General features: G+C 68.1%; 37 protein-coding genes and 1 riboswitch (1 of these 38 cut by a window edge). Of the genes, 13 read left to right on the top strand and 24 right to left on the bottom strand.

Annotation, left to right across the window (positions count from 1 at the left end; genetic code table 11):
* A protein-coding gene (locus ASE02_RS07940) for an LpqB family beta-propeller domain-containing protein (RefSeq protein WP_056732927.1) crosses the window boundary here: on the top strand, window positions 1–2,052 show its 3' portion. 996 nt of this gene lie to the left of the window's left edge; only the last 2,052 of its 3,048 coding nucleotides appear in the window; the start codon falls outside the window, past its left edge; the stop codon is at window positions 2,050–2,052.
* Between the two features lie 258 nt (window positions 2,053–2,310).
* On the opposite strand, the gene ASE02_RS07935 is transcribed toward ASE02_RS07940, so the two are convergent.
* Window positions 2,311–3,360 (bottom strand): ornithine cyclodeaminase, encoded by a 1,050-nt coding sequence (locus tag ASE02_RS07935; protein WP_056732925.1) that lies wholly within the window; start codon window positions 3,358–3,360, stop codon window positions 2,311–2,313.
* A 154-nt stretch (window positions 3,361–3,514) separates the two neighbouring features.
* On the opposite strand from ASE02_RS07935, the gene ASE02_RS07930 reads away from it, so the two are divergent.
* Window positions 3,515–3,952 carry an Lrp/AsnC family transcriptional regulator gene (locus tag ASE02_RS07930; RefSeq protein ID WP_056732923.1) on the top strand — a complete coding sequence of 146 codons (438 nt, stop codon included), beginning with the start codon at window positions 3,515–3,517 and terminating at the stop codon, window positions 3,950–3,952.
* Window positions 3,953–4,077: 125 nt separating this feature from the next.
* Here ASE02_RS07930 and ASE02_RS23320 read toward each other — a convergent pair whose 3' ends face one another.
* The 4 genes from ASE02_RS23320 to ASE02_RS07905 form a co-directional block, all read right to left on the bottom strand.
* Window positions 4,078–4,905: a calcium-binding protein gene (locus ASE02_RS23320; protein WP_369818533.1), complete on the bottom strand. Its 828-nt coding sequence runs from the start codon at window positions 4,903–4,905 to the stop codon at window positions 4,078–4,080.
* Window positions 4,906–6,765: 1,860 nt separating this feature from the next.
* Window positions 6,766–9,179 (bottom strand): DUF4347 domain-containing protein (locus tag ASE02_RS23315; RefSeq protein ID WP_369818532.1); only part of this gene is annotated, 2,414 nt, incomplete at its 3' end.
* Between the two features lie 123 nt (window positions 9,180–9,302).
* The gene (locus tag ASE02_RS07910; protein WP_056733201.1) at window positions 9,303–10,142 is read right to left on the bottom strand and encodes a sulfotransferase; all 840 of its coding nucleotides are present in this window, start codon (window positions 10,140–10,142) and stop codon (window positions 9,303–9,305) included.
* 92 nt (window positions 10,143–10,234) lie between these two features.
* Window positions 10,235–11,257: a helix-turn-helix domain-containing protein gene (locus ASE02_RS07905; RefSeq protein ID WP_082601945.1), complete on the bottom strand. Its 1,023-nt coding sequence runs from the start codon at window positions 11,255–11,257 to the stop codon at window positions 10,235–10,237.
* Window positions 11,258–11,451: 194 nt separating this feature from the next.
* Window positions 11,452–11,526, top strand: a riboswitch (cyclic di-GMP riboswitch).
* A gap of 115 nt (window positions 11,527–11,641) precedes the next feature.
* Between ASE02_RS07905 and ASE02_RS07900 the strand changes: the two genes are divergently transcribed.
* On the top strand, window positions 11,642–16,345 hold the full coding sequence (locus ASE02_RS07900; protein WP_056732915.1) for an autotransporter outer membrane beta-barrel domain-containing protein: 4,704 nt from the start codon (window positions 11,642–11,644) through the stop codon (window positions 16,343–16,345).
* Window positions 16,346–16,397: 52 nt separating this feature from the next.
* Here ASE02_RS07900 and manD read toward each other — a convergent pair whose 3' ends face one another.
* Genes manD through uxaC form a run of 4 tightly spaced genes read right to left on the bottom strand, consistent with a single transcriptional unit; the run spans window position 16,398 to window position 21,241 of the window.
* Entirely contained in the window at window positions 16,398–17,609 is a 1,212-nt protein-coding gene (manD, locus tag ASE02_RS07895) for a D-mannonate dehydratase ManD (protein ID WP_056732913.1), read from the bottom strand.
* A complete protein-coding gene (locus tag ASE02_RS07890) occupies window positions 17,602–18,534 on the bottom strand; it encodes a sugar kinase (RefSeq protein WP_056732911.1) in 933 nt (310 codons plus the stop codon). The genes manD and ASE02_RS07890 overlap by 8 nt, the downstream gene beginning before the upstream one ends.
* Window positions 18,531–19,829 (bottom strand): mannitol dehydrogenase family protein, encoded by a 1,299-nt coding sequence (locus ASE02_RS07885; protein WP_056732909.1) that lies wholly within the window; start codon window positions 19,827–19,829, stop codon window positions 18,531–18,533. Before ASE02_RS07885 ends, ASE02_RS07890 begins: the two co-directional genes overlap by 4 nt.
* Window positions 19,826–21,241 carry a glucuronate isomerase gene (uxaC, locus tag ASE02_RS07880; RefSeq protein WP_056733199.1) on the bottom strand — a complete coding sequence of 472 codons (1,416 nt, stop codon included), beginning with the start codon at window positions 21,239–21,241 and terminating at the stop codon, window positions 19,826–19,828. The genes ASE02_RS07885 and uxaC overlap by 4 nt, the downstream gene beginning before the upstream one ends.
* Before the next feature lie 156 nt (window positions 21,242–21,397).
* Between uxaC and ASE02_RS07875 the strand changes: the two genes are divergently transcribed.
* A complete protein-coding gene (locus ASE02_RS07875; protein WP_056732908.1) occupies window positions 21,398–22,159 on the top strand; it encodes a FadR/GntR family transcriptional regulator in 762 nt (253 codons plus the stop codon).
* Between the two features lie 16 nt (window positions 22,160–22,175).
* Here the strand turns inward: ASE02_RS07875 and ASE02_RS07870 are convergent, their stop codons facing one another.
* On the bottom strand, window positions 22,176–24,779 hold the full coding sequence (locus ASE02_RS07870) for a glycoside hydrolase family 2 TIM barrel-domain containing protein (protein WP_056732906.1): 2,604 nt from the start codon (window positions 24,777–24,779) through the stop codon (window positions 22,176–22,178).
* Window positions 24,780–25,131: 352 nt separating this feature from the next.
* On the opposite strand from ASE02_RS07870, the gene ASE02_RS07865 reads away from it, so the two are divergent.
* A complete protein-coding gene (locus ASE02_RS07865; protein ID WP_056732904.1) occupies window positions 25,132–26,793 on the top strand; it encodes a GMC family oxidoreductase in 1,662 nt (553 codons plus the stop codon).
* A gap of 52 nt (window positions 26,794–26,845) precedes the next feature.
* Window positions 26,846–27,616: a TetR/AcrR family transcriptional regulator gene (locus ASE02_RS07860; protein ID WP_162257154.1), complete on the top strand. Its 771-nt coding sequence runs from the start codon at window positions 26,846–26,848 to the stop codon at window positions 27,614–27,616.
* A 47-nt stretch (window positions 27,617–27,663) separates the two neighbouring features.
* On the opposite strand, the gene ASE02_RS07855 is transcribed toward ASE02_RS07860, so the two are convergent.
* Window positions 27,664–30,177: a TonB-dependent receptor gene (locus tag ASE02_RS07855; protein ID WP_162257153.1), complete on the bottom strand. Its 2,514-nt coding sequence runs from the start codon at window positions 30,175–30,177 to the stop codon at window positions 27,664–27,666.
* A 490-nt stretch (window positions 30,178–30,667) separates the two neighbouring features.
* Between ASE02_RS07855 and ASE02_RS07850 the strand changes: the two genes are divergently transcribed.
* Complete coding sequence (locus ASE02_RS07850) at window positions 30,668–32,059, top strand: MFS transporter (protein WP_056732898.1); 1,392 nt, start codon at window positions 30,668–30,670, stop codon at window positions 32,057–32,059.
* A 256-nt stretch (window positions 32,060–32,315) separates the two neighbouring features.
* Here ASE02_RS07850 and ASE02_RS07845 read toward each other — a convergent pair whose 3' ends face one another.
* The 9 genes from ASE02_RS07845 to ASE02_RS07805 all read right to left on the bottom strand — a co-directional run bounded on the left by ASE02_RS07845 (window position 32,316) and on the right by ASE02_RS07805 (window position 45,570).
* Window positions 32,316–34,601, bottom strand: a complete 2,286-nt coding sequence (locus ASE02_RS07845; RefSeq protein ID WP_056732896.1) for an FdhF/YdeP family oxidoreductase — start codon at window positions 34,599–34,601, stop codon at window positions 32,316–32,318.
* Window positions 34,602–34,616: 15 nt separating this feature from the next.
* Window positions 34,617–35,438 carry a formate dehydrogenase accessory sulfurtransferase FdhD gene (gene fdhD / locus ASE02_RS07840; RefSeq protein ID WP_056732894.1) on the bottom strand — a complete coding sequence of 274 codons (822 nt, stop codon included), beginning with the start codon at window positions 35,436–35,438 and terminating at the stop codon, window positions 34,617–34,619.
* A gap of 108 nt (window positions 35,439–35,546) precedes the next feature.
* Window positions 35,547–38,054, bottom strand: coding sequence for an FAD-dependent oxidoreductase (locus ASE02_RS07835; RefSeq protein WP_056733197.1), 2,508 nt, complete (start codon window positions 38,052–38,054; stop codon window positions 35,547–35,549).
* 99 nt (window positions 38,055–38,153) lie between these two features.
* Complete coding sequence (gene purU / locus ASE02_RS07830; RefSeq protein WP_082601943.1) at window positions 38,154–39,062, bottom strand: formyltetrahydrofolate deformylase; 909 nt, start codon at window positions 39,060–39,062, stop codon at window positions 38,154–38,156.
* Window positions 39,063–39,111: 49 nt separating this feature from the next.
* A complete protein-coding gene (locus ASE02_RS07825; protein ID WP_056732893.1) occupies window positions 39,112–40,479 on the bottom strand; it encodes an L-serine ammonia-lyase in 1,368 nt (455 codons plus the stop codon).
* A 3-nt stretch (window positions 40,480–40,482) separates the two neighbouring features.
* Window positions 40,483–41,028, bottom strand: a complete 546-nt coding sequence (locus ASE02_RS07820; protein WP_056732891.1) for a sarcosine oxidase subunit gamma — start codon at window positions 41,026–41,028, stop codon at window positions 40,483–40,485.
* Window positions 41,021–44,011, bottom strand: a complete 2,991-nt coding sequence (locus ASE02_RS07815) for a sarcosine oxidase subunit alpha (protein ID WP_056732889.1) — start codon at window positions 44,009–44,011, stop codon at window positions 41,021–41,023. The genes ASE02_RS07820 and ASE02_RS07815 overlap by 8 nt, the downstream gene beginning before the upstream one ends.
* Window positions 44,008–44,307, bottom strand: coding sequence for a sarcosine oxidase subunit delta (locus ASE02_RS07810; RefSeq protein WP_056732887.1), 300 nt, complete (start codon window positions 44,305–44,307; stop codon window positions 44,008–44,010). The genes ASE02_RS07815 and ASE02_RS07810 overlap by 4 nt, the downstream gene beginning before the upstream one ends.
* Window positions 44,308–44,316: 9 nt before the next feature.
* On the bottom strand, window positions 44,317–45,570 hold the full coding sequence (locus ASE02_RS07805; RefSeq protein WP_056732884.1) for a sarcosine oxidase subunit beta family protein: 1,254 nt from the start codon (window positions 45,568–45,570) through the stop codon (window positions 44,317–44,319).
* Window positions 45,571–45,813: 243 nt separating this feature from the next.
* Between ASE02_RS07805 and ASE02_RS07800 the strand changes: the two genes are divergently transcribed.
* Genes ASE02_RS07800 through ASE02_RS07790 form a run of 3 tightly spaced genes read left to right on the top strand, consistent with a single transcriptional unit; the run spans window position 45,814 to window position 49,116 of the window.
* Window positions 45,814–47,061 (top strand): SRPBCC family protein, encoded by a 1,248-nt coding sequence (locus tag ASE02_RS07800; protein ID WP_056732881.1) that lies wholly within the window; start codon window positions 45,814–45,816, stop codon window positions 47,059–47,061.
* Window positions 47,061–48,152 (top strand): hybrid-cluster NAD(P)-dependent oxidoreductase, encoded by a 1,092-nt coding sequence (locus ASE02_RS07795; RefSeq protein ID WP_056732879.1) that lies wholly within the window; start codon window positions 47,061–47,063, stop codon window positions 48,150–48,152. The genes ASE02_RS07800 and ASE02_RS07795 overlap by 1 nt, the downstream gene beginning before the upstream one ends.
* 7 nt (window positions 48,153–48,159) lie before the next feature.
* Window positions 48,160–49,116 (top strand): GlxA family transcriptional regulator, encoded by a 957-nt coding sequence (locus tag ASE02_RS07790; RefSeq protein ID WP_056732877.1) that lies wholly within the window; start codon window positions 48,160–48,162, stop codon window positions 49,114–49,116.
* Here ASE02_RS07790 and glyA read toward each other — a convergent pair.
* The 4 genes from glyA to ASE02_RS07770 form a co-directional block, all read right to left on the bottom strand.
* Complete coding sequence (gene glyA, locus ASE02_RS07785) at window positions 49,104–50,396, bottom strand: serine hydroxymethyltransferase (protein ID WP_056732875.1); 1,293 nt, start codon at window positions 50,394–50,396, stop codon at window positions 49,104–49,106. The genes ASE02_RS07790 and glyA overlap by 13 nt on opposite strands.
* Window positions 50,397–50,507: 111 nt before the next feature.
* Entirely contained in the window at window positions 50,508–51,482 is a 975-nt protein-coding gene (locus ASE02_RS07780) for an alpha/beta fold hydrolase (protein WP_056732874.1), read from the bottom strand.
* Window positions 51,483–51,510: 28 nt separating this feature from the next.
* On the bottom strand, window positions 51,511–52,905 hold the full coding sequence (locus ASE02_RS07775) for a cytosine permease (protein ID WP_200957636.1): 1,395 nt from the start codon (window positions 52,903–52,905) through the stop codon (window positions 51,511–51,513).
* Between the two features lie 130 nt (window positions 52,906–53,035).
* Window positions 53,036–54,001, bottom strand: coding sequence for a GlxA family transcriptional regulator (locus ASE02_RS07770; protein ID WP_056732872.1), 966 nt, complete (start codon window positions 53,999–54,001; stop codon window positions 53,036–53,038).
* Between the two features lie 157 nt (window positions 54,002–54,158).
* Here ASE02_RS07770 and ASE02_RS07765 point away from each other — a divergent pair, with 157 nt between their 5' ends.
* Genes ASE02_RS07765 through ASE02_RS07755 form a run of 3 tightly spaced genes read left to right on the top strand, consistent with a single transcriptional unit; the run spans window position 54,159 to window position 57,630 of the window.
* Window positions 54,159–55,052: a 3-keto-5-aminohexanoate cleavage protein gene (locus ASE02_RS07765; RefSeq protein ID WP_056732870.1), complete on the top strand. Its 894-nt coding sequence runs from the start codon at window positions 54,159–54,161 to the stop codon at window positions 55,050–55,052.
* Window positions 55,053–55,057: 5 nt separating this feature from the next.
* A complete protein-coding gene (locus tag ASE02_RS07760) occupies window positions 55,058–56,572 on the top strand; it encodes a carnitine 3-dehydrogenase (protein WP_056732868.1) in 1,515 nt (504 codons plus the stop codon).
* 2 nt (window positions 56,573–56,574) lie between these two features.
* On the top strand, window positions 56,575–57,630 hold the full coding sequence (locus ASE02_RS07755) for a GlxA family transcriptional regulator (protein ID WP_056732866.1): 1,056 nt from the start codon (window positions 56,575–56,577) through the stop codon (window positions 57,628–57,630).
* Window positions 57,631–57,671 lie beyond the last annotated feature (41 nt).

Here is a 57,671-nt window from a genome sequence, read left to right as displayed (position 1 = left end):
CGGCAGATCGCGTTCACCGCGCTGGGCGATCTTTGGATGCTCAATGTCGGCGATCCCAAGCCGGTGCAGCTGACCAAGGACGCCTTCCTCGACCTCGACCCGACCTGGTCGCGTGACGGCAAGTCTCTGGCCTATGTGTCCGATCGGCGCGGTACGGGGACCATGGACCTCTATGTCCGCGACATGGCCACGGGCGCTGAGCGCCGGCTCACCCAGAGCGAAGAGGACATGCTGCAGCCGGCCTTCTCGCCGGACGGCAAGACCATCGCTGTCTTCATGCGCGACGCCGGCGACTGGCACGACGCCACCCTCTATCTCGTGGACGTCGCCACCGGGGCGATGAAGAAGGGCTACGACGCGCTCTTCCTACCGTCGGTTCCCTCATGGTCCGCCGACGGAACCAAGATCTCCGTCCTGTCGCTGCGGGTCTATTCGGATCGCTTCCGCAAGGGCGACAACGCCTTCTTCACCATCGACCTGAAGAGCGGGAAGGGGCGTTTCACGACGCCCGACGTCAACCGCTCGGTCTCCTCGCGCAGCCAGTTCGGGCCGATCTGGTCGCCGGACGGCACGCGGATGGCCTATATCCATGACGGTCTGCTGTGGAGCGCGGCCGTCGACGCCGACGCCAACATCATCGAGCCGCCGGTGCAGCTCAGCCGGGACTACGCTTCCTATCCAAGCTGGAGCGGGGACTCCAAGTCGCTGACCTATCTCGCCGGTCGCCGGCTGCAGCGTGTTCAGATCGACGACGGCCAGACCGAGGTCATCCCGATGACCATGACCTGGCGGCGTCCGGCCAACACCCAGCCCCTGGTCATCCAGGCTGGCAGGGTCTTCACCGGCGTATCGGACAAGTACCTGCACGACGTCGACATCGTCGTGGAAGACAATGTGATCAAGGAGATCGCGCCGCGCCGCGCCGAGTGGCCGGGGGCGAAGGTCATTGACGCGCGAAGCAAGACCGTCGTGCCGGGTCTGTTCCAGACCCACATTCACCAGTTCAACAGCGACGGCGCCAAGATGGACAAGGCGTGGCTGTCGTTTGGGGTCACGTCCGTGCGCGAGCCGGGCGCCGAGCCCTATGAAGCCCTGGAGCGGCGCGAGGCGTGGATGAGCGGCCAGCGCGTCGGTCCGCGCGAGTTCTACGCCAACATCCTTGAAGGCAACCGGCTATTCTACTGGATGAACACGGCCGTCGTGCCCAATGCGCAGCTGGAGATGGAGCTGCAGCGGGCGATCGATCTCGACTACGATTTCATCAAGACCTACGAGACGATGGATCACGAGGTGCAGAAGCGGATCGTTGATTTCGCCCACACCCATGGCTTGCCGGTGGCGTCTCACGAGCTCTATCCGGCCGCCGTCTACGGCGTCGATGCGGTCGAGCACTTCGGCACGCGCGACCGGATGGAGTTCGCCGACCGCATCTCGATCAGCCGCAAGGTCTATGACGACGTCGTGCAGATCCAGGCCCGCTCGGGCATGTACATCAGCCCCACCACCGCCGGTCGTGCGCCTCAGGCCACCTACATGACCCAGATGGACAAGCATATCGGCATACTGGATCTGCCGCAGGTGAAGTCCTTCGCTCCTCGCTACACGCGCGCACACGCGGACATGATGGGGTACATGCACAGCCTCTACGGCGACAGCGGCCCCACCCAAGAACGCAACGAGCTGGCCTCTCTGGCGAAAATGAAGAAGGCCGGCGTGGTGTTCGGCACTGGGACCGACGGCGGCACTCTACAGGACGGCTATTCGGTGATCATGGAGATGATCCACTTCGCCGAGGCGTTCGGCCCCTATGAGGCCCTGCGCGCGGGCACCATCGACTCCGCCCGCATCACTGGCGTCGATCAGTATCTGGGCAGCATCGAAACCGGAAAGATCGCCGACATGGTGGTGGTCGACGGCGATCCGCTGAAGAATGTCGCCGACCTCTACAAGGTCGATACGGTCATCAAGGACGGCCGCGCCTATCCGCTCGCGGACCTGCTGGGCCACTATGATCGCACCATGGCCCGGCGTTCTTCCAGCCCCGAGCAGTAGAAGCCTTAGGGCGCTGCAGGGGGCCTCTCCCCTGCAGCGCTTGAGTTATGAGACGCAGCGCTCGATCCGCCTGTGGGCGCGATAGGCGGGGATGGCGCATCACGCCGCAGGTCTTCTCGGCGAGAACCGCCCTGGGCCGGCTTCCAGACCGCAACGCTCCAGAAGGTCGCGCTAATGCGCCAGGTTCAATCGTAGCGCCGCACCCGCATCAGAAGGGCTCCGTTCAACGAACGGAGCCCTATGACGTCGATGCGCCGCCTAGGCGGCCGCTCGCTGAAGCATCCCGTAGAGGTCACGGGGATCGTCCGGGTCAGCGAGGATGTCGATTTGCTGGAAGAAGTCCGTGCCCTTCAGCTTGGCGTGGATGTAGCGCAGCGCCGAAAAGTCTTCGATCGCAAACCCAACGCTGTCGAACAGGGTGATCTGCCGGGCGTCGTTGCGGCCTTCGGCGTCGCCGCTCAGGACCCGCCAGAATTCGGTGACCGGATAGTCGGCGTCCATCTGCTGGATCTCGCCTTCGATGCGGGTTTGAGGCTCGAACTCAACGAAGGTGTCCGCCCGCGAGAGGATGTCCTTGTGCAATTCGGTCTTGCCCGGGCAGTCGCCGCCGATCGCATTGATGTGGACCCCAGGGCCGACCATGTTGTCGGTCAGGATGGTCGCGTAGGCCTTGTCGGCCGTGCAGGTCGTGATGATGTGAGCGCCTTGGATGGCCTCTTGCGAGGTGCTGCAGGCGACGACGCGCAGGCCGCTGTCGCGGAGATTCTTGGCCGCCTTTTCCGTCGCCTTTGGATCAACGTCGTAGAGCCGGACCTCCTCGATGCCGATGACGGCCTTCATTCCCAGAGCTTGGAATTCCGCCTGGGCGCCGTTGCCGATCATGGCCATGACTTTCGAGTCCTTCGGCGCCAGATATCGCGCGGCCATCGCCGAGGTCGCCGCGGTGCGCAGCGCGGTCAGCAGCGTCATCTCCGAGAGCATGAGCGGATAGCCAGTATCCACGCGGGCCAACAACCCAAAGGCTGTGACCGTCTGGTAGCCTTTCGCCGTGTTGCTCGGGTGCCCGTTCACATATTTGAAGCTGAAAGCTTCGCCGTCAGAGGTCGGCATCAACTCGATCACGCCCTCCTGGGAGTGCGAGGCAAGGCGGGGCGTCTTCTCGAACAGGTCCCAGCGACGATAGTCGGCTTCGACGGCGTCGGTGAGTTCGAGCAACAGCTTCTCGATGCCGAAACTGTGCACCAGGCGCATCATGTTCTCGACACTTACGAAGGGAATGTAGGCGAGCTGAGAGGGTGCAGGCGGCATGGGTATCCTTCGGGACTGTGGTTACAGCCCCAAATTACCTTCCCGCGCCGTCAGCCAAAATCTCAGTATGGATTCCAAAAACGTCGGTTTATGATCATGTTGTATAGTGCGGTTGATCATTCCGCCGATCGGGCGCGCGCGGAGGCCGGGAACTATGGGATTCGCGAAATTCATCCCAGACGATCTTGATCGTCGGATCATCGCGCATCTTCGCGCCGATGGACGGGCCTCGCTGTCGAAGCTTGCCGATGCGTTGGGGGTTGCGCGGGGAACTGTGCAAAACAGGCTGGATCGCCTGCTCGAAACCGGCGCGCTGCTCGGTTTCACCGTGCGTGTGCGAGAGGACTATGACGATCTGACCGTCCGCGCCGTGATGATGATCGAGGTGATCGGAAAATCGACGACGCAGGTCATCCAGAGACTTCGTGGCATCGTGGAGATCCGCACGCTGCACACCACCAACGGAAACTGGGATCTCGTCGCCGACATTCGCGCGGCCAGCTTGCCGGACTTCGATCGCGTTTTGCGGGAGGTGCGGATGATCGATGGCGTCGCCAACAGCGAGACGAGCCTTCTATTGAGCACGGTCTAGAGACCCGGCCACTCGCCCGCAGACACCCAGGCAAGCGCGTTCAGCCAAGCCCGCAAGCGGCGGGGCGGCTGTGCAGGGCGCCGCGCAAGGCGTTGACGCCCTGCGCGGCGCAAGCCCTGCCGTCGTCAGACAAACCAGTCTTGGGTGACCGCACTGACGGCGACGCCGTTCAGGATGACGCTTCCGCCTCCGGCCAGGGTGATGACGGCGTCGCCGCCGGCTGAAGCCGCTACCGACCAGTTCGCGGTTTGCGAGCCGAACTCGAGGGAGATCCGGTCGCCCCCGGCGTAGGAGAAGTCGGTGATGACGTCCGCGCCGTCACCGGCGCGGAAGATGAACCTGTCCGCCCCGGTTCCGCCCGACAGCGTGTCCGAGCCCTGGTCGCCCCAGAGGCGATCGTCGCCATCGCCGCCGTTGAGGACATCGGCGTCCTGTCCGCCGCGGAGGACATCGGCGCCCTCGCCGCCCGACAGGGTGTCGCGACCCTGGTTGCCTTGCAGGGTGTCGTCGCCGCGCTCGCCGCTGATGCTGTCGTCGCCGCCGTCGCCGGAGATGAGGTCAGCGAGATCTTCACCGCGGTTTTGGCCGTCGCCGCCGATCAGGGTGTCTTGCCCTGCGCCGCCATGGATCGTGTCGGCGCCGAAGTCGCCTTGGACCCAGTCGTCGCCCAGATCGCCAAAGGCGAGGTCGTTGTCCTTGCCGCCGAACACGAAGTCGTCGCCCTGGCCGCCCAGGACGGTGTCGTCGCCTTGGTTGCCTTGGACGAAATCGGCTCCCTGGTTGCCCTGGACGTTGTCGGCGTCCGCGCCGCCGAAGACCTGATCGCCGTCCTCGCCGCCGAAGACCGTGTCGTCGCCTGCGTCGCCGTAGAGCTTGTCGGCGCCGCCCTTGGAGCCAACGGTGTCGCCGCCGCCGCCGCCATGCAGTTCATCGTCGTCAGCGCCCAGCAGCATGTACTGGCTCTGCCCGTCGCCCCAGACATGTTGCGAACCATCACCGCCGACGAGCCGGACGGGGCCGACGACGGCCGCGAACTCGACGTTCTGTAACTGGATCGCCGTGCCGGGCGGCAGGCCACGGGCGTCGATGACCAAGGCCGTCATGGGAGAGCCCGGCGTCGCGGGCGCGCCCGTGATGACCAGCGGCTGGTCGGGCGCGCCGGTGTTGGCGGCCAGGGTCGGGGTCAGGGTCTGAACCAGCAGCGGCGTGTCGGCCGACAGCCCCTGCAGGAATCCGGAACCGGCTTCGACCAGTTGGGTCTGGTCGAGGGAGCCGCCGGCGCTGTGAGCCCGGATTTCCCGGAGGAGGGCGTTCAGCGAACTTCCGGCGGCCGCCGGAGCGGACCCGCCATTGACCTGGAGTCCAAAGCCGGCCGGGACCTGGACGCTCAGCAGCTCGACGCCGTTGCTCCCGGTCACCAGCGGAATATCGGCCACGGCGGCGCCGCCGACATCGTCCGGACGCGACGAGGTCACGATCGGCACGACGATGGTCTGGGTGGGTTGCCCCTCGGGGCTGACGCCGGTCTGAACCTCGATGCTGACGCCGTCCACCGTCTCGGTCGTCGGGGGAGGGGTGGGATCTGGGGGCGTGGGAAGGGGCGGCGCGACCGCGGCCGTGGCCGGGGAGGTCACGCTCTCGACCGTCCCGCCGAGGTCGGTGTAGCCGGCGACGACGGTGATGACCTTGCCAAGCTGGACGCTGGTCAGATTGAAGCTGGCGCCGGTGGCGCCGCCGATATCGACGCCGTCGGCCCGCCATTGATAGGAAATCGCCCCGCCCGCTATCCCGTCGGGGTCAATGATGGTGCTGCTGACGCTGAGGGTCTGGCCCTGGGCGACCGAGCCGTTGATGGCGAGCGATCCGGTCGGCGCGTCGTTGACGTTCGCGATCAGGCCTGTGGCCGGCGACGCCACGCTTTCGGCGTGGGCTGCGCCGTCGGTGTAGCTGGCGACCACGCTGACCGCCTTGCCGACCTGGGCCTGGCCAAGGGTCAGGGTCGCGGCGTTGGCCCCGGCGATGTCCACGCCGTCGGCCTTCCACTGGTAGGTGACGACGCCGAGGCCGTCGAGGTCGGCCAGCGTGTTGGACGCGGTCAGGACCTGGCCCTGGGTCGGCGCGCCAGCGATGGCCACCGTTCCGGTCGGGGCGTCATTGGCGTCCGCGACGGCCGCGGTCGTCGCGGAGGTCGAGGTCTCGGCGGTTCCCCCGCCGTCGGTGTAGCTGGCCTGCACGGAGATGGCCTTGCCGACCTGCGCCTGGCCGAGCGTGAAGGTCGCGCCCGTCGCGCCGCCAATGTCGGCGCCGTCGGCCTTCCACTGGTAGGTGACGACGCCGAGGCCGTCGAGGTCGGCGAGCGTGTTGGAGGCGCTCAGGGTCTCGCCCTGCGTCGCCGTTCCAGCGATGGCGACCGCGCCGGTCGGTGCGTCATTGACGTTGGCGACCAGGGCAGTGGCCGAGGACGTCCGGCTTTCGACGGCGCCGCCGCCGTCGGTGTAGCTCGCGACCACGGTGATGGCCTCGCCNGACCTGCGCTTGGCCGAGCGTGAAGGTCGACCCGGTCGCGCCGCCGATATCGACCCCGCCGGCTTTCCATTGATAGGTGACGACGCCCAAGCCGTCGGCGTCGGCCAAGGTGTCGCCGGCGCTCAGCACCTGGCCCTGGGTGGCCGTCCCGCTGATCGTGACGGCGCCGGTCGGCGCGTCGTTGATGTTGGCCACGCTCGCCGTCGCCGCCGAGGTCATGGTCTCAGCGGTCCCGCCGACGTCGGTGTAGCTGGCCGCCACGGTGATGGTCTTGCCGACCTGCGGCNTGGCCGAGCGTGAAGGTCGACCCGGTCGCGCCGCCGATATCGACCCCGCCGGCCTTCCACTGATATTGGACCGTTCCCATCCCATCGGGATCGGCCAGGGTGTTGGCGACGGTCAGGGTTTGACCTTGGGTGGCCGCGCCGCTGATCGTCACCGAACCGGTCGGGTCGTCATTGACATCGGCCACGGCGCCCGTCGCCGCTGAACTCGCACTTTCCGCCGTCCCGAGGGTGTCGGTGTAGCTGGCGGTCACGGTGATGACCTTGCCGACCTGGGCCTGACCAGGCGTGAAGGTCGAACCCGTTGCGCCGCCGATGTCGGCGCCGTTGGCCTTCCACTGGTAGCTGATCGTCCCCAGCCCGTCAGTGTCCGCCAAGGTGTTGGAGGCGGTAAGGATCTGGCCCTGGGTGGCGGCGCCGCTGATCGACACCGCGCCGGTCGGCAGGTTGTTGGGCGGAACATTGACGGTGACGCTGGCGTCGGCCGCGCCGGCGCTCAGCGACGCGACCGCCGCGCCGCCATTGTCCTTGACCGGACCGGCGCCCAGGGTGATCGCATAGGTGTTGTTGTCGGCGTTGTCCCAGGTCCCGCCAGGCGGCGTGAACGTATAGTCGACGACCGTCGTGGCGGTTCCCGACCCTGAAACGATGTTGAAGCTGGCGGCGCTCAGGCTGCCGAGCTTGACGTCGTTGACGCCGATCGTGGCAGCGTCGATGGTTCCGTCGGTGTCGGCATAGCTGAGGCGCAGCACATAGGCGGCGCCGGCCGCGGTGACGTCCGGCGCGCTGGCGATGGTCGCCGTCGGCGCGGCGTTGGGGTCATAGTTGGTGTCCAGCGAGCCGAGATTGTGGAGGTTGGCCTGCGCGCCGCCCGCCGATCCAGCGCCCTGGCCGGTCCCGCCCGCGCCGCCCCCGCCGCCATTGGCGCTCAGGGCGCTATAGCTGGAGCTGTCGAACTTCAGGACGCCGGAAGCGGAGTTCCAGACCCCGCCGACCCCTTGGCCGCCGTCCCCGCCGAGGCCGACGAACCCGGTCCACCCGCCGCCGCCGCCGCCGCCGCCGGCCCCGACATTGTTCGTGATCACCGATCCGAGCAGGGTCAGCGAGCCGCTGTTGTAGATCGCGCCGACCGCCGAACCGCCGACCGCGCCATGGCCCTCATAGCTTCCGCCGCCGCCGCCGCCGCCGATCGAGATGGTCGCGTTGGCCGTTCCGCCGGCCCCGCCGGCCATATAGCCGTCAAGGGTTCCCCCAGCGCCGCCGGTCGATGACCCGCCCCGCCCGCCGAACGTGCTGCTTGGGGGCGAGCTGTAGTCGCCGCCAATACCGCCGGCGCCAGGTACGCCAGGCGCGTAAGGTATGCCAGGCGCGCCTGGCCAGAAGACGCCAGCGGAACTGCCTTCGCCGCCGTGCCCGCCGGGCATCGTTCCCAGGGGACCGCCGCCGCCGCCGCCGCCGCTGCCGTAGCCATAGGTTCCCCCCGGACCGCCGCCGCCGCCGCCGCCCGATGCGCCGTTTGAGGTGATGGTGACGCCGCTCAGCGTCAGGGCGCCGCTATTCTTCAGGCCGGCCCCGAAGGCGCTGCCGCCGGCCGCGCCATGGTCGCCGCCGTCCGCCGCGATCAGGCCCTCGCGCAGGGTCAGGTTGGAGATCGAGACGGTTCCGGACCGCACTTCGAGCACGCGGCCAAAATAGTTGGCGTCCAGGTTATGGCCGCCGCCGACGATTTGCAGCGTCTGGCCGTCGGTGATGTTGATGTCCACCATCGTGTCGTGGGCGTCGGTGGCGCTGGCGAGCGTGTCGCCGTCCACGGTGGCCGCGATGTCGCCGGTCAGGGTGATGGTGTCGGCCACGCCGTTGGTCGCGGCCGTCGCCAAGGCCGCCTTCAACTCGGCGAGCGTTGAAACGCTGAAGGTCGCCAGCTTGGTCGCGAACAAGGTCAAGGCCGTGGTGTCGATGGCTGATGAGGCGGCCACGTCGCCGGTGGTGATCTCCAGCCGCCAGTCGCCGCCAACCGGCGCGCCGCCGGTCGCATCGTCGGACGCGGCGATATCGGCGCCGGTCGCCCCGGCCAGGGCGTTGACGAACGCCGAACCCATTTCGCCGGCGCCGACATCGCAGCCCCAGATATGGATGTCGCCGTCAGGGGTGAGGGCGCGGCCGATGCTGGCGAGCTGATCGCTGTAGCTGGCCAAATTGCCGGCATGCAGAGGCCCGTCCCCCAGGAGCAGGACGCCAGCGTCGCCGTGGCCGACGAGATGGATGGCGCTTACATTCGTGCGGCCCGCCAGGGCTTCGACGATCTGGAGGAGGCCGTCCTCGCCCGGATCGATGAACACGACCTGGGCGTTGGGATCGGCGGCCGCGGCGATGGACTTGTAGTCGCCGACCCTGGTGTCGATGAAGATGAATTCCACGGGCTGATCGCCCAGCGACACATCAGGGGAAAGCGGCACGGTACGATACTCCAGAGGAGCGCCGTGTTTCCGCCGCAATTGGTTTCACGAAGGTTAGCGTAGGTTGTATTTCTGTTAATATCTCTAGCTGCGCGAGCTAGGCCCCGGATTGGCGGCGATCACATGAGCGCGACTGTCGCCGAGGTCTCGCCAGAACGACATGGCGTCCAGGCGCGCGAACAGGTCCGGCGGGAGGATGGATGTTCGCTGGACCGGGGCGACGCGAGGGCGGACATGGTGCAGGCCGGGCAGTCCGAGCGCCTGATCGAATTCAGGCGCATCGAACTCGATGTTCTCCAGGTCATGCTCGAAGCGCGGCTCGCCGATGAAGTCGTAGATCAGGTCCAGCACCTTCGCCGGAGACGCTGTCAGCAGGTCGAAATCGACCAGCAGCAGGTTGTCGGCGTGCTCGCCATAGACCGCTTCCTTCAGGGCCGACCAGGCGAAGCCGACGAAGCGGTCGTTCTGCGCCAGCGCGTCGACCCGGGTGAACACCGTGGCGCGTTCTGAGTCGTTGTTGAACAGGCGGCTTTCGTGGAAGGCGTGCTCGCGGGTCAGGCGCTCGATGCTGTCCATCACCCAGGCGACGCTGCGCACGCAGCAGATCACCTTGGAGTCTGGGAAGAGCCGCTTCAAGGCGGGCAGGCGGGCGCACCAGGAGCGGTTGGTGTCGATGATCAGGCGCTTATCCTGCTGGTCTTGATAATAGGCCGCGAACAGGCCGCGCAGAATGCGTTCGCGGTGCGCGTCGGTCATCAGGACCGACGTCTCGGCCCAGGCCCCCATGGCGTTGCGGGTGGCGTGAAAGAGCTGCCCGACCGGGCTGGAGATGCCGGCGGATACGGCGGGGTTCTGGCGCAGCAGAGCGGCCAGGAGGGTCGAGCCGGAGCGCGGCAGGCCCGAGATGAAATGATACTGGCTCATGGCCGGTATCTGACGCGATTCTGGAACGCGCGCGGCCATGATCGGGGTTCCCTCACGGCGCCGGCCAACAGGCCGCGACAAACCGGCGGCCCCTAGCGATCGCCAGCCCGGGCGTGTTGGGCGAAGTGGCCGCGCAGGTCCGCGCCGTCCGCGGCCATGATCCATGGTGGGCGGCGTCCGCCGAGGACGTCGGTCGGCGTGCAGTCGAACCGGGCGCGGAAGGCCCGCGAGAACTGGCTGCTGCTGGAAAAGCCCAGGTCGTGGGAGAGGGCGGTTATCGACCGGCCGGCGGGATTGTGTTGGGAGAGTTCACGCAATGCGGCGTCGAGGCGACGACCGCGGATCACGCTGACCACGCCGCCGTCCGCCTCGAACATCCGGTAGAGGTGCGCGCGCGACACCTGGAAGCGCTCCAGCAGCAGCTTGGGGCCCAGGGCGGGCTCGAACAGGTGCTGGTCGATGAAGGCCAGGATGCGCGGCCGCAGCACCCGGCCGACCGTGGGCGTCTCCACGAGGGCGGGGTTCTTGCGCATCACGACGGTGGCGACCAGGTCGACGGCGGCGTCCTCCAGGGCGAGCGCGTCGGCGTCGTCCAGTTCGGGCGCCAGCTCCGACAGGCTGGTGAGGAAGTCGGCCAGCAACCGGGTCAACGGATCTCGCGCCAGCAGCACGTAGCCATGCGGGATGTGACCGCCGAGGCGCCGCGCGATCCGTTCGCGCGGGAGCACCAGGGTGATGGTCGCGCCGAGCGAGACGGTGCTGTCGAACGGGCGGGCGAGGTCGCGGATGCAGATGTCGCCGGGGCCGGCGCGATAGGCCGCGCCGTCGCAATCGCCCTGCACCTGCCCCTGAAGGAACAACTGGACCATGCACTGGTCCAGACCGCCGGCGACGATCAGCCGCCGCTCGCGCGTATTGCGCTGCGCGTTGAAGCTGGTCGGCCCGATGATCAGGGCGCCCACCGCATGGGCGATCAGCGAGCCTTCAAGCTGCAGGGGGCTTTGGTCGTCGACGGCGCGTGTCTCGAACGCGGGCCGGGTCACCTCGCGCCAGAAATCGTTGCGGTGTTCAGGCTCAACCTGCTCGGTCGTAATGAACACGCTTGGCGACGGCACTGGGCATTCCTCAGTTCAGCGCTCCGCGACGGGGCGCCTCACGTGCAAGTTCTAGTTGAACGAGTGGCGCCGCGTCCACCCGTGAGACGCGGCGTCAATTGAAATGGGACCTGAGGGAAAGCCGGCCGACCAGAACTGTGGGACAAGCGGGCAAGGCGACGCTTACAGCGCGCCGTGAGCGTGGGGTCCTTGCGATCTCGAAAAGGCAAACCGCCGGCGACGACGGGACGCAAAGCCTCCGGCCTCCTTGAGGTAGCGGGGTTACCGAAGGGACCTGCTGTTGAGGCGCGCCGCCGTCCATCGTCAGATTTCGACCCGTCTCCCTGCCGGCCCGACCGTGTTTTCAGGGCGTGTCCGCACGCCCGCCGTCCGAAGGATCAGAGTATGCGTAACCAATGGAATTGCTCGGTGCGGCAGGGACTGCTGACCGGGGCTTCGATCGCCTGCCTCGCCGCCGCGCTGGCGACAGCGGGCCAAGCCGTGGCGGCCGACAAGTACTTTGCCTCATCCGCGTCAGGGGTGAACATGAACTCGGGTAATGGCGGATTCAATCTGCTGGTCGGCCCGACCGACCGGGCCGTCTACAACGCGGCCGTCGCGGGCACGTCGACGCTCTGGACCAACAAAACGATCGACGGAATCCTCGTGGAGGCGCCTTACACGGGCGCGGTGTTTGCGCGCTCGCTCCTCGCCGGTGAAGGCGTGCTGACCCTGGCCGGCTCCACCGGGATCGGTATCGAGAGTCATGTGGATCGCGAGATCAACATTCTCAACAAGGTGGCGCTCGGCGCGAGCCAGGAATGGCGGCTGGACAGCACCATCGGCAGCCTGCGCCAACTGACGAACCGCACCGCCGACTTCAATCTCAATCTCAACGCCCGCATCCTCACGCTGAACGCGATCAACGCAGGCAACAGCTTCTACCTGGGGACGCCGATCACCGGGACCGGGAGCCTGGCGATCCAAGGCCTGGGCACGACGTTCCTGAGCGGGGCCAACCTGTTCACCGGCGGGATCGCGCTGAACGGCGGGCGGTTGTCGGTGGCGAGCGGCGCCAATCTGGGCGACGCGGCCGGACCGCTGACCTTTGGCGGGGGCGAGCTGGAGATCACCGGAACGAGCTTCGCCGCCTCTGCGCGTGGCGTGACGCTGGGCGCGGCGGGTGGGGCGATCAAGGTCTCCGACGCCGGCGCCGATGTGACGTTCAGCGGGGTGATGGGCGGGGCCGGCGGCCTGACCAAGCGCGGTGACGGCGCGCTGACCCTGAGCGGCGTCAACACCTTCACCGGCGACACGGTCGTGGAGGCCGGCGTCCTGGCCCTGGATGGCGTGGGCGCGCTCGGCGGCTCGCGGGTGCAGGGCGACAGCGTGTTCGACATTTCGGGAGCGACGAACGCGCAGGTCAAGTCGCTGGCCGGGGACGGCATGGTGAGACTTGGCGCGCGGACCCTGACCCTGACGGCGGCCGGCGATGACTTCGGCGGTCTGATCGAGGGAACCGGCGGACTAACGCTGGACGGCGGCACGCAGACCCTGAGCGGCGACAACACCTATATCGGCGCCACGATCGTCAACGGCGGCGTGTTGCGCATCAACGGCGACCAGTCGGCGGCCACCGGGCTGACGACGGTGAAGACCGGCGGCGCGCTGGGCGGCTCGGGGACGGTCGGCGGCGACGTGCTGGTCGAGGACGGCGGCAAGCTGGCGCCCGGCAACAGCCCTGGGACCCTGACCATCCTCGGGGACCTGACCCTGGACCCGGCCGCGGTGCTCGACTTCGAATTCGGCCATTCGAACGTGGTCGGCGGGCCGATGAACGACCTGGTGAAGGTCGGCGGGGACCTGCGCCTGGACGGGACGGTCAACGTCACCCTCACGGCCGGCGGGGTGTTCGATACGGGCCTCTACCGGATCGCCTCTTATGGCGGCGGGCTGGACAACCAGGGCCTGAGCATCGGCACGACGCCGGGTGGCGTGCCCGTGACCGTGCAGACCGTGATCCCGGGCCAGGTGAACCTGGTCAACACCGGCGGCCTGACCGTCAACTTCTGGGACGGCGACGCTCCCGGCGGTTCCGGCAACAGCCGGGTCGACGGCGGCGGCGGGACCTGGACGGGCGCCAGCGGCAACTGGACCACCGGCACCGGCGCGGTGAACAACACCTACACGCCCGGCGATTTCCTGATCTTCGCCGCCGCGCCAGGGACGGTGAACGTCGGCACGGTCACCACCAGCGGCGGCCTGCAGTTCGCCGTGGACGGCTATCGCCTCACAGGCGGGACGATCACCCTTTCCAGCGCCGGACGGACCTTCCGGGTCGGCGACGGCACGGCGGACGGCAAAAACTATGTGACGACCATCGACTCGCGGCTCATCGGCGCGGGCGGCGGCATCACCAAGACCGACCTCGGCACGCTGATCCTAAGCGGCGCCAACACCTACAGCGGCGTCACCGACGTCCAGGCCGGGACCTTGCTGTTCAACGGCTCAATGGCCGGGAGCGGTTCGGCCTTGGTCGTCGGCGCCAACGGGACCGTCGGCGGAACGAGCAGGTCCCGTGGCGGCGCCATCAGCGGAACCCTGGCGCCCGGAGGGCTGACCACGCCTGGGACGCTGACCTTCAACGGCCCCCTCACCCTCAACTCGGGCGCGACCTTGCGCTACCGATTGGGCCAGGCGGACACGCCCGGCGGCGCGCTCAACGACCTGGCGGTGGTCAACGGCGCCCTGACCCTCGATGGGACGCTGAACGTCACGCAGAGCGCCGGCGGCAGCTTCCTGCAGGGCGTCTATCGCCTGATCAACTACTCCGGGATCTTGACCGATAACGGGCTGGACGTGGGGACACTGCCGACCGGGTTCACAGGCGTGATCCAGACCTCAATCGCCAAGGAAGTGAACCTGATCGCTTCGGCCGTGCCGGCACCGGGCGGCGGCGGTGGCGGTGGAGGAGGCGGCGGCGGCGTCACGCCCCCGCCCCCACCACCGGAGTTCGTGTTCTGGGACGGTGACGCCGGCGCGGCGGGCGACGGCGCGGTCAGCGGCGGCGACGGGGTCTGGCGCGCGGCGTCGGGCAACTGGACGACCGCGAGCGGCGCGCAGAACGGCGCCTTCTCCAACCCACGCTTCGCGATTTTCGCCGGGAGCGCCGGCACGGTGCGGCTCGACGGCTCCAGCGGCCCGATCGAGGTGAGCGGGGCGCAGTTCGCCGCCGACGGCTATCGCCTGACCGGCGATGCGCTGCACCTGGGCGCCGGAGAGAACATCATCCGGGTCGGCGACGGCACGAACGCCGGCGCGCAGTTCCAGGCGACCCTGGACGTGGCGGTCACGGGCGCGGGCGGGCTCAACAAGGCCGACGGCGGGACGCTGACCCTGACCGGAGAGAACACCTATGCCGGGGGCACGCGGGTCAGCGGCGGGACCCTGCGCGTCGGGGCTGGAGGAACCAGCGGCTCGATCCTAGGCGACGTGGTCGTGGGCGGCGCGCTGGTCTTCGAGCGCTCGGACGATGTCGCGTTCAGCGGCGTGATCTCGGGCGCGGGAACGCTCGTGCAGGCGGGCGCGGGCAAGACGACGCTGATCGCCGACAGCTCCGCCTTCGCGGGGCGGACCGAGGTGCGAACCGGCGCCTTGGCCGTCGACGGCGCCCTGGGCGGAACGCTTGAGGTGCTGGCCGGAACCCGGCTGGAAGGAACCGGACAGGTTGGATCGACCACCAACCGCGGCTTGATTGGTCCCGGCCATTCGATCGGAACCCTGACCATCGCCGGCGATTATGTCGGCGACGGCGGCGGCCTGGAGATCGAGGCGACGCTGGGCGACGACAGGTCCGCCGCCGACCGGCTGGTCGTGACCGGCGCGACCCACGGCGAGAGCGCGGTGAGCATCGTGCGCCGGGGCGGCGTGGGCGCGGCCACCGTGGCCGGCATCCGTGTGATCGAGGTCGGCGGGGCGTCGAACGGCGTCTTCACCCTGGCCAACCCCGACTATGTGATCGAGGGGCGGCGGGCGCTGATCGCCGGCGCCTACGGCTATGTGCTGGCCAAGGACGACGGCGGCTGGAGCCTGCGTTCGAGCCTGCCCGCGCAACCGGCGCCGCCGGCCACGCCGGTGACGCCCTCGACGCCGGAGGTCACGCTCTATCAGCCCGGCGTACCGGTCTATGAGGCGCTGCCGCGGGTGCTGAACGCGCTCAGCGGCGTGGGAACCTTGCGCCAGCGGACCGGCGAGCGGCAATGGTCGGGTGAAGAAGGCGCGAGCGTCTGGGGGCGGCTGGAGGGCCGGCATCTGCACGCCGAGCCGAAGGCCTCCGCCAGCCTGAGTGACCTGGACGTCGACAGCTGGAAGATGCAGTTCGGCGTCGAGCGGGCCCTGGGCGAGGCGATGGCCGGCGGTCAGCTGGTGGGCGGCCTGACGGCCCACTATGGCGAGGGCACGGCGGAGGTCGGCTCGCGCTTCGGTGACGGCGACATCGACACCAAGGCCTATGGCGTGGGCGCGACCCTGACCTGGTACGGGGCCGGCGGCGGCTATCTGGACGCCCAGGCCCAGGCGAGCTGGTTCGACAGCGACCTGACGTCGGATCTGCTGGGACGTCGGGCCGACGGCGTCGGCGGCCAGGGCTATGGCCTGAGCCTGGAGGCGGGCCGGGCGTTCGCGGCCGGCGGCGGGCTCAGCCTCACGCCCCAGGCGCAGATCACCTATTCCAGCACCGACTTCGACTCCTTCGTCGATCCGCTGGCGACGGCGGTGTCGGCCGGCGAGGGCGAGAGCCTGCAGGCGCGGGCCGGCCTGGCCCTGGATCATCGACGCAGCTGGCAGGACGCCGGCGGCCGGACCCGCAGCCTGCGGCTCTACGGCCTGGCCAACCTCTCGTACGAGTTCCTCGACGGGACCTCGGCGCGGGTGGCCGGCGTGTCGGTCGGCGGGCGCGACGAGCGGCTGCGGGGCGGCCTGGCCCTGGGCGGCGGCTACGACTTCGGCCGCTACTCGCTGTTCGGCGAGGCGGCGGCGGACACCAGCCTGTCGGGCTTTGGCGACAGCTACGGCTTCAACGGCTCGGCTGGGTTCCGGATGCGATTCTGATCAGAAAGGGCTGTCACCCGACCTGCCAGGCTGGGGAGCAGAGCCGCCGCCCTCACCAATTGTACATCGAGCCGTCCTCCAGCCGGTTCACCGGCAGGCTGGCGGGGCGGTAGGGGTAGCGGGCCGCCAGGTCCTCATCGATGTCGACGCCATGGCCCGGCGCTTCGCCCGGGTGCAGATAGCCGTCGGCGAAGGTGTAGGCGTGGGGGAAGACCTCGTCGGTCTCCGGCGTGTGGCGCATGTATTCCTGGATCCCGAAGTTCGGCACCCAGAGGTCGAAGTGCAGCGCCGCGCCCATGCAGGCCGGCGAGAGGTCGGTGGCGCCGTGGAAGCCGGTCCGCACGTTGTTGATCTCGGCCAGGTGGGCGATGCGCCGCAGATGGCTGATCCCGCCGGCATGGACGATGGTCGTGCGGATGTAGTCGATCAGCTGCTCGTCGATCAGCTGCTTGGCGTCCCAGATGCTGTTGAACACCTCGCCGACCGCCAGCGGGGTGGTGGTGTGCTGGCGGATCAGTCGGAACGAGGCCTGGTTCTCGGCCGGGGTGACGTCCTCGATCCAGAACGGCCGATAGGGTTCGAGATCCTTGCCGAGGCGCGCAGCCTCGATGGGCGTGAGGCGGTGGTGGGCGTCGTGCAGCAGGTGGATGTCCCAGCCGAGGGCCTCGCGCGCGGCCTCGAACAGCTTGGGAACGGTCGGCAGGTACTTGGCGCTGGACCAGACGTTCTCGGTCGGCAGGGCCGCGTCGGCCGGTTCGTAGAACAGCTTGTCCTTCGAGACGCCATAGGTGCTGGGCAGGCCAGGAACGCCTGATTGCAGCCGGATCGCCTTGTAACCCATCGCCTGGTAGCGCAGCGCCTCGGCGATGGTTTCGTCGACGGTTGAGCCATTGGCGTGGCCATAGACCATCACCCCGGTGCGGCTGGCGCCGCCCAGCAGTTGATAGAGCGGCAGGCCGGCGATCTTGGCCTTGATGTCCCACAGGGCGGTGTCCACCGCGGCGATGGCCGACATGGTGACCGGCCCGCGCCGCCAGTAGGCGCCGCGATAGAGGAATTGCCAGATGTCCTCGATCTGGTGGGCGTCCCGGCCGATGAGGCACGGGATCACGTGGTCGTTCAGATAGGAAACGACCGACAGTTCGCGGCCGTTGAGCGTCGCATCGCCGATGCCATGGACGCCGTCGGCGGTCTCGATCTTCAGGGTGACGAAGTTGCGCCCCGGGCAGGTGACGATGACCTTCGCGCCAGTGATCTTAGGCATGCGAGCTATTCCCGTAGTGAAGGCTGGATTTGGGGACGACGGCGCCGGGGTGAGCGACCACCTGGGCCGCCAGGGCGAGCCCGGCCCGGGCCGCGGCGAGGGGGCCATGCCCCTGCAGGCGGGCGGCCAGATAGGCGCCGTTGAAGGAGTCGCCGGCGCCGGAGGTGTCGATGACGGCCTCGACCTTGATGGCGTCGATATGGGTCATGGTTTCGGCGTGCCTGACCAGGCAGCCGGTGTCTTCGGCGGTCAGCGCGACCTCACGGGCGCCGCGGTCCAGCAGAAGCATCATCTGGAGCCCCGGCTCGTCCACGTCATAGAGCAGCTCCAGATCCTGGCGGCTGGGCAGCAGGATGTCGGCGACCCCGACGGCTTCCTCGAAGACTTCGCGCGCGACGCTCAGCGACGGCCACAGGGCCGGGCGCAGGTTTGGGTCGAAGGCGATCAGGCCGACCTGACCGCGCAGGGCGTGCAGCAGGTCCAAGGCTCGGGCGCGGTCGGCCGGCGCCAGGATGGCGAGCGAAATGCCCGACAGGTAGACGAGATCGGCCCCGGCGAGGCGCGCCAGCCCTCCGGCCGCCGACAGCTCCTGCAACCAGTTTCGCGCCGCCGACTCGCCGCGCCAGTACTGGAAGCGCCGCTCGCCGTGGGGGTCGGTTTCGATGAGGTAGAGGCCAGGCCGCTTGCCGGGAGTCTGGAAGGCGAGGTCGTCGCCGACGCCTTCGGCCCGCCAGGCCTCGCGCATCGACTGGCTCAGCGGGTCATCGCCGGTGGCCGTGGCGAACTGGACGTCGAGGTCGGGCGCCGAGCGCTTGAGATAGACGGCGGTGTTGTAGGTGTCGCCGGCATAGCCGCGTCGATAGAGGCCGTCCTGCGCCTCCCGAAGTTCGACCATGCATTCGCCGATGCAGATCGCGCGGGTCATTGGGCGGCTCCGAGGATCGCGGCGCGTAAGATCGGATCGCGCTGGATTTCTTGCGGCAGCAGGTCCAGGCCGGGCGACCCGGCCCCCATGTGCTCAAGCCACGCCCGGACGATGGCGCCCAGGCGGGCGATCGGCAGGCCGTCGCGGGCGTTGGCGATCATCACCGGATAGACCCGCTCGGCCAGCTTCAGGCCGCCGTCCTGGGCGATCTGGGCCAGCCGGTGATCGACCATCGGATTGGCGAAGCGGCGCGCGGTCTTGGCCCAGTAGTCGCGGACGGGCAGGCCTGGCAGGCCCGGCGCCAATTCGGTCTCGACCAGATCCTCCAGGAACGCCTGGATCTGCGCATCGCCCATCGCCTGGTGGACGAACTCATGGCCTCGGGCCAGACCCAGATAGGCCAGGGCCGAGTGGGTGGCGTTGAGCACATGCAGCTTCAGTCGCCGATGGGGGGCGACGTCGGCGACGATCTGGGCGCCGACCTGGTCCCAGGCGGGGCGCGGGCCGGCGAAACGGTCCTCGATCACCCATTGGCCATAGGGCTCGCGCTGCACGCTGGCCTCGTCCGTGAGGCCCAGCGCCTGCGCGACCCGCGCCCGGCTGGCGGCGTCGGTGGCCGGGACGATGGAATCGACCATGGTCTCGGGGAAGGCGATGCTCGTTTCGATCCAGGCGGCGAGGCCGGGATCAAGTCGCTCGGCCAGGGCGTGGACGGCGCGGCCCAGGCGCGCGCCGTTCTCGACCATGTTGTCGCAACTGATGATGGTCATCGGCGCGCCGTGTCGCTGTCTGGCCGCCAGTCCTTGGGCCAGCGCCCCGATCGCCGAGCGCGGCGCGTGGGGATGGGCCAGGTCATGGAGGATGTCCGGGTGCTGGAGGTCGAGCGTCCCGCCAGCCAGGCAGTAGCCCTTCTCGGTGACGGTAAGGGTGACGATGTGGGCGGCCGGATCGGCTATGGCGGCGAGCACGGCTTCGGGGTCTTGGGGAAGGGTGAGGGTGGCGCGGATCGCGCCGGCCACCCGGTAGGACGGCGCCTCGTCCAGGGTCTCGACGGTGTAGAGGCCGTCCTGGGCGGAAAGGGCGTTCGCGACGTCGGGCTGGCGCATCGAGACGCCCACCACGCCCCAGTCGCCGCCGGCCGCCTCGATGGCGTCGTCGGTGAAGATCGCCTGATGGGCCCGGTGAAAGGCGCCGACCCCCAGGTGCACCATGCCGGCCCCCAGGCGCGCGACGTCATAGGTCGGCGTGCGGACGGACGGCGCAGCCGCCTTGAGCGTGGCGAGTGAAAGCTTCACAGCCGGTAGGCCGCCTTGGGCAGGTTGTAGGCCAGGTCGACGGCGACCTCGGCGGCCTCGTCGATCGCCAGGCGTTGGGTCGCGACCAACTCGGCCAGGAAGCTGCAGTCCATGCGCCGCGCCAGGTCGTGCCGCGCCGGGATCGAGAAGAAGGCCCGGGTGTCGTCGTTGAATCCCACGGTGTTGTAGAAGCCGGCGGTCTCGGTGGTCTGGCGCCGGAACCGCATCATCCCCTCGGGGCTGTCGTGGAACCACCAGGCCGGGCCCAGGCGCAGGCAGGGATAGTGACCGGCCAGCGGCGCCAGCTCGCGGGCATAGGCGCTCTCGTCCAAGGTGAACGCGATCAGGGTCAGGTCCGAGCGATCGCCCAGGCGATCCAGCAACGGCTTGAGCTGCGCGACATAGCCGGTTTGCGTCGGGATGTCGGCGCCCCGGTCGCGGCCGTATTGCTCGAACAGGCGCTGGTTGTGGTTGCGCCAGGAACCGGGGTGCAGCTGCATGGTCATGCCGTCGGCGCACGACATCTTGGCCATTTCCGTCAGCATCTGGGCGCGGAACAGTTCGGCGTCGGCGGCGCTGGGCGTCCCGGCCCGCACCCGGCCGAGCAGGGCCTGGCACTGCGCCGGCGTCAGGTCGGCGGTCTGGGCGGTCGGGTGGCCGTGGTCGGTGGCGGTGGCACCGCCGACCGTGCGGAAGTATTCGCGCCGCTGGGCGAGGGCGGCGAGGTAGCCGTCCCAGCGGTCGACCTGCTCACCGGTCAGGGTTTCCAGCTCCGCGAGATTGGTGACGAAGTCCTCGCGGCTGGGATCGACCACGTCGTCGGGCCGGAAGGTGGTGATGACCCGGCCATCCCACCCCGAGGCCTTGATCGCCCGGTGGTGCTCGAGACCGTCCAGCGCGCCCTCGGTGGTGGCGATGACCTCGATGCCGAACCGCTCGAAGAGGGCGCGGGGGCGGAAGGGCGCGGTGGCCAGCGCCTGGTTGATGACGTCGAAATAGTGGTCGGCGGTGTCGGCGTCCAAGCGGCGGTCCAGGCCGAACACCGTGGCGAAGGCGTGATCGAGCCACAGGCGCGAGGGGGTTCCTCGAAACAGCCGGTAGTTGGCGGCGAACAATCGCCAGATGGCCCGGCGGTCGCGTTCCACGGGGCTGTCGCCGCCGGCGATGCCGAGTTCGCCTAGTCCGACGCCCTGGCTGTAGAGCATTCGCAGCACGTAGTGGTCTGGCCACAGGAAGACGCTGACGGCGTCCTCGAACGGGGCGTCATGGGCGAACCAGGCCGGATCGACATGGCCGTGCGGACTGACGATGGGCAATTGCTCGACTTGCTCGAGCAGCGCCCGGGCTACGCTGCGCACGGCGCGGGCGTGCGGAAGGAACCGGTCGGGATCGAGGACTAGCGTCTGCGCCATGATGTCGTGGGTCCTCGTGCCCGGTTTGCGGAGAAGTCGCAAATTGGTCATACCTATTTCGATCGCCGGCCCAGGCCTGTCAACTCCTCTTCTCGGTTGGCAGGCTGGGGTGTGGCTCGTACGATCGGGTCCAATCTGCGAAGCTGTTCGACCACCATGACAAGAACCACCGCCGGCGCTCGTAAGCTCTATCAGCAGGTCGTCGCCGCCGTCGGCGCGTCGATCGAGCGCGGCCAATACAAGCCCGGCCAGCGGCTGCCGTCCGAGCGGGACCTGGCCGAGGAATTCAGCGTCAGCCGTCCCACGGTGCGCGAGGCGATGCTGGCCCTTGAGATCCGCGGCCTGGTCGAGGCGCGGCATGGATCGGGCATCTATGTGACCGACACGCCGCCGGTCGAGGCCGCGGCGCCGGACCTGGACATCGGGGCGTTCGAGCTGACCGAGGCCCGGGTGCTGTTCGAGGGCGAGGCCGCGGCCCTGGCGGCGACGACCATCACCGAGGAACAGCTCGTCGAGCTGGAGGCGATCCTGGTCGAGATGGTCGAGGAGAACGCCGGCGACGCCAAGGGCGAGCAGGCCGATCGACGCTTCCATGTAGCGATCGCCGAGGCCACCCGGAACGCGGCGATCGTCACCGTGATCGAGACCCTGTGGGACCTGCGCTACCGCTCGCCGCTCTGCCGCCACATGCTGGACAGGGCGCGTCTGGTGGGGGTGAAGCCGAGGATCGACGAGCACCGCCGCCTGCTGGACGCCCTGAAGGCGCGCGACCCGCAGCGGGCGCGCAAGGAGATGCGCGACCACCTGGAGCGGGTCATCGAGGGGCTGCTCGCGGCCACCGAGATCGAGGCGGTGGAGCGGGCGCGGACCGAGGTCGCCAAGCAGCGGACAGAGTACGCCCGCCGCCGGGTGACCTGATGCGCGGCCGGCTCCTTTAGCGACAGATCTCCACGACGGACACCAGGGCCTCGCCCTGCAGCGGCTTGAAGTCCAGGCGCAGCACGCCGTCCGAAACCTCGACCGGGAAGCTCCGCTCGACCGCCTTCAGGGCGCCGCCGGCGGCCAGGGCGATATCGAAGGCCTCCAGCACCGGGCGGCCGTTGGCGAGCACGTCGAAGGTGCGCTCGCCCGCCGCGAGGTTTCCGGGTTCCACGAACTTCAGGGTCACCGAATAGGCGCCGTTCTCGAGCGGCGCCTCATAGGCGAAGGCGCCCTTTCGGAAGGTGCTGAGCAACTCGTGAGCGGCGGGGGTGTCGGCCAGTTCCAGCGCCTTCTTGCCGACCTTGCCGGTCGCGCCGCCGACGAAGAAGTTGTCCGAACCGTAGCGGCCGTCGCTCGTCGTCGCGCCCATCAGGGCGCCGCAGTTGATCCGCACCTGGCTGTGGGCGCCGGCGTCTAGGCGCCACTCGACCTGGTCGCTGATCTTGCCGCCCGCGAACGCGCCCGAGGCGCTGATCTGGTTGACGCCGGGCGCCAGCCTGACGCCGGGCCAGATGCAGATCCCGTGCGGGCCGGTCTCCACCGTCCCCAGCGAGGCGCCGTTGAGGAAGAGCTCGGTGGTTGCGGCGTTGCTGTAGACCTTGATGTCGGTCACCGCATAGGCGCGCTCGACGTAGCGGCGGCCGGTGATGTGCACCACCGGGGCTTTCGACCAGTTGGCCTGGTAGAAGAAGAAGGCGTCCTTGCGGGCGCCGCGGTCGTAACGCACCAGGCCCTTGGTGTTGATGTCCATGGCATCGCCTTCGCGCCGGATGGTCGTGGCGAAGTCGAACATGTTCCAGATCCAGGTCGCCCACAGATAGGGCCGGGCGGTGATGTCGGCCCAGCAGCGCTCGTGGACGTGGCTCTCATAGCCCTCCGGCTGGATGCGGCCGAAGGCGCTGGCCGGCCCGCCGAGCGGGTTGTCGGTCTGCTGCGAGAAGGAGCCGCCGGCGCCGTATTCGCTGATCGACAGCGGCGTCTTGGGATGGGCGGCGTAGAGGCGGTCGAGCTGCGGTCCCAGTTCCTCGGGCTTGCCGTAGTACCAGCCGTAGTAGCGGTTGGCGCCGCTGACCTCGGCCTTTTCGGCGACGATCGGCACGTGGGCCGCGCCGGCGAAGTTCGCACCCTCGCAGCAGTTGGCGATGGTGCTCGGGCGTCCCCGGTCCTCGCTCTTTACGATCTGGTCGAGGAACTCCAGCAGCGGCGCCGGGTCGGGGCCTTCGCCCTCCGCGCCGATCCCGAAGTCGCCGGACACCGGCCGGCCAAAATCGACCTCGTTGGCGATGCCCCAGACCACGACCGAGGCGTGGTTGTAGTTCTGGCGGATCAGTTCGATCAATTGCTGGCGGGCGTTGTCGACCAGGCCGGGCGAGGCCAGCGGCTGGTCGACGGTGAGCGTCCATTTGGACACCAGCGGAATCTCGTCCCAGAGGATCAGGCCGTGGCGGTCGGCCAGTTCGTGGATGTGCTGGCTTTGCTGGTAGTGGGCCAGGCGGATCGTGTTGGCGCCCAGCTCGCAAATCATCTCGACGTCTTGGGCTTCGTCGTCCGCCGACAGGGCCCAGCCCTTGCCTTCGCGATCCTGGTGGCGTGACACGCCGCGCAGGGGCACCGAGCGGCCGTTCAGGAAGAAGCCCTGGTCCGGATCGATCCGGAATTGGCGGACGCCGAACGACTGTTCCGTGCTGTCGAGGATGGTCCCCGACGCCGTGCGGATCTCGACCGACAGCGCGTAGAGGTAGGGATCGGCCACGCCGTCCCAGAGCCGAACGTCGGTGACGCTCAGGGTCTGGGAAATCTCATCACCGTCGCCGGCGGCGAGCGTGAGCGGCTGCGAGCCCTGCGCGACCACGACGCCCTCGGCGCTGCGCAGGGTGGTGACAATGAGCGTCTCGGCCGAGGCGGCACTATCGTTGCGCAGCTTGGTGCGGACGGCGATCTGCGCCTGCGAACCCTCGACCGCGGTGGTGGCCGCATAGACGCCGGGCCCCCCGAAATCGAGCATGTCGATGTGCACCGCGTCGGTGACGATCAGCGACACGGCGCGATAGAGGCCGCCATGCACAAAGAAATCGCCGGCCAGGGGCAGGACGTCGGCGGTGGCCGTGCCGACATCGGGATTGGTGTTGTCGGTCTTCACCACCAACAGGTTGGGCTGGCCCGTGCGCAGAGCCGGGGTGGCGTTGAAGCGGAACCTGGAAAACCCGCCCTTGTGCTCGCCGAGCCGCACGCCGTTCAGCCAGATCTCGGCGACCCGGCTGGCCGCGTCGAACTGCAGCCAGCAGAGTTTTTCCGCCAGGTTCTCCGGGGCAGCGAAGGTCAGTCGATACCAGCCGACGCCCCGCTGCATATTGACGTTCTCGGCCGTGTTTATGCGGCTGGCGGATTCTGGAATGTAGTAGCCGGCGCGGTTCCAGCTGTGCGGAACGCTGACCACGCTCCAGTCGGTGTCGACGAAGTCGGGCTGCTCGACGCCGGCCAGGGCGTCGTCCAGCTGGAAGCGCCAGCCGTCGGAGAGGGGGATGGTGTCGCGCGTCGTCGCTGCGGTTCCGGTCATAGGTGTCTTCCCCAATGCTCCGCCATGCCCAGCGTTCAGTGCGGTATTGGCATGACCAATTTTGCAGCAATTTTTGACGGTCTCGACAACATGTTTGGCCGCTTTCTCTATTGGTAAGGCCATAAGGCGGCGGCGTCACCTCCAGATTTCTCATCTCCTATCGTCGCTATCGGTCCGTGGCCCGCGCCCTGCATCGTGCGGGCGCTGGCAAGGCCCGGCGCAGCCTCCAGGCCCGCCTGCAGCCGCTTGTGGAACGTCATTCGACCCTATCGAGGTTGCGCAGCGGACGGACGCCGGAGGGCGCCGCCGCTGGGGGTCGATCGACCCAAACTGGAAATACCCGGAGGACTGAATGGGACAAGAACTCGAAGCCGACTACGTGATCGTCGGCGGTGGGTCGGCGGGTTGCGTGCTCGCTAATCGGCTGAGCGCTGACGGCCGCACTCGCGTTCTTCTCCTGGAGGCCGGCGGGGACGACAGGCCGACCCGCGAGCCGAGCCAGTTCTTCTCGAACATGATGATCCACGTGCCGGTCGGCTTTGGCATGACCATGAAGGATCCGAAGGTCAATTGGCTCTACAAGACCGATCCCGACGCCGGCACTAACGGGCGCGAGCATGCCTGGCCTCGCGGCAAGGTGCTGGGGGGATCATCCTCGATCAACGGGTTGCTCTATATTCGCGGCCAGCACGCCGACTATGACAATTGGCGGCAGCTCAATTGCGAGGGGTGGAGCTGGGACGACGTGCTTCCGTACTTCCGGCGCTCTGAACACCAGGAGCTCGGCGAGAACGAGTGGCACGGCACGGGGGGCCCGCTCAACGTCTCCGATCCGCGCGCGAAGTTCCCCGTCTCGGACGCTGTCATCGAGGCCTGCGGCCAGGCCGGACTGCCCCGCCGGGATGTGAACGGCGAGAACCAGGAAGGCGCCAACTGGTATCAACTGACCGTCAAGAACGGGCAGCGGCAATCGGCGGCCGTCGCCTACCTGCATCCGGCGATGAGCCGGCCGAACCTGCGGGTCGTGACCCGGGCGCTGGCGACCAAGGTGCTGCTGGAGGGAAAGCGCGCGGTCGGCGTGGCCTACCAACAGGGCGGTGAAACCAAGACCGTGCGCGCGGCGCGCGAGGTGATCCTGGCGGGCGGGGCGATCAATTCCCCGCAACTCCTGGAGCTCTCCGGCATCGGCTCGGGCGCGCATCTCCAGGAGATGGGCGTGCCTGTGGTGCATGACCTCCCAGGCGTCGGTGAGAACCTTCAAGACCACTACATGATCACCATGCAGTGGCGGCTGAAGCCCGGAGCCATGTCGGTCAATCAGATGACGCGCGGCGCGCGGTTCGCGGGCGAGGTGGTCAAGTACGCAGTCCAGCGGCGTGGTCTGCTGACGCTCTCAGCGGCGCATGTCGCCGCGTTCTGCAAGTCGCGGCCCGACCTCGCCGAGCCTGACATCCAGTTCCACGTGATGCCGGCCTCCACCGACCGGGCGAAGTCGATGGCGGCCCAGAAGATGGTGTTGGACACCCATCCAGGTCTGACGATGGCGCCTTGCCAGCTGCGGCCGGAGTCTCGCGGTCACATCCACATTCGCTCGACCGATCCGACCGTCCACCCCAGGATCGTGCCGAACTATCTTGCCGATCCCATCGACCAGCAGGTGGCCATCGCTTCCCTGAAGTGGGGGCGGAAGATCGCCGACCAGGCCGCCCTCAAGTCGCAAATCGTGCAGTCGCTGATGCCCGATGACGCCTTGCAGGACGATGCGGCTCTGCTGGCCTTCGCCAGGGCCGCCGGCACGACGCTCTACCACCCCGTCGGCACCTGCAAGATGGGCCGGGACCCGATGGCGGTCGTGGATCCCGAACTTCGGGTGATCGGAATTCAGAACCTCCGCGTGGTCGATGCGTCGGTCATGCCCAGGTTGGTCTCGGGCAACACCAATGCGCCGACGATGATGATCGCTGAAAAGGCGTCGGACATGATCCTGGGCCGGACGTTGCGCGCCGCCGCCTAGCGCGTCGTGGCCGCCCTCGACGTCTCGTAACCGGACGATGAGGGCGTCGGTCATGCCTATCGGCTATTCGAACGCTATTCGAACGGCGATGAGTTGGGCTGACCTGCGCTTCGAGCAGGCTTGTCACCAAACCGCCAAGGCGTTTGGGGCGGGAGGAAACATGACGGGATCTACGCTGAGCTCACGCGTGGCCATTCAGCCTGCCTTGGGCGATCGCGTCCTTCGGTGGCCGCATTCATCGCCGCAGGGCATCAGGCATGCATCACACCAGACGCATGGCGTTAAGGCCAAGGCCATGTCGGCCGCGGCCCACATCCTGGAAACGCGGGGGATCGAGGCGCTCAACCTTCGGGCCATCGCCGAAGAGGCCGGCATCGGCATCGCGTCGATGTATCATTACTTCAGCAACAAGGAGGACATCCTCCTCAGCCTGGGCGTGATGGGCTTCGAGAGCCTTCGGCGCGACATGATCGACGCGCAGCCAAGCTCCGGCGCCCTGCCTATCGGCGCGAGCGCAGTCGCCTTCTTCAAATTCTCGGAGACCCGGGCCGAACTGTTCTCACTGATGTTCAATCCGCGGCTGCTCGCGCGCCACGAGGCTCTGCGCGAAGCCGAGAACAAGACCTTCCTGACGCACGAGGCGGTCGTTCAGTCCGATCCGCGCATCCCCAAGGAACATCATCAAAGCGCGGCCTACGCCCTGTGGGCGCTGGCGCGTGGAATGGCGGCGATCATGTCGTCTCAGCCGGACGGCAAGTTGCCGCCTGAGTTGGCTGACCGGCTCATGGCCGGCGCGGGCTATCTGCTCTCCCACCCGAGCTAGTCGTCTGGCGCGGGCGCCACCCGAAGGCGGCGCCCGGCCAAGGCCTGTTAGAAGCGGTACTGCAGTTCGACCCCGTAGGTTCTGGGGAAGATCAGGCTGACCTGACGGCGAGCGCCGACGGCGGTGAGGCCGGTGGGGCTGGCCACCGAGCTTCCGAAGCCGACCTCGTCCGTCACGTTCTTCACGAAGCCGATCATCGTGTAGCGGCTGCCCGCATCACGCCACAGCACCCGAACATCGCCCGTCGTGAAGGACGGCGAACGATAGGCCGGGTTGTTGAACAGCGCCGACGTCTGGGCGTCCGTATAGGTCGCCGTGCCGCTGAAGGTCAGCGAGCCGGGCTCGAAGTCGAAGGTGTAGGTCGCGCCAACCGTCACCTTGTTGTGCGGCGAGAGCGGCAGGTCGTTGCCGACGACGGTCTGGAGAACCCGACCGTTGGCGGCCGGCCCGACGGGCTGGGCGCCAGGCGCCAGCGCGAGCGGGTCGATCGTGTCGACGAAGCAGCAACCGGTATCGAGCTCGGTGTTCAGGTAGGCGTAGTTCAAGAAGAACTGCAGGTCGCGAACCGGCGACCACTGGGTCTCCACTTCGAGGCCCCAGACCGTGGCGTCGAGGTTCAGGAACTGCGTGGCGGTGATCGAACCCAGCGGCACCGTCAGCGGGGCCTGGAAGCCCTTATAGTCGGTGTAGAAGAGCGCCGTGTTGATCTGTAGCTGGCCGCCGAACGTCTTCTTCGCGCCGGCTTCGTAGGAGTTGACGTACTCCGGGTCAGCATAGGGATCAGGCGAAAGCCCGTTCGAACCCAGCCAGCCGCCCGCCTTGTACCCGCGCGAATAGCGAGCATAGAGGTTGGTGCTGGAATCGGGCCGCCACTGAAGGGCGAGGGTGCCGGTGAGGGCGTCCCAGTCGCCGGCCAGATCGCGCCGCAGGCCGCCGCCGGGGTTGGCCGTCAGGTTGGCGGTCAGCGGATTGGCCGCGCAGGAGGCCAGGGTGGTCCCGCCGCAAATCTGCTGGGTGGTCACGTCGACGGAATAGCCTTGAGCGACCGACGGCGGCAGGGCGGCCCCGAACGCCAGCGCGATGCTCGGGTTGCGAGCGACGTAGCGCGCGACGTCGTAGCCCGTCTTTTCGTCCTTGGTGTAGCGCAGGCCGGCCGTCAGCGTCCAAGCGTCGGCGAACTTCCAGTCGATCTGGCCAAACGCGGCGTACGACTTGGTTTCCAGGTGACCGTCGACATAGAGGAAGGCGCCCTTCGGGTTGGGGGCGGCAGGCGTGCCCTGCAGCGTCAGCGGTTGGAACACCGAGGGGTCGCCGACCACCCGGATGCCCTGCGGCTGGTCGTAGTCCTGGGCGTACTGATAGACGCCGACGATCCAGTTGAGCGGGCCATCGCCGTTCGAGGAGAGGTTGATCTCGTTCGACAGCCAGCTCTGGCGCTCTTCGTAGAAGGTCCGCGCGTCGGTGGACACGTTGGTCGCGGTGAAGGCCGGACGCGGGCCGGCGCCGTCGACATCAACCAGGATGTTCTGGGGGGCGGTGCGGCCGGAGAGGTCGGAGTCCGTCGAGGTGAAGTAGTTGTACTGCTGATAGCCGCCCAGATATTTCAGGGTCGCCCAGCCCAGGTCGCTCGTCACGTCGAAGTGCAGGCGGTGATGATCTTTCAGCGAGCCACGCGCGGTCGAGTTGGCGTTCTGGACGTAGGGGTTGGCGACGCCGGGGTTCGGCGCGGTCAGCCCGTAGGTGGTGTTGTAGTAGAGGGCGCTGGTGCCGGCGCCCGCCAGGGACGTCGTGTCGTACGGCGAGATGTTGTTGGCGAAGGTGTTGCCGACGCCGTAGCTGTCGTTCCAGTCGAATTTCGTATAGCGCAGGCGCGCCGTGGTGTTGTCGCCGAGATCGGCTTCAAGCTGCGCCTCGAAGGTGTAGCGCTTGATCCCGGCGGCGTTTCCGCCCGACCCGATATTGTCGATGAAGCCCTTGTTGCGGCGCTCCGTCGAGGCGCCGAGCAGGAAGCGCAGGTTGTCGAGCACCGGCCCGCGAACCATGGCGTCCAGGCGATAGCTTTCGAAGTTGCCGACCATGGCGCGGACTTCGCCGTTGAACTCGTCCGTCGGGCGCTTGGACACGATGTTCATCGCGCCGCCGATCGAGTTGCGGCCGTAGAGCGTGCCCTGGGGCCCACGCAGCACTTCGGTGCGCTCGATGAACAGCGACGGCGTGGACGCGTCAGTCATCGAGTTGGAGAAGATGCCGTCCGAATAGAGGGCGACGGAGGGATCGGTGCCGATGGCGTTGGTCAGTCGGCCAAGGCCCCGGATCGACATGCGATCGTTGTTTGTATAGCTGAGGCTTGGCGTGACGCGGGCGAGATCCTCGACGGTGTTCACACCGAGCACGTCGCGCTTTTCGCTGGTGTAGGCCGAGACCGCCACCGCGACGCTCTGCAAGCTCTGCTCGCGCTTCTCGGCTGTCACGACAATTTCTTCGACCGTTGGGGCGTCTTCGGACACCTGGGCGAAGGCCTGTGGGCTGATCGCGCAGATTGCAGCGATCGACGCGCCCATGATCAATCCGCTCCGCAGCCGCTGCCGGAACATGGGCGCGCGGCTCGGCTCGTTACTCGTGGAAAACAACTAATCCTCCCTGGCTGTGATTCTGTTTGTTGGACCGGACGAGGGGGCACTCGAACGACGTTCGAAAACCCCCGGGTGCGGGAAACGTCGTTTTGAGCCTTCGGCGACGGCGAATTTCCCTCTTGCCGTCGTCATTCGGGGCCCTGTCAGGGCGGGAAGCAGATCACGGGTTTTTCGCCGGCGCGCTTGTGGAACGATGTTCGAACCCCGCAGGTCGGCGATGCGGGGGCCGCTTCCAGGCGCCGTGAGGTCTTGGGAGCGCTGCAGGAGACCGCCTGCGGCTGGGCGTCGGAGACGGCTCATTCCGGCCCGCGGCCCGGTCGCCGGAACGACTAAGAGCGCCGGGCCTCCAGGAGGTCGCGCCGAACCTTGAGGGAGTATCTACAGCGTGACTCAGGCTGCTTCGTCACCGGCTAAGCGGGTGCCCTTCCTTACGGCCCTGGCTTTCGCGGCCACCGCTCTGCCGGTCGCGGCCGTGGCCATCGCGATGTCGGTCTATCTGCCTCGCCACTATGCGAGCCACCTGGGGGTCGATCTGGCGGTCGTCGGGTCCGCCTTCTTCATTGTCCGGATGATCGACATTCCGGTCGACGGCCTGCTCGGCTGGTCGATGGACAAGACCAGGACGCCATGGGGCCGCTATCGGCTATGGACGATCCTCGGCGCCCCGATCCTGATGTTGGGGGTCTATTTCCTGTTCCTCCCGCCCTCCGGGATTGGGCGGAATTATCTGATCTTCTGGTTGCTCATCCTCTATCTGGGCAACTCGGTCCTGGCGTTGTCGCATGCGGCCTGGGCCGCGACCCTGGCGCCCAGTTACAATGATCGGTCTCGGGTCTTCGCGATCATGACCGCCGTCGGGGTGCTGGGCGCCGCAAGCGTCCTGGCGATCCCCATCGTCAATGAGGCGCGGGCGGTTTCCGACTCCGGCAATGTCGCGATGATGGGATGGCTGATCATCGCCCTGGCGCCGATCACCGCGGCGCTCGTCGTCTGGCGCACGCCCGAGAAGATCGCGCCCGAAGCGCCCGGCGATGAGTTCCGACTGCGCGACTACGGCGCGCTGATGACGCGGCCGGCTTTCGCGCGAATCCTCCTGGCGGACCTCTGCCTGTCGCTTGGTCCGGGCTGGATGAGCGCCACCTACCTGTTCTTCTTCACCGACAGCCGGGGCTTCACGACCGGCCAGGCCAGCATCCTGCTGGCGACCTATTTCCTGGCGGGCATCGTCGGGGCGCCGCTGATGGGGCGGCTGGCCATGCGGATTTCAAAGCATCGGACGGTCATGGTCGCCACGACGCTGTACTCGCTGACGCTGGTGTCCTTGATCGCTCTACCGAAGGGCAACCTGATGGTGGCGATCATCCCGCTCTTCATCGCCGGCGTGATGGCCTCCGGGTTCAATCTGCTGACCCGCGCGATGACCGCCGACATCGCCGACGAGATCCGGCTGGAGCATGGCAAGGAGCGGTCGGGGCTGCTCTACGCGATCACTACGATGACCACCAAGGTCGCCGGCGCGTTCTCGATCGGCCTGACGTTCTTCGTCCTGTCGAAGGTCGGATACGACGCCGCCGAGGGCGCTCGGAACACTGCGCAGGCGATCCACAACCTGGAGCTTGTCTTCCTGGTCGGCCCGGTGGTGTTCGTGATGCTGGGGGGCGCGTGCATGATCGGCTATGGCCTGGACGCCGCCCGCCACGCCGATATCCGCCGCCAGCTCGACGCGCGCGACGCGCTCTACGACCAAGCTCCGATCGTCGAAAGCCTGACTGGCGAGGCGGCGATCGCGGTCCCTCCGCAACGGAACTGAGGCTCGGGGTTCGCCTCTTGCCGCGATAGTCGGTTGGGCGCGGTCGCTGTTTTGAAGAGCGCCGCGCCCTTGCCCCTAAAATGGGAGCCCGAAGACTGAAAATGGCTTTGTTCGCGCGCCGGCTGTGAAGCCGGATACGAATTCAAAAGATGCGCGCCGAGGAAAACGAGTAACGCGCGCCACGACCAAGCGCGTTCGAACACTTTTCGAGAAGCGCGAATTTCAGCGGCACGGCCCGTTAGGCTTTCGGGGCGGCCTAAGGCAGGTCGGCCGCCGCGCACATCCTGACCGGGGCGGATTTGTAGGCGGGGGTTCCGCTTCGGTGATCGTGATCGTCCAGGCCGATCAGCCCGTTGGCTTCCGGATAGTAGGCGGCGATCCCGCCTTTCGGAATGTCCCGCGCCACCGCCGTGAAGCCGCGCAGCGTGCGTCGGCCCGAGGGATCGAAGGCCGCGCTCAGGTCGATGAGATCGCCGTCCTTCAGGCCCCGCTCGGCCAGGTCGCCTGGATTGACGAAGACGACGTCGCGGCGGCCGAACACCCCGCGATAGCGGTCGTCGTTGCCGTAGATCGTGGTGTTGTACTGGTCGTGGCTCCGCAGCGTCGTCAGCAGCAGGACGCTGGGATCGCCGGCGTGAGCGTCTTCTCCGACCTCGACATAGGCCAGCAGGTTCGCGCGGCCGCTCGGCGTCTTCCACACCCGCTCGGAGGGCGCGACCGGCAGGCGGAAACCGCCGGGGACCCGAATGCGCTGGTTGTAGTCCGCGAACTGGTCCGGCAGGACCGCCTCGATCAGGTCGCGGATGCGGTCGTAGTCGGCGGCCAGCCCAGCCCAGTCGGTCGTGTCGTCCTCTCCGAAGACGGCCTTGGCGATACCGGCGACGATGGCCGGCTCTGACATCAGGTGGGGCGAGGCCGGCGGGTTGAGGCCTCTGGAGGCGTGGACCATCGACATCGAGTCTTCGACGGTGACGGCTTGGCGCCCTGACGCCTGTTGGTCGATCTCCGTGCGGCCCAGGCAGGGCAACAGGAAGCCCTGACGACCGGGAAGCAGGTGCGTGCGATTGAGCTTGGTCGCGATGTGGACGCTCAGCTCCAGTTTCTGCATGGCCGCGAAGGAGCGAGCCGGGTCCGGGGCGGCCACGGCGAAGTTGCCGCCCAGGCCGATGAACGTCTTAGCCTCGCCGCGCTCCATGGCCATGATCGCCTCGACGACGGTATGGCCGTGCTTGCGCGGCGACTTAAAGCCGAACACGCGGTCCATCGCCTCGAGGAAGGCCTCGGACGGCTTTTCCCAGACGCCGACCGTCCGGTCGCCCTGGACATTGGAGTGCCCCCGAAGCGGGCAGATCCCGGCCCCTGGCCGGCCGATGTTTCCCCGCAGCAGCAACAGGTTGGCGAGTTGCTGGACGGTGGAGGTGGCGTTGCGGTGCTGGGTCAGGCCCATCCCGTAGCAGAGGATCGTCGCCTTCGACCGGGCGTAGATCGTCGCGACCTCCTCGATCTGCGACCGCGACAGCCCCGACCGGGCCTCGATGTCGGGCCAGGTGAGATCGGCGAGTTGGAGGACCAGCGCCTCGTAGCCCTGCGTGTGTTCAGCGATGAAGGCGTGGTCGAGCGCATCAGCGCCTTCGCCGTCGAGGGCGATGAGGGCCTTCATCAGCCCCTGGACGAGCGCTGCGTCACCCTTGATCCGGGGTTGGTAGTATTGCGAGGCGATCGGCGTGGCGCTGAGCGTGGCCATCTCGACCGGGTCCTGGGGCGAGGCGAAGCGCTCCAGGGCCCTTTCCCGCATGGGGTTGAACACCAGGATCGTCGCCCCCCGACGCGACGCCTCGCGCAGGGTCGACATCATGCGGGGATGGTTGGTGCCGGGGTTGTGGCCGAAACACAGGATCAGGTCGGCGTGGTCGAAGTCCTCAAGCGTCACCGACCCCTTGCCCACGCCGATGGAGTCCGGGAGCCCGACGCTGGTCGGCTCGTGGCACATGTTGGAGCAGTCGGGGAAGTTGTTGGTGCCGAACTTCCGACCCAGCAGCTGATAGAGGAACGCCGCCTCGTTGGAGGCGCGGCCGGAAGCGTAGAACTCGGCCTGGTCGGGATGGTCCAGGGCGCGGAGCTCAGCCCCGATCTGCGCGAACGCGGTCTCCCAGCTCACCGGCAGATAGCGATCAGAGGCCCGGTCATAGACCATGGGCTCGGTCAGGCGGCCGGTGTCCTCGAGCGCATGATCGCTCCAGGTCCAGAGCTCGGCGAGGGTGTTGGCGGCGAAGAGTTCAGGCGTCGCGCGCTTGCTGGTGGCCTCCCAGGCCACGGCCTTGGCCCCGTTTTCGCAGAATTCGAAGGATGAGGTGTGCTTGGGGTCGGGCCAGGCGCAGCCCGGGCAGTCGAACCCGTCCGGCTGGTTGGCGTGCAGCAGGGTGCGGCCGCCCTCGACGACCGTGGCCTGGTCGACCAAGGCCTGTCCGACAGCCTTCAGAGCGCCCCAACCGCCAGCCGGGCTCTTGTAGGGGCGGACGCCTGGGGTTTCCTCTTTCGACATGGACGACCTACAAGCTCAGAGGGTTGCGCCGGCGCGAACGTCCAGGCGTTCGGCGCGGCTGAATACGGTGTGGCCGTCGCTGCGGGCCAGGGCCACCAGGGTGACGCCGGCCTCTTCGGCCTTTCGGATCGCCAGGTCGGTCGGCGCCGAAATCGCGACGATCATCGGGCAGCCGATGCGGGCGGTCTTCTCGACCATCTCGAAGGAGCAGCGGCTGGTCACGACCACGAAGCCGGCGGTCGGATCGAGGCCGGCCTGGAACAGGCCGCCAGCGAGCTTGTCGAGCGCGTTGTGGCGACCGACATCCTCGCGGACCAGATGGAGGGTTCCGTCGGCGGCGGCGAACCCGGCGGCGTGGGTCGCACGGGTGGCGCGGCCAAGCGGCTGCTGATCACTGAGCGCGCTCAGCGCCCGTTGCACGGCCTGCGGGGTGAACCGCTGGCCGGTCGTCACCTGCGGCAGCGGCCGGACCGCGTCGGACAGGCGTTGGACCCCGCAGAGCCCGCAGCTTGAGCGGCCTTCGAGCGTCCGTGGCCGGGCCTTGCGCGGCCGGGCGGCGGGCGCCAGCCGGATGTCGACCAGGTACCCCTCGGTGTGGGCCTGGATGTCGACGCTGTCGATCTCGCCGTAGGCGGCGATCGCCTCGGTGACCGTGAAGCCGATGGCGAGGTCGGCCATGTCCTGCGGCGTGGCCATCAGCACCGTATGGGGCCGGCGATCGAACGACAGGCCGATCGCCGTCTCGACCGGAGTCGAGCGTTCGATCGGGGAGTGTCCACGATCGGGCCGCCACTCAAGACCGGTTCGTTGTCCGACGACTGTGCTGCAGACTTGCATGGGCTATCCCTACGACCGCTAGAGCCGGGAGCAAGGGGAAATCCTGAGCCGATCGTCGCCGGATTCAACTTCTTTATGTCTAGACCTTGGGGCGTCGCCGGTCGGCGATCATCCCTTCAGCGCCAGGTTGTCCGGGTCGAACGGAGAGTCGGCGATCACCGTGGCCTTGTACGGCTGGCCGAGGATGGAAATCTCCAGCTCCACGCCCGGCTCGCCCAGATCAGGGCGGACCATGGCCAGGGCCAGGGACTTGTTGGTCCGCCAGCCGAAGCCGCCGGACGTGACCCGGCCCACCAGCTCGTCGCCCTGGTAGATCGGCTCCGATCCACGGGCGTCGGCGTCGGTGATCCCGTGGACCTCTAGGGTTACGGCCCGATTGGCGAAGCCGCGTTCCTTCCAGGCCTTCAAGGCCTCGCGTCCCACGAAGTCGCCCTTCTTGAAGCTCACGAAGCGGCCGAGGCCGGATTCGAGGGCGGCGTACTCGATGGAAAGCTCGCGCGGGATGAGCTTGTAGGACTTCTCCAGACGCATCGAGTCCATCGCCCGGATGCCGAACGGCTTCAGTTCGAACTCGGCGCCGGCTTCGAACAGGCGGTCGAAGATGTAGTTCTGCATCTCGATCGGGTGATGCAGCTCCCAGCCCAGCTCGCCGACGAAGTTGACCCGCAGCGCCTTGGTCTGGGCCGCGCCAATATTGATGGTCTGGGCCGTCAGCCAGGGGAAGGCCTCGTTGGACAGGTCGGCGTCGGTCAGGCGGCTGAGCAGCTCGCGCGAGCGCGGCCCGGCCAGGACCAGCACGCCGTACTGGGTGGTGACCTTCTCCAGCCGCACCGAGCCGTCGGTCGGCAGAGCCTTGATCAGATAGTCGTAGTCGTGCCGCTCCAGCGCGCCGGCGGACACCAGATAGAACCTCTGGGGCGCCTCGCGGCAAACGGTGAACTCCGAGCGCACGCCGCCGCGTTCGGTCAGCAGATACGACAGGCTCAGGCGCCCGATCTTGGTCGGGACCTTGTTGGTCAGCAGGCGCTCAAGCCAGGCCTCAGCGCCCGGGCCGGACACTTCGAACTTGGCGAAGGCGCTGAGATCCAGCACCCCGACCTTTTCCGTCACGTGGCGGCATTCGGCGCCGACATGTTCGAAGTAGTTCGAGCGGCGGAAACTCCAGCGCTCGCGCACGGTCGGCGCGCCGTCGTCGGGATGGTTCTCGTTCAACAGGACGTCGGGCTTGGCCAGATCGGCCTGGCTCAGGGCGTAGCCGGCCGGCGCGAACCAGTTGGGACGCTCCCAGCCGTAGATCGAGCCGAACACCGCGCCGAGGTCCTTCATGCGGTCATAGCAAGGCGAGCGCTTCAGGGCCCGGCCGGCGGTCCGTTCCTCGTCGGGATAGTGCACCGTGAAGACCTTGGCGTAGGCCTCCTCGTTCTTCTCCTTCAGGTAGCCGTGCGAGGCGTAGGGGCCGAAGCGGCGCGGGTCGACGCCCATCATGTCGATCGACGGCTCGCCCTCGACGATCCACTTGGCGAGCTGCCAGCCGGCGCCGCCCGCCGCGGTGATGCCGAAGCTGTGGCCCTCGTTGAGCCAGAAGTTCTTGAGGTCCCAGGCCGGGCCGACGATCGGGTTGCCGTCCGGCGTGTAGGCGATGGCGCCGTTGTACACCCGCTTGACGCCGACCTCGCCGAAGGCCGGAACCCGGGCGATCGCCGCCTCGATGTGCGGGGCCAGGCGGTCCAGGTCGTCCTGGAACAGCTCGTATTCCGAGTCCGGGTGGGGCCCGTCGACGTAGCAGACCGGGGCTCCGGTTTCGTAAGGGCCGAGCAGCAGGCCGCCGGCTTCCTCGCGCATGTAGTAGGAGGCGTCGGACTCGCGCAGCACGCCCATCTCGCCGAGCCCGCTGGCCCGCCGGGCTAGGATGTCCGGGTGCGGTTCGGTGATGAGGTACTGGTGCTCCACCGGCATCACCGGGATGTCGAGCCCGACCATCGCCCCGGTCCGGCGCGCGAAGCTGCCGGTCGCCGAGACGACGTGCTCGCAGGTGATGTCGCCCTGGTCGGTGGAGACGCACCATTCGCCGGTCGGCGTCTGAGTGATGCCGGTGACGGTGGTGTGCCGGTAGATCGTCGCGCCGTTGGCCCGCGCGCCCTTGGCGAAGGCCTGGGTGAGATCGGCGGGCTGTACATAGCCGTCGTCGGGATGCTGGATCGCGCCGAGCACGTCGTCGACATTGCAGAGCGGCCAGATCTCCTTGACCTGTTCGGGGGTGAGGAAGCGGACGTCCACGCCGATCGTCTTGGCGACCCCGGCGTAATATTTGTACTCGTCGAGCCGGTCCTGGGTGCAGGCGAGCCGGATGTTCGACACCGGCCGGAATCCGACCGGCTGGTCGGTCTCGGCCTCCAGCGCGGGGTAGAGCGCGACCGAGTACTTGTGCAGTTGGCCGACCGAATAGCTCATATTGAACAGCGGCAGCAGACCGGCGGCGTGCCAGGTCGAGCCGGAGGTCAGCTCCTTGCGCTCGATCAGCACGACGTCGGACCAGCCGAGCTTCGCCAGGTGGTACAGGGTGCTGACGCCGACGACGCCGCCGCCGATCACAACTACGCGGGCGTGTGATTTCATTTTCAGATCCAACTGGAGAAGGCGTCGCGGCCCTGAGGCGCGCGACGGCGTGAGGCATGTCCGTCTTCGGAGCGGACGTCTAGGGTGCTGAGGCTGGCGTCAGTCACGGAAGACCACGGTCTTCTGTTCGTTGAGGAACACCCGGCCTTCCAGGTGGAAGCCCAGGGCGCGGGCCAGGACGCGGCGCTCGATATCGCGGCCCTTGCGGATGAGATCGTCGGGCGTGTCCTTGTGGCTGATACGCTCGACCTCCTGTTCGATGATCGGCCCTTCATCCAGGTCGGCGGTCACGTAGTGGGCGGTCGCCCCGATGAGCTTCACGCCGCGCACATAGGCCTGGTGATAGGGCTTGGCGCCCTTGAAGCCGGGCAGGAACGAGTGGTGGATGTTGATGCATCGGCCGGTCAGGGTTTGCACCAGGCGGTCTGACAGCACCTGCATGTAGCGGGCGAGGACGATGACGTCGGCGCTGGTCTGGGCGACCAGCTGTTCGATCTTGGCTTCCTGCTCGGGCTTGTTGTCCTTGGTGACCGGCAGGTGGTGGAACGGGATGCCGGTGAGGTCGAGGTCGGCATAGACCTCGCGCGGGTGGTTCGAGATCAGCCCGACCACCTGCATCGGCAATTCGCCGCTCCGCCACCGCGACAGCAGGTCGGCCAGGCAGTGCACGAACTTCGAAGCCATCAGCATGACCCGCAGGGGCTCGCTCTGACGGCGGACGCCCCAGGTCATGCCGAAGCGCTCGGCCGTGGGGCCGAAGTCGGACTGCAGCAGCGGCAGGCGGCCGGTCGGCATGCTGAACACCACCCGCATGAAGAACCGGCCGGTGATGATGTCGTCGAACTGGTTCGCATCGAGGATGTTCCCGCCGTACGAAAACAGCAGCTGGGAAACCTCGGCGACGATGCCGGCGGCGTTGGGGCAGGAGATGTTCAGGACATAGTCCTCAACCTCGACCTTGCCGGGCTCCGACGTCAGGAAAGCGGGTCTGATAGTGGTCACGTTCATCGGTCCTTGCCGCTCCAATCGATCGCGTCGGCTCTGTCGGCGTGGGCGTTCAGCACTCAGGGAAACTGACGGCCAGGCCGCCCAGCGAGGTCTCTTTGTATTTCGACTGCATGTCCGCCCCGGTCTGGCGCATCGTGGCGATGACCTTGTCGAGGGAGACGTGGTGGGCGCCGTCGCCGCGCAGGGCCAGCGAGGCCGCATTGATCGCCTTGACCGCCCCGAAGGCGTTGCGCTCGATGCAGGGGATCTGCACCAGCCCGCCGACCGGATCGCAGGTCATGCCCAGGTGATGCTCCATCCCGATCTCGGCGGCGTTCTCGATCTGGGCGTTCGTGCCGCCCAGCGCGGCCGCCAGGCCGGCGGCGGCCATCGAGCAGGCGACCCCGACCTCGCCCTGGCAGCCGACCTCGGCCCCAGAGATCGAGGCGTTGGTCTTGAACAGGCCGCCGACCGCCGTGGCCGTCAGCAGGAAGGTGTGCACGCCCTCGGCCGTCGCATTGGGCCAGAGGTCGCGATAGTAGCGCAGCACCGCCGGCAGCACCCCGGCCGCGCCGTTGGTGGGGGCGGTCACCACGCGGCCGCCGGCCGCGTTCTCCTCGTTGACCGCGATCGCGAAGAGGCTGACCCGGTCCATGATCTCGTGCGGGGAGCGCTCGTTGCGGAACTGGTCGGCGACGATCTTGTGGCTGAGCGCCGCGGCCCGGCGGCGGACCCTCAGGCCGCCCGGCAATTCGCCGACCGCGGTCATGCCCCGGTCGATGCAGGCCATCATCGCCTCGGCGATCTGCGAGAGGTGCGCCAGCACCTCGGCCCGGGGGCGGGCGGCGGATTCATTGGCCAGTACGATCTCGGCGATCGATAGCCCGGTCCGGTCGCCCAGGCGCAGCAACTCGGCGGCCGAGCGGAACGGGTAGGGCAGGGCGTGGGACGGTTCGACGCTGTGGCCGACCTCGGCCTCGGGCACGATGAAGCCGCCCCCGATCGAGCACCAGCGCTCCTGCGCCAGCACGCCGCCGCAGCCGTCGAACGCGGTGAAGGCCAGGGTGTTGGGGTGGACCGGCGCGGGGCTCACCACGTCGAAATTCAGGTGGACGGCCGGATCGAAGACGATGCCGCGCCCAGCGATCTCGAGCACATGCTCGTCGCTCGCGCGCCGGAAGATGCTGTCGGCGAAGTTCGGATCCACGGTTTCCGGCGCCTCGCCGGCCAGGCCCAGCACCACGGCGCGGTCGGTCCCGTGGCCCTTGCCCGTCCAGGCCAGCGACCCGAACAGATCGACCTGGATGGTCTCCACGGCGCCGAGCAGGCCCCGATAGGTCAGGGCTTCGATGAAGGCGGCGGCGGCCTTCATCGGCCCAACCGTATGGGAGGAGGAGGGGCCTATGCCGATCTTGAAGAGCTCGAAGGCGCTGACCATGGCTCAGGCGCGCCCGGCTTCTTCCAGCAAGCCGACGACATAGGCGCTGAACGAGCGCCAGACCTCCAGGCGGAAGGTCTCGGGCGCCGTGCGCCACAGCACGATCTCGGCCTTGGCCAGGATCGTGCGGGTGCACATGCCGACCGGGAACTGGCTGAGATCGAGATCGAGCGGGCAGGCGCTGTTGAGCAGTTCGGCGGCGTGCGGCCCCGTCACTTCGAAGGCGATTTGGCGGTCGGTGACCTCGACGAGCGAGTGAGGCAGGTCGACTAGCGCGGCGGCGAGCAGGCGGGTCAGTTCAGCCCCCTCGGCCTCTCCGCCGATCACCAGCCGTTCATACGGGCCAAGCCAGAGGATCGCGCGTTCGCCGTGGGCGGAGGCCCGGCACGCTAGTTTGGTGTCTGGCAGCGCCAGGGCGGCGGCCGCTGCGGCCATGACCGCGGCGCTTCCCTGCAGGATGAAACGCGAGGCCGCGGGCAGGGGCTTGACGATCGCGGGGGCCGACATCGATGCGGCCGAGGGCCGCTGGGCGGTCAGGGTGTCATGCATTCACCCGCACTCCTTCTTGATCGTAGAAGACCGGCGAAGTCACCGTGACCGCGACTTCGCCATCGGCGGTGGGAACGAACAGGGTCTGGCCCATGCGCGCCCGGCCGCCGGAGACCAGGGCCAGCGCGATGGAGCGGCCGAGCGTGGCGCTCATATAGGACGAGGAGACGTGCCCGATCGGGCGCATGGGGATCTGCTGCCGGGCGTCGGCGACGACCTGCGAGCCTTCCTCGATGACCACGGACGGGTTCTGGGTGTAGAGGCCCACCAGCTGCTTGCGGTCGGGGGCGTTCATCGCCTCCCGGGCCAGGGAGCGCTTGCCGACATAGTCGGCCTTGGTCCGCCCGATGGCCCAGCTGAGGCCGGCGTCGTCCGGCGTCACCGTGCCGTCGGTTTCCTGACCGACGATGATGTAGCCCTTCTCCGCCCGCAGGACGTGCATGGTCTCGGTGCCGTAGGCGACCATTCCGTGGGGCTGGCCGGCGGCCCAGATCGCCTCCCAGACTGCTCGTCCGTGGGAGGTCGGGACATTGACCTCGAAGCCGAGTTCGCCGGTGAAGCTCATCCGGAACAGGCGGGTGGGAACGCCGCAGATCTTGCCTTCGGTCAGGCTCATATGCGGCAGGGCCTCCGCCGACAGGTCGATCCCCTCGACCAAGCCCTCAAGGACCTGGCGGGCCTGCGGGCCCTGGACGGCGATCACCGCCCATTGCTCAGTGGTCGAGGTCAGCCAGACGTTGAGGTCGGGCCATTCGGTCTGCAGATAGTCCTCCATCATCGCCAGCACTCGCGGCGCGCCGCCGGTGGTGGTGGTGACGTGGAAGCGGTCCTCGGCCACGCGCCCGACCACCCCGTCGTCGAAGATGAAGCCGTCGTCGCGCAGCAGCACGCCGTAGCGCGAGCGGCCAGGGGCCAGCTTGGTCCAGGCGTTGACGTAGAGACGGTTCATGAACTTCGCCGCGTCAGGTCCGACGACCTCGATCTTGCCCAGGGTGGTGGCGTCGAAGACGCCGACGCCGGAGCGGACGGCCAGGCATTCGCGGGCCACGGCGGCGTCCATGTCCTCGCCGCCGCGCGGGAAGTAGCGGGCGCGTTTCCACAGGCCGACATCCTCGAACACCGCGCCCTGCGCCGCCGCCCAATCATGGATCGGGGTGGTGCGGACCGGGTCGAACAGCACTCCGCGCGAGGTCGCCGCCAAGCTTCCGAAGGTCACCGGCGTGTAGGGCATGCGGAAGGTGGTCAGCCCGACCGCCGGGATCGGCGTGCCCAGGGCCTCGGACACGACGCCCAGGGCGTTCATGTTTGAGGTCTTGCCCTGGTCGGTGGCCATGCCCGTCGTGGTGTAGCGCTTGATATGCTCGATGGAGCGGAAGCCCTCGCGGGTCGCCAGCAGTAGATCCTTGGCGGTGACGTCGTTCTGCCAGTCCACGAAGGCCTTGGCGCCAGGCGCGCCCGCGCCGGGCAGGGCGCCGAGGAAGCCGTCCGTGCCGAGATCGATCCCCGAGGCCTCGAGGCGGCGGGGAGCGGGCGGCGTCAAACCCGCAGCGGCGACGGCGTCCGCGCCGGCCGCCGCGCCATCGGCCAGGACTTCGGCCAGACCGAAGAGGCCGCGGCTCGCACCGGCGGAGCGCTCGCGTTCGGCCGAACGGCCGGGGACGAAGCTCTGCGCGGCCGGGTCCCAGTCCAGCTTGCCGCGGGACTGGGAGAACAGGTGGACGCTGGGGGTGAAGCCGCCAGACATCAACACCGCGTCGCAGGCCACGGACTGGGAGGGGCCGCCATCCATGGCCGCCAGGCTCACGCCCTCGACGCGCAGGCCGCCCCGGGTTCCGGTGATCGTGGTTCGCAGCCGGATCGGCAGGCCGGCCTGCCTGGCGGCTTGCGGCGCCGGTCCGTCGGCGGTGGCGCGGACGTCGGCGATGGCGGCGATCTCCACCCCGGCGGCATGCAGGTCGAGCGCGGCGCGATAGGCGCCGTCATGGGCGGTGATGATCACCACCCGCTTGCCTGGCCGCACGCCGTAGCGGTTCAGATAGGTCCGGGCGGAGTCGGCCAGCAGGATTCCGGGGCGATCATTGCCCGGGAAGACCAGCGGGCGTTCCAGCGCGCCGGCGCAGAGGATCACCTCCTTGGCGCGCACCTGCCACAGGCGCTCGCGCGGCTGCTCGGCGGAGGGGACGGCGAGGTGGTCGGTGACGCGCTGGTTCAAGCCGATCAGGTTGTGGGCGAAGTAGCCGAAGGCGGTGGTCCGCGGCAGCAGGACGACCCGAGGATTGCCCGCCAGTTCGGCGATGGCTTCCTGCAGCCAGACCTGGGCCGGCAGACCTTCGATGGTCGCGGAGGTTTCGGCCAGCAGCGAGCCGCCGAACTCGGACTGCTCGTCGCAGAGGATCACGCGCGCCCCGCTGCGGGCCGCCGTCAGGGCGGCCGACAGGCCGGCGGGTCCGGCCCCGGCGATCAGCACGTCGCAATGGGCGTAGCGGTTCAGATAGCGGTCGGGATCGGCCTGGGTGGGCGCGCGGCCAAGGCCGGCGGCGGCGCGGATGAAGGGTTCGTAGAGGCTGTCCCAGGCCTTACGCGGCCACATGAAGGTCTTGTAGTAGAAGCCCGCCGGGATGAACGGCGAGATCAGGCCGTTGAGGGCGCCGGTGTCCAGCGCCAGGCTGGGCCAGCGGTTCTGGCTCTCCGCCTCCAGGCCGTCATACAGTTCGACCTGGGTGGCGCGCAGGTTGGGTGTATAGCGCGCGGCGTCGCGGCGGACTCCGACCAGGGCGTTGGGTTCGTCGGCGCCGGCCGACAGGATGCCGCGCGGTCGGTGGTACTTGAACGAGCGACCGACCAGATGAATGCCGTTGGCCAGCAGGGCCGAGGCCAGGGTGTCGCCCTCGACGCCTTGCAGCGCGCGGCCGTCGAAGGTGAAGCGCAGCGGCTTGCCGCGCTGGATCCGGCCGCCGTCCTTAGTCCGATAAACGCTGGTCATGCCGCGCCTCCGACGAGGTCGCCGGCGGCCGGTCGCGGCGTGCCGGTTTCATAGGTCGCCAGGATGCGATCGCTGCCGGTGTCGCGGACGGCGTTGAAGAACCGCGCGCAGCCGTGGGTGTGGCGCCAACGCTCGGCGTGCGCGCCCTTGGCGTTGTCGCGCATGTAGAGGTGCTCGGCCCAGGCGTCGTCGTTCAGGTCCGCCGGCTGTTGCGGCCGGGCGATATGGGCCTGGCCGCCATAGGCGAACTCAAGTTCGGGGCGGGGGCCGCAATAGGGGCAGGTGATCAGCAGCATGATGTCGTCTCAGTGCGCGACGGCGGCGGCGGCCGCTTCGTCGATCAGGTAGCCGTCGCGGAAGCGTTCGATGGTGAAGGGCGCGTTGATCGGGTGGGGCTCGTCCTTGGCCATGGTCCAGGCCAGCAGGTGCGCCGCGCCGGGCGTGGCCTTGAAGCCGCCGGTGCCCCAGCCGCAGTTGACGTAGAGGCCGGGCACCGGGGTCTTGGCGATGATCGGCGAGCGGTCCGGGGTGACGTCGACGATGCCGCCCCAGTTGCGCAGCATCCGCATGCGCCGGAACTGCGGGAACAGCTCGCAGATGGCGTCGAGGGTGTGGGCGTTGACGTGCAGGCCGCCGCGCTGGGTGTAGGAGGTGTAGATGTCGGTTCCGGCGCCGATCACCAGCTCGCCCTTGTCGGACTGGCTGATGTAGGCGTGGATGGTGTTGGACATCACCACGCAGGGGAAGACCGGCTTGATCGGTTCGGAAACCAGCGCCTGCAGCGGGTAGCTTTCCAGCGGCAGCCGGACCCCGGCCATGCCCATGACCACGCTGGTGTGGCCGGCGGCGGAGACGCCGATCTTGCGGGTGGAGATCGGGCCGCGGGTGGTTTCGACGCCGTTCACCGCCCCGGACGCGTCGCGCCGGATGCCGGTGACTTCGCAGTTTTGAATGATGTCGACACCCAGCGCGTCGGCGGCGCGGGCGTAGCCCCAGGCGACCGCGTCGTGGCGCGCGGTGCCGCCACGACGTTGCAGGGCGCCGCCGAGCACCGGATAGCGCATGCCCGGTTCGATATTGAGCGGCGGACAGAAGTCCTTGGCTTCCTCGGGGGTCAGCCATTCGTTGTCCACGCCGTTGACGCGGTTGGCGTGCACGTGGCGCTTGAAGACCTGCACGTCATGGACGGTGTGGGCGAGCATCAGCACGCCGCGCTGCGAGAACATGACGTTGTAGTTGAGGCTCTGGGAGAGGTTCTCCCACAGCTTCATGGCGTGGTCGTACAGCGTCGAACTTTCCTGAAACAGGTAGTTCGAGCGGATGATGGTGGTGTTGCGCCCGGTGTTGCCGCCGCCGATCCAGCCCTTTTCCAGGACCGCGATGTTGGTCAGGCCATGCTCCTTGGCCAGGTAGTAGGCCGCGCCCAGGCCGTGGCCGCCGCCGCCGATGATCACCGCGTCATAGGCGCGCTTGGGCTCTGGCGAGCGCCATTGGGCCTGCCAACCGCGCTGACCTGAAAGGCCTTCGCGAAGAAGCGAGAAGGCTGAGAACTTCTGCATGCGGCGCCCCCACATCGATAACGAAGGTCATCTTGCGGCGTCGAACGTCCCCCAACGAGCATCAGTCCGCCGCTCGGCTTGAACCTATGCGACATCATTCGGGCGCGGCGGAGCGGGTCCCGACCGCAATTGGGCGGTGTCGTAAAATAAAAAGAAGATGTCGCTTTTGAGAAAGCTGACGCTCGGCGAGCGGTTCACACTGGCCCGGTTTTCAGGCCGCTCCAGACCCACGTCGAGGATCCCATGCCGCACGATGCGCTCGCCCAACTGATCGCCGGGCGCAAGCCGGGGCACACCCTGGATCAGGACTTCTACACCAGCCCGGAAATCTTCCAGACCGACCTGGACCTGATCTTCGCCCGCCACTGGATCTATGTCGGGGTCGAGCCCGACGTGCCCGAGGCCGGCGACGTGATGAGCTTCGACATCGGGGCGGCGTCGGTGATCATCGTCCGCGACGACGACATGCAGATCCGCGCCTTCCACAATGTCTGCCGCCATCGCGGCGCGCGGCTGACGCCGGACGGCAAGTCCTCGGTCGGCAACCTGGTCTGCCGTTATCACGCCTGGACCTACGCCCTGGATGGCCGGCTGCTGTTCGCCGACCATATGGGCGAGGACTTCGACAAGAGCTGCCGGGGCCTGAAGCCGGTCCATCTGCGCTCGGTCGCCGGGCTGCTGTTTATCTGTCTGGCCGATGAGCCGCCGGCCGATATCGAGGAGATGGCGCGGGTGATGACGCCCTATCTGGCGCCCCACGATGTCGCGAACTGCAAGATCGCCCACTCGACGGATCTGATCGAGCACGGCAACTGGAAGCTCACCATGGAGAACAACCGCGAGTGCTATCACTGCGCGGCCAATCATCCCGAGCTGACGACCTCGCTGTTCGCCTACGGCTTCGGCTTCTCGCCAACCGCGCTGGACGACCTCGACCTCCAGCAGGCCGAGCGCTACGCCGACATGGTCACCGAGCTGCAACAGCGATGGGAGGCCGACGGCCTGCCGGCCCGTGAGGTCGAGCACCTGAGCGATCGGGTCACCGGGTTCCGCACCGAGCGCCTGCCGATGGACCAACACGGGGAAAGCCAGACCCTCGACACCAAGGCGGCCTCGCAGCGGATGCTGGGGCAGATCAAGGATCGGCGGTCGGGCGGGCTGTCGTTCTGGACGCAGCCGAACTCCTGGCACCACTTCATGGGCGACCACATCGTCACCTTCTCGGTGATCCCGGTTGGACCTGAGGAGACCCTGCTGCGCACCAAATGGCTGGTTCACAAGGATGCGGTCGAGGGGGTGGATTACGACGTTGAGAACCTGACCCGGGTCTGGCTGGCGACCAATCGCCAGGACGCCGAGCTGGTGGGGATTTCCCAGGCCGGGGTGCGCAGCCCCGCCTATGAACCGGGGCCCTATTCGCCCTTCACCGAGGGCTTCGTGGAGAAGTTCTGCACCTGGTATCTGGGCCGGCTGTCGGCGGAACTCGCCTGATGTCGGTTCAGGCCATCCTCGCGCGGCCCGCCGGGACGCCGCCGCCGGCCTGGGACGCCGAAGTCGACGACGTGCTGATCTGCCGGGCGGTCCATGACGAGACCCACGACGTCCGCACCTTCGTGTTCTCGGCCCCCGAACCTCGGCTGTTTCACTTCCGTCCCGGCCAGTTCCTCACCTTCGAGTTTCAGATCGGCGGCGAGAGCGTCCATCGCTGCTATACGCTGGCCTCCTCGCCGACGCGGCCGAACACCATCGCCATCACCGTCAAGCGCGTGCCCGGCGGGCCGGTGTCGAACTGGCTGCACGACACGCTGAAGGTCGGCGGCGCGATCCGGGCGCTCGGCCCGATGGGCGAGTTCACCTGCGCCGATCATCCCGCGGCGAAGTACCTGTTCCTGTCGGCCGGCAGCGGCCTCACGCCGCTGATGAGCATGGCGCGCGCACACCATGACCTGGCCAGCGACGCCGACATCGTCTTCATCCACAGCGCCCGCTCGCCGGCCGACATCGTGTTTCGCGACGAGGTCGCGCTGATGGAGCGGGTCCGCTCCGGGTTTCGCGCCGCGGCGATCTGCGAGACGGCCGGCGACGGCTGGGTGGGGCTGACGGGGAGGCTCGGCCAACAGCAACTGGATCAGCTGGCGCCCGACTTCCGCGAGCGGGAGATCTTTGTCTGCGGCCCCGCCGGCTACATGGAGGCGGTCAAGGCCATGCTGGTCGCGGCCGGCTTCGACATGGCCCGCCATCATGAGGAAAGCTTCGACTTCGCGACGCTGAACGCGGCAGAGCCGGAGCTCGCCGAGCCTGCCGCCGCCTCGACGGAGACCCAGTACACGATCTCGTTCGCGAACTCGGGGCGGACCGTAACCTGCGGGCCCGACACGTTTGTGCTCGACGCCGCCCGGGCGGCCGGTATGAGATTGCCCTCGTCTTGCACCAAGGGAATGTGCGGGACCTGCAAGAGCAAGATGGTGGCGGGCGCCGTGAACATGACCCATGCGGGCGGCATTCGACAGCGCGAGATCGACCAGGGCATGATCCTGCTCTGCTGCTCGCGCCCCACAAGCGACCTGATCATCGAGCGCTGAGGCGCTCATGGAGCCGGCGGCCCTTCAGAGCTTCGGGTTCCTGACCCTGCCGAACTATTCGATGATCGCGTGCGCCAACGCGCTCGAAGCCCTGCGCATGGCCAACCGGCTGATCGGCCGGGAGGACTATAGCTGGCGGATCATCACCCTGGACGGCCAGGCGGTCGCGGCCTCCAACGGCTTGACCTTGCAGCCGACGGTCTCGTTGGCGCAGGCCGGCGCCTTTGACGCGGTGTTCGTCTGCGGCGGGGTGGACGTGCGTCACGCCACGGGCCGCCCGCTGATTGCGGCCCTGCGCCACCTCGCCGTCGGCAGGACGGCGCTGGGCGCGCTGTGCACCGGCAGTTTCGCCCTGGCCGAGGCCGGACTGCTAGGGCGGCGGCGCTGCGCCATCCACTGGGAGAACCTGTCGGCCATCCGCGAGGAGTTCCCGGACATCGATTTCGTCGAGGATCTCTATGCCATCGACGGCGACCGGCTGACCTGCACCGGCGGGGTCGCGCCGCTGGATATGATGACCCACCTGATCGCCGCCCGACATGGCCGCGACGTCGCTCGCCGGGTCTCGGCGCAGTTCATCGTCGAGCGCGACCGCGCCGGCGCCGAGCGCCAGCCGGCCTCCACCCACCTGCGCGCGGCCAAGGGGCATCCGCAGCTGGAGGCCGCGGTGCGGATGCTGGAGGGCGACCCCGCCTCGCCGAAATCACCATCCGAGGTGGCCGCCGCCGTGCGGCTGTCGTCGCGCCAGTTGGAGCGCCTGTTCGTCCGGCACCTGGGCCAGACGCCGGCGGCGTTCTCGAGCGGTTTGCGGCTCGAGCGCGCCAGGGTCCTGCTTGGCCAGACCGCCATGTCGGTGACCGACGTGGCGGTGGCTTGCGGCTTCAGTTCGCCGGCTCACTTCTCCACCGCCTTCCGGCGCCGCTTCGGCCATGCGCCCAGCGTCCGGCGCGGTCAGGACGGATAGATCGGAAAACGCTGGCAAAGCGCGGCGACGTCGCCCCGCACCGCCGCCAGGGTGGCCGGATCGGTCTGGCCGTCCGGCGAGGTCGCGCTCAGCACCTGGTCGATCAGGGACGCGACCTGCACGCACTCGGCCTCGCCGAATCCTCGGGTGGTCAGGGCGGGCGAGCCCAGCCGGATACCCGAGGTGATCGCCGGCTTCTGCGGGTCGAAGGGAATGCCGTTCTTGTTGCAGGTGATTCCGGCCTCATCGAGGACGTGCTCGGCGACCTTGCCGGTCAGGCCCTTGGGACGCAGGTCGACCAGGACCAGGTGAGTGTCGGTTCCCCCGGACACGATCGAGGCGCCGCGCTCGGCCAGGGTGGCGGCCATGGCGCGGGCGTTGACCACGACCTGCTGGGCGTAGGCCTTGAAGTCGGGAGCCAGCGCCTCGCCGAAGGCCACGGCCTTGGCGGCGATCACGTGCTGCAGGGGGCCGCCCTGGATGCCCGGAAACACCGCCGAATTGATCTTCTTGGCGATGGCTTCGTCATTGGTCAGCACCAGCCCGCCGCGCGGGCCGCGCAGGGTCTTGTGGGTCGTCGAGGTCACGACATGGGCGTGCGGCAGGGGGCTGGGATGCGCGCCGGCCGCCACCAGTCCGGCGAAGTGGGCCATGTCGACCATCAGATAGGCGCCGATCTCGTCGGCGATGGCCCGGAAGCGCGCGAAGTCGATCTCACGCGGATAGGCCGAACCGCCGGCGATGATCAGCCGGGGCCGATGCTCGCGCGCCAGCGCCGCCACCTCGTCGAAATCGATCTGCTGGGTGGCGGGATCGACGCCATAGCCCACGGCCTTGAACCAGCGGCCCGAGACCGTCGGGGCCGCGCCGTGCGTCAGGTGTCCGCCATGGGCCAGGCTCATGCCCAGCAGGGTGTCGCCGGGGGTGAGCAGCGCGAACAGAGCGGCCATGTTGGCCTGGGCGCCGGAGTGGGGCTGTACGTTGGCGAACCCGCAACCGAACAGAGCCTTTGCCCGGTCGATGGCCAGTTGCTCAGTGATGTCGACGTGCTCGCAGCCGCCGTAATAGCGCCGACCCGGATAGCCCTCGGCGTACTTGTTGGTCAGCACCGAGCCCTGCGCCGCCAGCACGGCGGGCGAGACGATGTTCTCCGAGGCGATGAGTTCCAGCTTGTCCCGCTGGCGGCCGAGCTCCAGGCCGATGGCGTCGCGCACGGCGGGGTCGTCGGCGAGGCTGCGATTGAAGAAGGCCGCTGCGGCGGTCTGGGACGGCGTGGTCATCAGGCGTTCTCCAACACTCCGCCCGGCGGCGGTTTCTTAAAGGTGCCGGGCGGGGTGGGGAGGTGCGCGCACGCCTACGGCGCCGCCTTTGAATTCTTGCGACAGTCGGCGTCAGTCCTTCAGGAAGGCCTTCATCTCACGGGCCAGATCGGCGGGATCTTCCCACATCGGGTTGTGGCCGAAGTCCGGGTAGATCTTGACCTTCGCCTTGGGCAGAGCGGCGCGCAGGGTTTCCTTGCGCTCGTGGCTGACGAGCTCGTCCTTGTCGCCCCAGACCAGCAGGGTCGGCGCGACGAGCATCGGCAGGGTGGCCTGCAGGTCGTTGCCGACCAGGCCCTGGTCCATCACCGCCAGCCAGACATTGACGGGGATCGCCGCGGCGTCCTTGCGCTGCCGGCTCAGGAAGGTCTCGTCGACGGGGGTCGGCGAGGCCCACCAGGCGACCATGAACGGCGAGTCGGGATCGATCGGATCCTTGAGCTTCCGGATCGGGGTGCGGTAGTCGAACGACTCGGTTCGCTTGGCGACTTCGGCGGGGCTCGCATCCGGCTTCGGGCCGCCGCTGGAGGAGATCAGGACGACCTTGCGGGTCCGCTCGGGCCAGTACTCGGCGTAGGTCTGGGTGACCATGCTGCCCAGCGAGTGCCCGGCGATGTCGGTTTTGTCGATGCCAAGATGATCCATCAACAGCTTGAGATCATAGGCAAAATCCAGCCGTGTATAGCAGCACTCGGGCTTGCTTGAGGCGCCGTGTCCGCGCAGGTCGACGATGATCAGTCGATAGTCCTGCAGATAGGGCGCGACCATCAGCCAGTCGCGGGCGTTGTCGGTGAAGCCGTGGACCAGCAGCAGCGGCGGCCCGTCGCGCCGGCCGGCGTCGATATAGGCGATGGTCTGGCCGTTGGGCAGCTTGGCCGTGGTCTTGCCGGCGTCGAAGGCGTCGAGTTCGGCGACGCTCACCGGGATCGGCTTGCGCGCCGCGGCCGGGGCGGGGGCCGCGCTGGCCGAGTGCAGAGCGGTCGCGGCCAGAAGGGTCGCCAGGGCCGGGGCGATCAGGTGGCGTCGATAGCCGAGATCACGTCGCATGGTGCGTCTCCTGAGTGTTGAGCAGGTGTCAGTGTTCGAGCTGCAGGTCGGCGCTGGTGGCCAGATGGCGGTCGAGCGACAGGTCCATCGAGCGGCAGGCCAGCAGGTAGGCGATCCCGGCGACCGGCAGCCCGATCAGCATGGAGATGTCGGCGCCGCCGAGCGCCTTGGCGGCTGGCCCGACGTAGACCGCGGTGCTGAAGAACGGGACCATGGCCACGAAGCCCAGCGCGTAGGCGCTGAGACCCCGCCAGTTCCACATGCCGTACATGCCGCTCGGCTTGAAGATCTCGAGGATCGAGTAGTGCGAGCGGCGCACCAGGTAGAAGTCCACCAGGTTGATCGCGGTCCACGGGGTGAAGAGGTAAAGCAGCACGGCCAGCAGTTCCTCGAACCGGTCGACCAGGTGCGGCGACGACAGCGAGAGGCTGGTGGCGACGACGCCGATGACCGCCAGGCTGATGATCCGGCCGGCATGTCCCGGCTTGATCGGGCTAAAGGAGTCCACGACGCTGAGCAGGGTCAGGGCCGCGCCGTAGAAGTTCAGGCTGGTGATCGTGATCAGGCCCAGGAGCGAGGCGACCAGCATCACCGTGCCGAAGCCCGGGGTGATCGCATCGCTGGCGGCGCGGGTCGCGGCGACAATGTCGACGCCCGGCGCCCAGGCGGTGGCCAGCGCCCCGACCAGCATCATCCAGGCCCCGCCGAGCAGTGCGCCGACAAAGGTCCACCAGAACGAGCTGCGGACCCCGACGTCGCGCGGAAGGTAGCGGGAATAGTCCGACACATAGATCGACCAGCTCAGCTGGTAGGCCGCCGCCGCGAAGAATTGGGTCAGGAACGGAATGGTCTTGAAGGACCCAAGGCCCAGGTCGAACTGCGACGCCGGCAACCGGATGAAGAAGGCCGCGCCGATGGTGAAGGCGGTGAGGGCGGCGATCATCACATAGGCCAGCCAGCGCTGCGCCTTGTGAATGAGCCGATAGCCGATGATCGCCAGGACCAGCGCCAGCAGCGTGAACGCCACCATGGACGGCGCGATTGGCGCGCCCGTTAGTTGGTGGATGGTCCGGGCGGCGAGCTGCTGATTGAAGGCGTTGTAGCCAATGTATGTGGCCAGGGCGACCAACCAGACCAGCAGGGCGCCACGGTAGCCGAACTGGGGCCGCGACTGGATCATCTGCGGCAGGCCCATCTGCGGGCCCTGGGCGGAATGGAACGCCATGAAGAAGGTGCCGAGCGCGCCGCCGGCGACGATCGCGACAGCCGACCAGGCCAGGTTCAGGCCCATGGCGACGGCGATGGCGCCGCTGGCTAGCGTCGCGAGGTGGGCGTCGCCAGTGAACCAGATCGGCCAGAGGTGCCAGACCTTGCCGTGGCGTTCGGACAGCGGGACATACTCGATCGACCGGCTTTCGATCACGGATTTCTGGGTCAGTGCGTTATCTCCCCCTAGTTGGCCCGACGCTGAACGACCCAAGGGGGATCGACTTGTATGAAGGCGGCGTACCAACGTAATCGAGCCGACAGACCCATAGGTCGCCGGCGTGTTGTCATTCGTCGCGGCGATCGTCCCGCGGCGAGCGTGCGAACTGCTCTCGGAAGCAGCGCGAAAACACCACGGTCGAGCTGAAACCGGTGGCGATCGCCACTTCGAGAACTGGCAAGTCGGTCTGGCGCAACAGTTCACGCGCCCGGGTCAGCCGCAGCGTCTTGTAGTAGCGCATGGGCGAAACCCCGAGGGCGCCCAGGAACAGGCGCTCCAACTGGCGTGGGGTGACGCCGGCCCGCGTCGCCAGGATTCGCGCCGAGAGAGGGCGCTCCAGCGCCGCCTCCATCAGGCTGATGGCGGCGAGCACCTTTTCGTTGGCGATATTCAGCCGGCGCGCCGGCGGCATGCGTTGGTGGTCGCCCTTGCTGCGGATGCGGTCGTGGATGAACTGTTCGGAGACCGCCGTCGCCAGGGCCAGGCCATGGGCCCGGCCGATCCGGTGCAGCATCATGTCCAGGGCCGCGGTGCCGCCGGCGCAGGTGAAGACCAGCCCGTCGTCCTCGAACAGCTCCGACGACACCGGCGTCTCGGGGAACGCCTCCTCGAACGCCGACTGGGCCTCCCAGTGCAGGACGACGGGGCTTCCTCGGGTCACGCCGGCGAGGGCCAGGATGTGCGCGCCGGTGTCGAGAGCCCCGAGCGCGCAACGGCGCGCCGAGAGCCGTCGCAAGATCGCGAGCAGGGACTTCGTCGCCGCTTTCGTGGGGTCGAAGCCCGAGCAGACGATCACCGTGGCGGGGGCGGTCGCGGCGTCAAGCGCGGCGTCGGCCACCAGCCGCATGCCGTTCGAGGACTCCACCGGCTCGCCGTCCGTCGACAGGATTTTCCAATGATAGAGGTCGCGGCCGGCCAGCCGATTGGCGACGCGGAGCGGCTCCACCGCGCAGAAAAAAGCCATGGACGAAAAGCGAGGCGCCAGGAAAAACCCGATCTCCTCCGGTACGTCGACTTCGTTGTTCCTCACCATTGAGGGCAGCTTGAAGGGCGGCCTGGAGGAATTCCAGCGCTATTGCGTCGCGGGGTCGTAATTCGTCACTTTTGTGTCGTTTTCCGTACGGCTATGCCTGCCGGGAGATGCCTAGTCTCGACGCCATTGATCAACGTTCGGCATGTCGAGGTCGCCCATGAATTCCGAGGTCTTTATCACCTGCGCCGTGACCGGTTCGGGAGAAACGGCGGCCAAGCACGCCGGCGTGCCGGTCACCCCGAAACAGATCGCCGACTCGGCGATTGAAGCCGCCCGAGCCGGCGCCGCGATCGCCCACATCCACGTCCGCGACCCGGAAACTGGGGCGGCGTCTAGGGATCCGGCGCTCTACCGCGAAGTGGTCGAGCAAATCCGCGCCTCCGACGTTGATGTGATCATCAACCTGACGGCGGGCATGGGCGGCGACCTGGTGCTGGGATCGGGCGAGCATCCGCTGCCGCCCAATCCGGTCGGAACCGACATGGCTGGTCCGCTTGAGCGGCTGATCCATGTCGAGGAGCTGTTGCCAGAAATCTGCACGCTCGATTGCGGCACGATGAACTTCTCGGCCGGCGACTACATCATGACCAATACGCCGAGCCAGCTTCGCGCCATGGCCAAGCGGGTGCAGGAGCTGGGCGTTCGGCCCGAGCTTGAGGTCTTCGACAGCGGCCACCTGGTCTTCGTGCGCGACCTGGTGAAGGAGGGGCTGCTGGACGCCCCGCTGATGATCCAGCTGTGCATGGGCATTCCGTACGGCGCGCCGGACGATCCGCTGACCCTGATGGCCATGGTCAACCAGATCCCCCCCGGCGCGACGTTCAGCGCCTTCTCGATCGGACCGCGGCAACTGCCGTACGTCGCGATGGCGGCCCTGGCCGGCGGCAATGTGCGGGTCGGGCTGGAGGACAATCTCTACCTGTCCCGCGGCCGGCTCGCGAGCAACGGCGACCTGGTGGAGCGCGCCGTGACGATCCTCGAGGCGATGAACGTCCGTATCCTCGGCCCGGCCGAGGTGCGCGAACGCCTGCAGCTCAAGAAGCGGGGTTGAGCCCGATGGCCAGTGAAACCATTCGCCGCGTCGCCCTGATCGGCGGCGGCGTCATCGGGGCGGGCTGGGCGGCGCGCTTTCTGCTGAACGGTCTCGACGTGGTGATGTTCGACCTCGATCCCGAGGCCGAGCGCAAGGTCGCCACGGTGCTGGACTCAGCCCGCGTCGCCTGGACGGCGCTCTATCCGGGCCTGTTGCCGGCCGAGGGACGGCTGTCGTTCGCCGGCAGCATCGCCGAAGCCGTGAAGGGCGCGGGCTTCGTGCAGGAGAGCCTGCCCGAGCGCGAGGACCTGAAGCGCCGCGTGCTGGCCGAGCTGGACGCTCTGTTGCCGCCCGAGGTGGTGATCGGCTCCTCGACCTCGGGTCTGCTGCCGACCAGCCTGCAGAGCGACATGGCTCACCCCGAACGGCTGGTCGTCGGCCACCCGTTCAATCCGGTCTATCTGCTGCCGCTGGTGGAGATCTGCGGCGGCGCCCGGACCAGCGACGCGGCCAAGGCCGCCGCCGCCGAACTGTATGAGCGTATCGGCATGCAGGTGCTGCACGTGCGCAAGGAAATCGACGGCTTCATCGCCGATCGGTTGCTGGAGGCGGTGTGGCGCGAGGGCCTATGGCTGATCAATGACGGGATCGCCACGACCGCCGAGCTCGACGATGCGATCCGCTTCGGCGCGGGCCTGCGCTGGTCGTTCATGGGCACCTTCCTGACCTATCGGCTGGCCGGCGGAGAGGCCGGCATGCGGCACTTCCTCGATCAGTTCGGCCCGGCGCTGAAGCTGCCCTGGACCAAGCTGGAGGCGCCGGAGCTGACCGACAGCCTCGCCGACCGCATCGCGGTGCAATCGGACGAGCAGGCTGACGGGGTCTCGATCCGCGACCTGGAACGCCTGCGCGATAAGGCCCTGGTCTCGGTGCTGCAGGGATTGCGCGCTACCGACGTGGGAGCGGGCGCGACGCTGGAGCGCCATATGCAACAACTGCGGCGCGCCTTGCCTGAGCCGGTGTCCGCGCCGGTCGATGAGGCCGCGCCGCTGCGTCTGCACCGCGCCGCCGTCCTGCCGGAGTGGATCGACTACAACGGCCACATGACCGAGCACCGCTATCTGCAGGTGTTCGGCGACGCCACCGACGCGCTGCTCGGCTACATCGGGGCGGGCGCGGACTACGTCGCGGGCGGCCACAGCTTCTACACGGTCGAAACCCATATCCGGCATCTGCAGGAGGTGAAGCTCGGCGTGCCGCTCACCGTCGAGACCCAAGTCATCGGCGGCGACGCCAAGCGGCTGCACGTCTTCCACTCGCTGTTCGCGGCAGCCAACGGCGATCCGCTGGCCACGGCCGAGCAGATGTTGCTGCACGTGGACAACGCCGCGAGCCGGGCGGTCCCGGCGCAGGGCGATGTGCTGGCCCGGCTTGATCGGCTTCGCCTGGCGCAGGCCAGCCTGGCTCCCCCGGAAGGGGCGGGGCGCAGCATCGGGGCGCGAAGCAGCGCGCCGGCCAGCGAAAGCTCCAGGGGGTGACGATGATCCGGCCGAGACCAGTAGAGGCGAAACGCAGCTCCGTTCTCTCCGTCGGGATCATACTGGCCGAGAACTTCACGCTCTCGGCGTTCTCGTTGTTCGTCGATCATCTGCGGCTGGCGGCCGACGATGGCGATCACAGCCGGCCGATCCTGTGCCGGTGGTCGATCATGAACAACAAGGCCGAGACAATCAGGGCCAGTTGCGGGGTCTCGGTCAGCCGCACCAGCGGACTGACCGATCCGCGGGAGTTCGACTTCGTGGTCGTCATCGGCGGCCTGCTCCACAAGGGGCGGCAGGTCGATGACGAGACGCTGGACTACCTGCGGGCGGCGGCGGCGGCGAAGACGCCGCTGATCGGCATCTGCACGGGCGCCTTCGTGCTGAGCCGGGCCGGCCTCATGCAGGGCCGGACCAGCTGCGTCAGCTGGTATCATAGCCGGGACTTCCTCGAGGAGTTCCCAGATCAGGCGGTGGTCACCGACCGGCTGTTCCTGGTCGACGGCGACCGGATCACCTGTTCCGGCGGCGTCGGAGCGGCCGATCTCGCCGGCCATCTGATCGAGCAGCGCCTGGGGCGTGCGGTGGCCCAGAAGGCCAGCCACATCCTGTTGCTCGATCGCCCCCATCGGGGCGACGAGGCCCAGCCTCATCCGCCGGTGGAGTCCGGCTCCAGCGGGATCGATGATCCCCGGGTGCGCCGGGCGCTGTTGCTCATGGAACAGAACCTCGGATCGCCCATGACCATTGGCAGCATGGCCCGGCGACTGGGTCTTTCCACGCGCCAGCTCGAGCGATTGTTCCAGGGCGCGCTCGGCGTGCAGCCGACCGTCCACTACCGGATGCTGAGATTGCGCTACGCGCGGTGGCTGCTCGCCAACACCGCGCGGTCGGTGACCGACATCGCCCTGGAGACGGGGTTCTCGGACTGCGCCCACTTCTCCAGGCAATTCAAGGCGATGTTCGCCGAGAGCCCCAGCGGGTCGCGGGTCGACAAGCTCGGCATCGCGCCGAGCGTCACCGAGCAGGCCGGGGTCCGCCTGTTCTCCAACATCTAGCCTGCCGGCCGATCGGCCGATCCAAGCCACCGCCACCTTAC

The sequence above is a fragment of the Phenylobacterium sp. Root700 genome (assembly GCF_001429025.1).
In the GTDB taxonomy this organism is placed as follows: Bacteria; Pseudomonadota; Alphaproteobacteria; order Caulobacterales; family Caulobacteraceae; genus Phenylobacterium.
The sequence above is the reverse complement of the archived record's forward strand: the minus strand, read 5'-3'. Positions and strand labels throughout refer to the sequence as shown.

Coding starts and splice junctions, on each gene's coding strand:
- ASE02_RS07780 (WP_056732874.1), bottom strand. CDS start 51,482: ATGCGACGTGATCTCGGCTATCGACGCCACCTGATCGCCCCGGCCCTG.
- fdhD (WP_056732894.1), bottom strand. CDS start 35,438: ATGCAAGTCTGCAGCACAGTCGTCGGACAACGAACCGGTCTTGAGTGG.
- uxaC (WP_056733199.1), bottom strand. CDS start 21,241: ATGGCGCAGACGCTAGTCCTCGATCCCGACCGGTTCCTTCCGCACGCC.
- ASE02_RS07900 (WP_056732915.1), top strand. CDS start 11,642: ATGCGTAACCAATGGAATTGCTCGGTGCGGCAGGGACTGCTGACCGGG.
- ASE02_RS07870 (WP_056732906.1), bottom strand. CDS start 24,779: ATGACCGGAACCGCAGCGACGACGCGCGACACCATCCCCCTCTCCGAC.
- ASE02_RS07845 (WP_056732896.1), bottom strand. CDS start 34,601: ATGTCGAAAGAGGAAACCCCAGGCGTCCGCCCCTACAAGAGCCCGGCT.
- ASE02_RS07800 (WP_056732881.1), top strand. CDS start 45,814: ATGCCGCACGATGCGCTCGCCCAACTGATCGCCGGGCGCAAGCCGGGG.
- ASE02_RS07815 (WP_056732889.1), bottom strand. CDS start 44,011: ATGACCAGCGTTTATCGGACTAAGGACGGCGGCCGGATCCAGCGCGGC.
- ASE02_RS07875 (WP_056732908.1), top strand. CDS start 21,398: ATGACAAGAACCACCGCCGGCGCTCGTAAGCTCTATCAGCAGGTCGTC.
- ASE02_RS07760 (WP_056732868.1), top strand. CDS start 55,058: ATGGCCAGTGAAACCATTCGCCGCGTCGCCCTGATCGGCGGCGGCGTC.
- ASE02_RS07890 (WP_056732911.1), bottom strand. CDS start 18,534: ATGACCCGCGCGATCTGCATCGGCGAATGCATGGTCGAACTTCGGGAG.
- ASE02_RS07795 (WP_056732879.1), top strand. CDS start 47,061: ATGTCGGTTCAGGCCATCCTCGCGCGGCCCGCCGGGACGCCGCCGCCG.
- ASE02_RS07810 (WP_056732887.1), bottom strand. CDS start 44,307: ATGCTGCTGATCACCTGCCCCTATTGCGGCCCCCGCCCCGAACTTGAG.
- ASE02_RS07765 (WP_056732870.1), top strand. CDS start 54,159: ATGAATTCCGAGGTCTTTATCACCTGCGCCGTGACCGGTTCGGGAGAA.
- ASE02_RS07935 (WP_056732925.1), bottom strand. CDS start 3,360: ATGCCGCCTGCACCCTCTCAGCTCGCCTACATTCCCTTCGTAAGTGTC.
- ASE02_RS07855 (WP_162257153.1), bottom strand. CDS start 30,177: ATGGGCGCGTCGATCGCTGCAATCTGCGCGATCAGCCCACAGGCCTTC.
- manD (WP_056732913.1), bottom strand. CDS start 17,609: ATGCCTAAGATCACTGGCGCGAAGGTCATCGTCACCTGCCCGGGGCGC.
- ASE02_RS07930 (WP_056732923.1), top strand. CDS start 3,515: ATGGGATTCGCGAAATTCATCCCAGACGATCTTGATCGTCGGATCATC.
- ASE02_RS23320 (WP_369818533.1), bottom strand. CDS start 4,905: ATGCTGCTGGGCGCTGACGACGATGAACTGCATGGCGGCGGCGGCGGC.
- ASE02_RS07770 (WP_056732872.1), bottom strand. CDS start 54,001: ATGGTGAGGAACAACGAAGTCGACGTACCGGAGGAGATCGGGTTTTTC.
- glyA (WP_056732875.1), bottom strand. CDS start 50,396: ATGACCACGCCGTCCCAGACCGCCGCAGCGGCCTTCTTCAATCGCAGC.
- ASE02_RS07835 (WP_056733197.1), bottom strand. CDS start 38,054: ATGAAATCACACGCCCGCGTAGTTGTGATCGGCGGCGGCGTCGTCGGC.
- ASE02_RS07820 (WP_056732891.1), bottom strand. CDS start 41,028: ATGCATGACACCCTGACCGCCCAGCGGCCCTCGGCCGCATCGATGTCG.
- ASE02_RS07790 (WP_056732877.1), top strand. CDS start 48,160: ATGGAGCCGGCGGCCCTTCAGAGCTTCGGGTTCCTGACCCTGCCGAAC.
- ASE02_RS07860 (WP_162257154.1), top strand. CDS start 26,846: ATGCCTATCGGCTATTCGAACGCTATTCGAACGGCGATGAGTTGGGCT.
- ASE02_RS07805 (WP_056732884.1), bottom strand. CDS start 45,570: ATGCAGAAGTTCTCAGCCTTCTCGCTTCTTCGCGAAGGCCTTTCAGGT.
- ASE02_RS07910 (WP_056733201.1), bottom strand. CDS start 10,142: ATGAGCCAGTATCATTTCATCTCGGGCCTGCCGCGCTCCGGCTCGACC.
- purU (WP_082601943.1), bottom strand. CDS start 39,062: ATGAACGTGACCACTATCAGACCCGCTTTCCTGACGTCGGAGCCCGGC.
- ASE02_RS07755 (WP_056732866.1), top strand. CDS start 56,575: ATGATCCGGCCGAGACCAGTAGAGGCGAAACGCAGCTCCGTTCTCTCC.
- ASE02_RS07825 (WP_056732893.1), bottom strand. CDS start 40,479: ATGGTCAGCGCCTTCGAGCTCTTCAAGATCGGCATAGGCCCCTCCTCC.
- ASE02_RS07865 (WP_056732904.1), top strand. CDS start 25,132: ATGGGACAAGAACTCGAAGCCGACTACGTGATCGTCGGCGGTGGGTCG.